The sequence below is a fragment of the bacterium genome, from assembly GCA_035691305.1.
Lineage (GTDB): Bacteria > Sysuimicrobiota > Sysuimicrobiia > Sysuimicrobiales > Segetimicrobiaceae > DASSJF01.
Genome location: DASSJF010000079.1, coordinates 1 through 53,122 on the forward strand (window position 1 = coordinate 1; position 53,122 = coordinate 53,122).

At 70.6% G+C, this 53,122-nt stretch carries 47 protein-coding genes and 1 tRNA gene; 18 read left to right on the forward strand and 30 right to left on the reverse strand.

Annotated elements, in window-relative coordinates:
• Together VFL28_14985 and VFL28_14990 are read right to left on the reverse strand one after the other, a co-directional pair.
• A tRNA-Ala gene (locus VFL28_14985) sits at window positions 1–76 on the reverse strand.
• 128 nt (window positions 77–204) lie between these two features.
• Window positions 205–1,101, reverse strand: coding sequence for a TIGR01777 family oxidoreductase (locus tag VFL28_14990; protein HET7265969.1), 897 nt, complete (start codon window positions 1,099–1,101; stop codon window positions 205–207).
• Between the two features lie 134 nt (window positions 1,102–1,235).
• Here VFL28_14990 and VFL28_14995 point away from each other — a divergent pair, with 134 nt between their 5' ends.
• From VFL28_14995 to VFL28_15005, 3 genes are read left to right on the forward strand one after another with little or no spacing between them, the layout of a single operon-like run.
• Entirely contained in the window at window positions 1,236–1,892 is a 657-nt protein-coding gene (locus VFL28_14995) for an O-methyltransferase (protein HET7265970.1), read from the forward strand.
• Between the two features lie 12 nt (window positions 1,893–1,904).
• Window positions 1,905–3,686, forward strand: a complete 1,782-nt coding sequence (locus VFL28_15000; protein ID HET7265971.1) for an ABC transporter ATP-binding protein — start codon at window positions 1,905–1,907, stop codon at window positions 3,684–3,686.
• Entirely contained in the window at window positions 3,683–5,542 is a 1,860-nt protein-coding gene (locus VFL28_15005) for an ABC transporter ATP-binding protein (GenBank protein HET7265972.1), read from the forward strand. Before VFL28_15000 ends, VFL28_15005 begins: the two co-directional genes overlap by 4 nt.
• Before the next feature lie 42 nt (window positions 5,543–5,584).
• Here VFL28_15005 and VFL28_15010 read toward each other — a convergent pair whose 3' ends face one another.
• Window positions 5,585–6,571, reverse strand: a complete 987-nt coding sequence (locus tag VFL28_15010; protein HET7265973.1) for a hypothetical protein — start codon at window positions 6,569–6,571, stop codon at window positions 5,585–5,587.
• Between the two features lie 205 nt (window positions 6,572–6,776).
• Window positions 6,777–7,667 carry a TIGR03619 family F420-dependent LLM class oxidoreductase gene (locus VFL28_15015; protein ID HET7265974.1) on the reverse strand — a complete coding sequence of 297 codons (891 nt, stop codon included), beginning with the start codon at window positions 7,665–7,667 and terminating at the stop codon, window positions 6,777–6,779.
• A gap of 260 nt (window positions 7,668–7,927) precedes the next feature.
• Between VFL28_15015 and VFL28_15020 the strand changes: the two genes are divergently transcribed.
• The 4 genes from VFL28_15020 (at window position 7,928) to VFL28_15035 (ending at window position 12,496) form a co-directional block, all read left to right on the forward strand.
• Window positions 7,928–9,061, forward strand: a complete 1,134-nt coding sequence (locus VFL28_15020; GenBank protein HET7265975.1) for an ABC transporter substrate-binding protein — start codon at window positions 7,928–7,930, stop codon at window positions 9,059–9,061.
• A 160-nt stretch (window positions 9,062–9,221) separates the two neighbouring features.
• On the forward strand, window positions 9,222–10,112 hold the full coding sequence (locus VFL28_15025) for a branched-chain amino acid ABC transporter permease (protein ID HET7265976.1): 891 nt from the start codon (window positions 9,222–9,224) through the stop codon (window positions 10,110–10,112).
• A 10-nt stretch (window positions 10,113–10,122) separates the two neighbouring features.
• Window positions 10,123–11,007: a branched-chain amino acid ABC transporter permease gene (locus VFL28_15030; protein HET7265977.1), complete on the forward strand. Its 885-nt coding sequence runs from the start codon at window positions 10,123–10,125 to the stop codon at window positions 11,005–11,007.
• Entirely contained in the window at window positions 11,000–12,496 is a 1,497-nt protein-coding gene (locus tag VFL28_15035; GenBank protein HET7265978.1) for an ATP-binding cassette domain-containing protein, read from the forward strand. Before VFL28_15030 ends, VFL28_15035 begins: the two co-directional genes overlap by 8 nt.
• A gap of 7 nt (window positions 12,497–12,503) precedes the next feature.
• Here VFL28_15035 and VFL28_15040 read toward each other — a convergent pair whose 3' ends face one another.
• The 3 genes from VFL28_15040 to cax are packed head-to-tail and all read right to left on the reverse strand — an operon-like array spanning window position 12,504 to window position 16,765.
• Entirely contained in the window at window positions 12,504–14,321 is a 1,818-nt protein-coding gene (locus VFL28_15040) for a gamma-glutamyltransferase family protein (protein HET7265979.1), read from the reverse strand.
• Window positions 14,322–14,325: 4 nt separating this feature from the next.
• Window positions 14,326–15,639: an aminotransferase class III-fold pyridoxal phosphate-dependent enzyme gene (locus VFL28_15045; GenBank protein HET7265980.1), complete on the reverse strand. Its 1,314-nt coding sequence runs from the start codon at window positions 15,637–15,639 to the stop codon at window positions 14,326–14,328.
• Window positions 15,640–15,676: 37 nt separating this feature from the next.
• Window positions 15,677–16,765, reverse strand: a complete 1,089-nt coding sequence (cax, locus tag VFL28_15050) for a calcium/proton exchanger (GenBank protein HET7265981.1) — start codon at window positions 16,763–16,765, stop codon at window positions 15,677–15,679.
• A 152-nt stretch (window positions 16,766–16,917) separates the two neighbouring features.
• On the opposite strand from cax, the gene VFL28_15055 reads away from it, so the two are divergent.
• The 3 genes from VFL28_15055 (at window position 16,918) to VFL28_15065 (ending at window position 18,654) form a co-directional block, all read left to right on the forward strand.
• Entirely contained in the window at window positions 16,918–17,268 is a 351-nt protein-coding gene (locus VFL28_15055) for an OsmC family protein (GenBank protein ID HET7265982.1), read from the forward strand.
• 65 nt (window positions 17,269–17,333) lie between these two features.
• On the forward strand, window positions 17,334–18,518 hold the full coding sequence (metC, locus tag VFL28_15060; GenBank protein HET7265983.1) for a cystathionine beta-lyase: 1,185 nt from the start codon (window positions 17,334–17,336) through the stop codon (window positions 18,516–18,518).
• Window positions 18,519–18,528: 10 nt separating this feature from the next.
• Window positions 18,529–18,654: a hypothetical protein gene (locus tag VFL28_15065; protein HET7265984.1), complete on the forward strand. Its 126-nt coding sequence runs from the start codon at window positions 18,529–18,531 to the stop codon at window positions 18,652–18,654.
• Here VFL28_15065 and VFL28_15070 read toward each other — a convergent pair.
• Complete coding sequence (locus tag VFL28_15070; GenBank protein HET7265985.1) at window positions 18,651–19,094, reverse strand: nuclear transport factor 2 family protein; 444 nt, start codon at window positions 19,092–19,094, stop codon at window positions 18,651–18,653. The two genes, VFL28_15065 and VFL28_15070, sit on opposite strands and share 4 nt — an antisense overlap.
• An 80-nt stretch (window positions 19,095–19,174) precedes the next feature.
• On the reverse strand, window positions 19,175–20,113 hold the full coding sequence (locus VFL28_15075) for an acetamidase/formamidase family protein (protein ID HET7265986.1): 939 nt from the start codon (window positions 20,111–20,113) through the stop codon (window positions 19,175–19,177).
• A gap of 134 nt (window positions 20,114–20,247) precedes the next feature.
• Here VFL28_15075 and VFL28_15080 point away from each other — a divergent pair, with 134 nt between their 5' ends.
• The 4 genes from VFL28_15080 to VFL28_15095 all read left to right on the forward strand — a co-directional run bounded on the left by VFL28_15080 (window position 20,248) and on the right by VFL28_15095 (window position 25,800).
• Window positions 20,248–23,253: an MASE1 domain-containing protein gene (locus VFL28_15080; GenBank protein HET7265987.1), complete on the forward strand. Its 3,006-nt coding sequence runs from the start codon at window positions 20,248–20,250 to the stop codon at window positions 23,251–23,253.
• Window positions 23,246–24,127 carry a hypothetical protein gene (locus tag VFL28_15085; GenBank protein HET7265988.1) on the forward strand — a complete coding sequence of 294 codons (882 nt, stop codon included), beginning with the start codon at window positions 23,246–23,248 and terminating at the stop codon, window positions 24,125–24,127. Before VFL28_15080 ends, VFL28_15085 begins: the two co-directional genes overlap by 8 nt.
• 199 nt (window positions 24,128–24,326) lie before the next feature.
• Window positions 24,327–25,235, forward strand: a complete 909-nt coding sequence (locus VFL28_15090; protein ID HET7265989.1) for a lytic transglycosylase domain-containing protein — start codon at window positions 24,327–24,329, stop codon at window positions 25,233–25,235.
• 112 nt (window positions 25,236–25,347) lie between these two features.
• Window positions 25,348–25,800 carry a hypothetical protein gene (locus VFL28_15095; protein ID HET7265990.1) on the forward strand — a complete coding sequence of 151 codons (453 nt, stop codon included), beginning with the start codon at window positions 25,348–25,350 and terminating at the stop codon, window positions 25,798–25,800.
• An 82-nt stretch (window positions 25,801–25,882) separates the two neighbouring features.
• On the opposite strand, the gene VFL28_15100 is transcribed toward VFL28_15095, so the two are convergent.
• The 3 genes from VFL28_15100 to VFL28_15110 all read right to left on the reverse strand — a co-directional run bounded on the left by VFL28_15100 (window position 25,883) and on the right by VFL28_15110 (window position 28,264).
• A complete protein-coding gene (locus tag VFL28_15100; protein ID HET7265991.1) occupies window positions 25,883–26,035 on the reverse strand; it encodes a hypothetical protein in 153 nt (50 codons plus the stop codon).
• Between the two features lie 7 nt (window positions 26,036–26,042).
• Entirely contained in the window at window positions 26,043–27,446 is a 1,404-nt protein-coding gene (locus VFL28_15105; GenBank protein HET7265992.1) for a trypsin-like peptidase domain-containing protein, read from the reverse strand.
• A 230-nt stretch (window positions 27,447–27,676) separates the two neighbouring features.
• On the reverse strand, window positions 27,677–28,264 hold the full coding sequence (locus VFL28_15110; protein HET7265993.1) for a DoxX family membrane protein: 588 nt from the start codon (window positions 28,262–28,264) through the stop codon (window positions 27,677–27,679).
• 162 nt (window positions 28,265–28,426) lie between these two features.
• Here VFL28_15110 and VFL28_15115 point away from each other — a divergent pair, with 162 nt between their 5' ends.
• A complete protein-coding gene (locus VFL28_15115) occupies window positions 28,427–28,969 on the forward strand; it encodes a macro domain-containing protein (protein HET7265994.1) in 543 nt (180 codons plus the stop codon).
• Window positions 28,970–28,981: 12 nt separating this feature from the next.
• On the opposite strand, the gene otnI is transcribed toward VFL28_15115, so the two are convergent.
• The 18 genes from otnI to VFL28_15205 all read right to left on the reverse strand — a co-directional run bounded on the left by otnI (window position 28,982) and on the right by VFL28_15205 (window position 49,185).
• The gene (otnI, locus tag VFL28_15120) at window positions 28,982–29,776 is read right to left on the reverse strand and encodes a 2-oxo-tetronate isomerase (protein ID HET7265995.1); all 795 of its coding nucleotides are present in this window, start codon (window positions 29,774–29,776) and stop codon (window positions 28,982–28,984) included.
• 19 nt (window positions 29,777–29,795) lie between these two features.
• Entirely contained in the window at window positions 29,796–30,581 is a 786-nt protein-coding gene (locus VFL28_15125; GenBank protein ID HET7265996.1) for a sugar phosphate isomerase/epimerase family protein, read from the reverse strand.
• A 3-nt stretch (window positions 30,582–30,584) separates the two neighbouring features.
• Window positions 30,585–31,568, reverse strand: coding sequence for a Gfo/Idh/MocA family oxidoreductase (locus VFL28_15130; protein HET7265997.1), 984 nt, complete (start codon window positions 31,566–31,568; stop codon window positions 30,585–30,587).
• A complete protein-coding gene (locus tag VFL28_15135) occupies window positions 31,559–32,704 on the reverse strand; it encodes a zinc-binding dehydrogenase (GenBank protein ID HET7265998.1) in 1,146 nt (381 codons plus the stop codon). Before VFL28_15135 ends, VFL28_15130 begins: the two co-directional genes overlap by 10 nt.
• Before the next feature lie 53 nt (window positions 32,705–32,757).
• A complete protein-coding gene (locus VFL28_15140) occupies window positions 32,758–33,870 on the reverse strand; it encodes a mandelate racemase/muconate lactonizing enzyme family protein (GenBank protein ID HET7265999.1) in 1,113 nt (370 codons plus the stop codon).
• Window positions 33,871–33,900: 30 nt separating this feature from the next.
• Window positions 33,901–34,368 carry a glycine/sarcosine/betaine reductase complex selenoprotein A gene (gene grdA / locus VFL28_15145; GenBank protein HET7266000.1) on the reverse strand — a complete coding sequence of 156 codons (468 nt, stop codon included), beginning with the start codon at window positions 34,366–34,368 and terminating at the stop codon, window positions 33,901–33,903.
• Window positions 34,365–35,825, reverse strand: a complete 1,461-nt coding sequence (gene grdC / locus VFL28_15150; GenBank protein HET7266001.1) for a glycine/sarcosine/betaine reductase complex component C subunit beta — start codon at window positions 35,823–35,825, stop codon at window positions 34,365–34,367. Before grdC ends, grdA begins: the two co-directional genes overlap by 4 nt.
• The gene (locus tag VFL28_15155; GenBank protein ID HET7266002.1) at window positions 35,815–37,164 is read right to left on the reverse strand and encodes a glycine/sarcosine/betaine reductase component B subunit; all 1,350 of its coding nucleotides are present in this window, start codon (window positions 37,162–37,164) and stop codon (window positions 35,815–35,817) included. Before VFL28_15155 ends, grdC begins: the two co-directional genes overlap by 11 nt.
• On the reverse strand, window positions 37,161–38,495 hold the full coding sequence (locus VFL28_15160) for a glycine/betaine/sarcosine/D-proline family reductase selenoprotein B (protein ID HET7266003.1): 1,335 nt from the start codon (window positions 38,493–38,495) through the stop codon (window positions 37,161–37,163). The genes VFL28_15155 and VFL28_15160 overlap by 4 nt, the downstream gene beginning before the upstream one ends.
• Window positions 38,496–38,625: 130 nt before the next feature.
• Complete coding sequence (locus tag VFL28_15165; protein ID HET7266004.1) at window positions 38,626–39,495, reverse strand: ABC transporter permease; 870 nt, start codon at window positions 39,493–39,495, stop codon at window positions 38,626–38,628.
• Window positions 39,492–40,451 carry an ABC transporter permease gene (locus tag VFL28_15170; GenBank protein ID HET7266005.1) on the reverse strand — a complete coding sequence of 320 codons (960 nt, stop codon included), beginning with the start codon at window positions 40,449–40,451 and terminating at the stop codon, window positions 39,492–39,494. Before VFL28_15170 ends, VFL28_15165 begins: the two co-directional genes overlap by 4 nt.
• A 5-nt stretch (window positions 40,452–40,456) precedes the next feature.
• Entirely contained in the window at window positions 40,457–41,248 is a 792-nt protein-coding gene (locus tag VFL28_15175; protein ID HET7266006.1) for a creatininase family protein, read from the reverse strand.
• Window positions 41,249–41,285: 37 nt separating this feature from the next.
• Window positions 41,286–42,824, reverse strand: a complete 1,539-nt coding sequence (locus tag VFL28_15180; protein ID HET7266007.1) for an ABC transporter substrate-binding protein — start codon at window positions 42,822–42,824, stop codon at window positions 41,286–41,288.
• Between the two features lie 67 nt (window positions 42,825–42,891).
• On the reverse strand, window positions 42,892–43,797 hold the full coding sequence (locus VFL28_15185) for a carbohydrate ABC transporter permease (GenBank protein ID HET7266008.1): 906 nt from the start codon (window positions 43,795–43,797) through the stop codon (window positions 42,892–42,894).
• Window positions 43,797–44,696 (reverse strand): sugar ABC transporter permease, encoded by a 900-nt coding sequence (locus tag VFL28_15190; GenBank protein ID HET7266009.1) that lies wholly within the window; start codon window positions 44,694–44,696, stop codon window positions 43,797–43,799. The genes VFL28_15185 and VFL28_15190 overlap by 1 nt, the downstream gene beginning before the upstream one ends.
• 84 nt (window positions 44,697–44,780) lie before the next feature.
• Window positions 44,781–46,175: an extracellular solute-binding protein gene (locus tag VFL28_15195; GenBank protein ID HET7266010.1), complete on the reverse strand. Its 1,395-nt coding sequence runs from the start codon at window positions 46,173–46,175 to the stop codon at window positions 44,781–44,783.
• Window positions 46,176–46,323: 148 nt separating this feature from the next.
• Complete coding sequence (locus VFL28_15200) at window positions 46,324–47,733, reverse strand: FAD-dependent oxidoreductase (GenBank protein HET7266011.1); 1,410 nt, start codon at window positions 47,731–47,733, stop codon at window positions 46,324–46,326.
• 6 nt (window positions 47,734–47,739) lie between these two features.
• Window positions 47,740–49,185: an FAD-dependent oxidoreductase gene (locus tag VFL28_15205; protein ID HET7266012.1), complete on the reverse strand. Its 1,446-nt coding sequence runs from the start codon at window positions 49,183–49,185 to the stop codon at window positions 47,740–47,742.
• A gap of 241 nt (window positions 49,186–49,426) precedes the next feature.
• On the opposite strand from VFL28_15205, the gene VFL28_15210 reads away from it, so the two are divergent.
• Genes VFL28_15210 through VFL28_15220 form a run of 3 tightly spaced genes read left to right on the forward strand, consistent with a single transcriptional unit; the run spans window position 49,427 to window position 52,967 of the window.
• The gene (locus tag VFL28_15210) at window positions 49,427–50,506 is read left to right on the forward strand and encodes a LacI family DNA-binding transcriptional regulator (protein ID HET7266013.1); all 1,080 of its coding nucleotides are present in this window, start codon (window positions 49,427–49,429) and stop codon (window positions 50,504–50,506) included.
• Window positions 50,503–51,780 carry a DegT/DnrJ/EryC1/StrS family aminotransferase gene (locus VFL28_15215; protein HET7266014.1) on the forward strand — a complete coding sequence of 426 codons (1,278 nt, stop codon included), beginning with the start codon at window positions 50,503–50,505 and terminating at the stop codon, window positions 51,778–51,780. Before VFL28_15210 ends, VFL28_15215 begins: the two co-directional genes overlap by 4 nt.
• 17 nt (window positions 51,781–51,797) lie before the next feature.
• Window positions 51,798–52,967, forward strand: a complete 1,170-nt coding sequence (locus VFL28_15220; GenBank protein ID HET7266015.1) for a Gfo/Idh/MocA family oxidoreductase — start codon at window positions 51,798–51,800, stop codon at window positions 52,965–52,967.
• The last annotated feature ends 155 nt before the right edge of the window (window positions 52,968–53,122 follow it).

Here is a 53,122-nt window from a genome sequence, read left to right on the forward strand (position 1 = left end):
TGGTGGAGACGAGCGGATTCGAACCGCCGACCTCCTGAGTGCGATTCAGGCGCTCTCCCAACTGAGCTACGTCCCCACGCGGTGCAGAGGGCCGCGCACGACCGCGCCTTCGCACGATGGCACGCCGCGCCTTCGCGCAACCCGCTGCGATGAGACTGCGCACCGATTATATCCGACGTGCGGCGCCGCCGCAACGCTACCGGCCTACGCCGGGTCAAGCACGTGCCGCAGCGCGGGTTCGAGCTCCGGGAAGCGGAAGGCGTAGCCCGCCCCGCGCAGCCGGACCGGATCGACGCGCTGGCTGACCAAGAGCGCGCCGTCCGCCATCTCGCCGAACATCGCGCGCAGCGCCGCGGCCGGAACCGGAATCATCGCGGGGCGGCCGAGCGCCCGTGCGAGCGCGGAAGTGAACTCGCGATTGGTGACGGCGCGGGGCGACACGACGTTGACCGGCCCGTCGAGGGCGTCGCGCTCCAGCGCGAGCAGCAACGCGCCCACCGCGTCGTCGATCGCGACCCACGGCAGATACTGCCGCCCGTGGCCGAGCGGACCGCCGGCGCCAATCTTAAAGATCGGCACGATCTTGGCCAGGACCCCGCCGCTGCGGGACAGCACGACCCCGAAGCGCGGATGCACCACGCGAATGCCGGCCCGGCGCGCCGGCTCCGCCGCCGCCTCCCATTCCCGGCAGACCTCCGCGAGAAAGCCCGTGCCCGGCTCGGACGACTCGGTGAGCACCTCGTCTCCGCGATCACCGTAGTAGCCGACGGCTGAGCCGCTCACGAAGGTCCGAGGCCCCCCGCGCAGCCCCGCGAGCGCGCCGGCGAGCAGCTCCGTCCCCCGCCGCCTGCTCGCCAGGATCGCCATCTTCTGGTCCGGCGTCCAGCGCGTCGCGAGCGTCGCACCGGCCAGATGAATCGCGGCGTCCACGTCCGCGAGACGCGCCGCGTCGATCAGGCCGGCCGCGGGGTCCCAGGCGACCTCCTCCGGCGCCGCGACGCCGCCTCGCACGAGGGGGACGACTTCATCCCCGCGGGCGCGAAGCGCGGACGCCACCGCGGAACCGATTAATCCGTGGGATCCCGTGAGGGCGACGCGCATGGGCGGACGGCGGCCTCCTTTGCCGGGGAAACGATCGCATCGTACCACACGCCCGCCGAGCCGCCGCCGGAGGGTGCGGGCTCGATCCCGGCGCCGCCGGGTCCGGAGCACCGCCGCTATCGTATCATGGTGTCATGAGCAAAGACCTGTATCAGGATCTGGCGCAACCCGCGCTCACGGCGTATCTCGAGGGCGTGATCCCGGCGCGGCCGGCCGTGCTTCGCGAGATGGAGGCGCACGCCGAGCAGCGCCGGTTTCCGATCGTCGGGCCCGTGGTGGGGCAGCTATTTTACCTGCTCACGCGGGCGACGGGCGCCCGGCGCGTGTTCGAGATGGGGTCCGGTTTCGGCTACTCCACGGCGTGGTTCGCGATGGCCGTGCGCGACAACGGCGGCGGCGTGGTCCACCACGTCGTGTGGGACGAGGCGCTGTCGCAGCAGGCGCGCGGCTACCTCGGCCGGCTCGGGCTCGCGGACGCCGTCCGATTTTCCGTGAGCGAAGCCGTCGCGGAACTCGAGCGGACGCCCGGCGAGTTCGACGTGATCTTCAACGACATCGAAAAGGATGCGTACCCAAAGTCCTTCCCGGTGATGAAGGCGCGCCTCCGCACGGGCGGCCTGCTGCTTGTCGACAACATGATCTGGCGCGGCCGGGCGATGGATCCCGCCGCCGATGACCCGGCCACGCGCGGGGTCCGCGAGATCACGCGTCTTCTGTTCGCCGATCCGGATCTGACCGGCGTCATCGTCCCGCTGCGGGACGGCGTGTTCGTCGGCCACAAGACCCGCTAGCCCGCCCGCCGGATGCGCAGCCGCCGTTTCTGGGCGTACGTCCGGCGCTACCGGCGCGCCTACGCCGTCGGCTACCTCGGCGGCCTCGTCTCCATCGCGATGGCGCAGTCGGCGCCGTGGGTGATGAAGCTCGCCATCGACGGCATCGGCCGCGGCGTCGGGACGGGCCGGCTCGCAATGTACGCCGCCGCGCTCGTCGGCCTCGCCGCGGCGGAGGCGGCCGCGACCTACGTCATGCGGTGGTCGATCATGGCGGCCGCGTACCGCGTCGAGACGGAACTGCGGCGGGAGTACTTCGCGCACCTGCAGCGCATGCCGCTCGCGTTCTTCGAGCGCACACCGACCGGCGACCTGATGGCCCGGGCCGTCAACGACATCCGCGCCGTGCAGCGGTTCGCCGGGGTCGGCCTGATGCGCTCGGTGCACACCACCGTCATGCTGGCGGCGTCGATCGCATTCATGCTGAGCATCAGCGTCCGGCTGACGCTCTGGATGATCGCGATCATGCCGTTCGTGACGCTCGTGTTTCTGCTGCTCGGCCGCGAGATCCACCGGCGGTTCGACGCGGTGCAGGCGCAGTTCAGCGTGCTCTCGACACGGGTGCAGGAGATGATGAGCGGTATCCGCGTCGTGAAGGCGTTCGCCCGGGAGCCGGACCAGTTGGCGCGCTTCAACGAGGCCTCCGAGGACGTCGTGCGCACAAACCTGCGTCTGGCGCGGGCGCAGGGTGCACTGTGGCCGTCGATCGGCCTGATCCTCGGCGTCGCCTCGGTCGTGCTGCTGTGGCAGGGCGGCGACGCGGTGATCCGCGGCACGCTCACCCTCGGCCAGATGGTGCAGTTCTCCTACTATCTCGCGCGCCTCAGCTTCCCGATGATCGCCCTCGGCTGGGTCACGAACCTGTGGCAGCAGGGCCGCGCCTCGATGAACCGGCTCGACGCGATCCTTGCCGAATCACCGGCGATCGCCGATCCGCCCAGGCCGCTCGTCGTCGACGGGATCCGGGGCGAGATCGCGTTCCGGCGGGTCGGCGTCGTGCGCGACGGCACGGTGGTGCTGCGCGACGTGAGCCTCGCGATCCCCGCCGGCCGGACCGTCGCCATCGTCGGCCCGACCGGCGCCGGCAAGACGACGCTCGTCTCGCTGATCCCGCGCCTGCTCGATCCGACCGAGGGCCAGGTACTGCTGGACGGCCACGACGTCCGCCAGCTGCCGCTCGCCGCGCTGCGCGGCGCCGTCGCGTTGGTGCCGCAGGAACCGTTTCTGTTTTCGGACACCCTGCGCGCGAACATCGGCTTCGGCGCCGCCGGCCCCGCGGACGACGCGCGGGTGTGTGAGGCGGCCGAAATCTCGCAGATCTCCGTCGACGCGGCGGAGTTTCCCCGAGGGTACGATACGGTGGTCGGCGAGCGCGGCGTGACGCTGTCCGGCGGCCAGCGGCAGCGCGCCACGCTCGCCCGGGCCGTGATCCGCGACCCCCGCGTGCTGATTCTCGACGACGCGCTGAGCAGCGTGGACACCCAGACGGAGCGGGCGATCCTGAAGGGACTGCGCGGGGTGATGGCGGCGCGGACCAGTCTCATTATCGCGCACCGGATCTCGACGATCCGCTCGGCCGACTGGATCGTCGTGCTGGACGGCGGACGGCCGGTCGATCAGGGGACGCACGACGAGCTGATCGCCCGCGGCGGCCTGTACGCGGAGCTGTACGAGCGGGAGATACTGCGGGAGGCACTCGAGGCGGAAGAGCCGGCGGCAGACACCCCCGCCGGGACCGGCCCCGAATCCTCGTGAGCGCCGTCTTCGACGAAGATCCGATCCTGGGCCGCGCCTACGACGCGCGGCTGGTGCGGCGGCTGCTCGCGTACGTTGGCCCGTACCGCATCACGGTCGCCGCGTCGATCGGCCTGCTGCTCATCGCCTCCCTCGCGGACCTCGCGGGGCCGACGTTGTACCGGGTCGGCATCGACCGCTACATCGCGCCAGCCGGCGCCCGCAGCGCGGGCACGGACTTCCGCGGCCTCGCCGGGCTCGCCGCGGTCTATCTCGCGGTGCTGGCGCTCGGCTTCGCGGCGCGCTGGGCCCAGAGCTACCTCATGCAGGCGGTGGGACAGCGGGTGATGGCCGACCTGCGCGCGCAGATGATCGCGCACCTCCAGCGCCTCTCGATGAGCTTCTTCGCCCGCACGCCGGTGGGGCGACTCGTCACACGCGTGACGAACGACGTGGACGCCCTGAACGAGCTGATCACGTCGGGGGCGGTGGCGGTCTTCGGCGACGTCTTCACGATGATCGGGATCATGGCCATCATGCTGTGGATGAACTGGCGGCTCGCGCTCGCCGCGTTCGTGGTGCTACCCGCCGTGTACGTCATCACCGAACGCTTCCGGCTGCGGTCGCGCGATGCGTACCGCGCGGTGCGTACGCGCCTCGCCCGGATCAACGCGTACCTGAACGAGCAGATCACCGGGATGACGGTGACGCAGCTGTTTACGCAGGAACCGCGCCGCCTCGCGGCGTTCGACGAGCTCAACGCCGCCCATCTCGAGGCGAGCCTCGCGTCCACCCGCAACTTCTCGCAGTTCTACCCGGCTATCCAGGTGATCGGCGCCGCCGGCGTCGCGCTGCTGTTGTGGTACGGCGGTGGCCAGATCGTGCGGGGCGTCGCCACCCTCGGCGTTCTCGTCGCCGCGATCCAGTACGCGGAGCGGTTTTTCGACCCGCTGCGGGATCTCGCGGACAAGTTCAACATCTTCCAGGCCGCGATGGCCTCTTCGGAGCGCATCTTCCGCGTGCTCGACGAGCCGGTCACCGTCCAGGACGCCGCCGACCCATCCCCGCTGTCCCGGGTGCGCGGCGAGATCGCCTTTCGGGACGTGTGGTTCTCGTACGACGACGGCGGCGCATCCCGCGGCCTCGTCCCCCCCCGGGGCGGCGGCGCGGCGGGCGGCCGGGAGCGGAGCTGGGCCCTACGCGCCATCTCGTTGACGATCCGCGCGGGCGAGCGCGTTGCGATCGTCGGCCACACCGGCGCCGGCAAGACCTCCATCATCAACCTGTTGACCCGCTTCTACGATCCGCAGCGCGGCGCGGTGCTGGTCGACGGAACGGACCTCCGGCGCGTCCCGCAGCGGGATCTGCGGCGGCACGTCGGTCTCGTGCTGCAGGACGTCTTCCTGTTCTCCGGAACGATCGCGGACAACATCCGGCTCGGCAACGCCGCGATCTCGGACGCGGACGTACAGCGCGCGGCCGAGCAGACCGGCGCCGCCCGATTCATCGAGGCTCTGCCGCGAGGATACGCGACCGAGCTGCACGAGCGCGGCGCGGGCCTGTCGGCGGGGCAGAAGCAGCTGATCGCCTTCGCGAGGGCGCTCGCCGCGCAGCCGGAAATCCTGCTGATTCTGGACGAGGCGACGAGCAGCGTGGACGCCGAGACGGAGGCGCTGATCCAGCGCGCGATGGCGGCGGCGCTGCGGGGCCGCACCGCGATCGTGATCGCCCACCGGCTGTCGACCGTCCGGTTCGTCGACCGGATCATCGTCCTGCACAAAGGCCGGATCGCGGAGGAAGGGACCCACGACGCGCTGCTGGCCCGCGGCGGCATCTATGCCAAACTGTATCGGCTGCAGTTCGCGGACCAGGACTAATAGTACGGTTGGACCCGAAGCGGCGCTCCCGACGCGTGCGCGCTAGACGGCCGCCGCCGCGGGGCCCATACGGCTTAGCCCGCGAATGCCTAGCCGAACCGCCAGGTAGTCGGCCAGCACAGCGTGCGGGTCGAACCCGATCACCTCGACGGCGTTCGACACGAAATTCGACAACGAGTTGATGTCGTAATAGTAGATTTGTCCGTCGCGGTCGTTCACGAGGTACTCGACGCCGGCCAGATCAAGGCGCGCCCGCCGCGCGATCAAGAGCACGTCGCGGCAAACTTGGGCCGGCGGCGTCTCCGCCTCGACCCGGAGCGCGACCTTCGGCAGGTCGGACGGGCAGAGAGCGGCCGGCTCGGTCTGGCAAATGTCGGCGGGGCACAGGTTGAATCCGCCCGGTTTCGGAAACACTTTGATGCCGTAGAGCACGCGCCCGTCGAGCACCTCGACGCGGACGATGTGGCCGCCGCGCGCCGGCAGAAACTCCTGCACGAGCGCCGTCTGATCGATCCCCAAATCCAGCGTACCGTCCGCGGCCGCCGCGGCGAGATCTTCCGCGCGGTCGAACCGCTGGATCCCCGCCCCGCTTCCGCCGATGTTCGGCTTCACCGCGACCGGAAACACGAGGCCGCCGGCCGCGGCGGCGGCCTGGCTCGCGTGATTGATCACTCGCGTGCGCGGCGCGCGCAGTCCGAGCCGCCGCACGAGCAGCAGTTGCGAGACCTTGGACGTCTCGAGCGCGAAGGCGCCGGCGCCGTTGACCGTCTCCACACCGGCGTCCTCCAGGGTCCGTAGGAGTTCCCGCGTATAGACGATGGCCTGTCCGTGGCCGCGGAGGTGGGCGGAAGGGCTCATGCGGTTCAACACCAGCGTCCACGGCGGGGCAGCGCCGTCCAGAGCAAATCGATGCGTGCTCACGTCGATCCGGTCGAAAGGCACTTCGCGAACGTCCAATGCCGCGAACAGCGGCGCGAACCACTCCGGGTGCTCGTAGACAATCCCCAGACGGGGACTCCCAGTCGCCACGGGACCACCTCATGCGCCCTCGGGGGGCGGGTAGGTTCGGCAGCGGCACGCCCGTGCCGCGCTGCCGCGCTAACTTCGATTCAGTTGGACCTGCGAAGAACTGCGTGGAACGCCGGGAAGCGGAGGCGTGCTACCCCCGCGGAGGACAGATGCAGTGCAGAGGAGTCCGGGTGAAGGCCGTCATCTGGTTCACCATGCCATCCTATCAGCCGGTGGGCGCCGGCGCAAGTTGAAGCTCACGCGCAACCTCGTCAAGATACGCGCGAGCCCGGTCCACCGTCAAGGTGCGATAGACCGGATCCACGATGAGTGTACGGGCGCCCGCCTCGGCGTACGCCGCGGCGAGTTCCCGCGTGATCTGCGTGCCGCGGCCGGTTCGCACCTGAAGCCACAGATCCTTAATCAATCGTCCATGCCGCGCGGCATAGGTCTCAAGACGCCCGACCCGCTCGCGGTACGCGTCCGGCGGGAGACCAAGCGGCTGCCAGCCGTCGCAGACTGCCGCAACGCGGCGCAGCGCGACGTCGCCCTCGCCGCCCACGACAATGGGCAGACGGGCGCCCTGCGGCGGCTTCGGGTCCATCCCGAACGGCGCCAGACGGTAGGCCTCGCCCCGGTGCTCGACCGGATCGGGCCCCCAGCACGCGCGCAGCACGCGAATCGCCTCGTTAAGACGGCGGCCGCGATCTGAAAACTCCTGCCCGAGCAGAGCGAACTCTTCCGCCAGCCATCCGGCACCGACGCCGAGCACCACCCGTCCGCCCGACAGATAGTCCAAGGTCCCGATGGCTTTGGCGACCGGCAGCGGATGGCGCATCGGCAGTACCAGGACGGAAACACCGAGCCGGACACGGCGCGTCAGCGCGGCGATCCAGGCCAGCACCGTCAGCGCGTCGAGGTACGGCACCGTGGGCTCCCACGGCGGGCGATGGTCGCCGGAATACGGATAGGGGCTCTCGCTGCGCACCGGGATCGCGATGTGGTCGGTCACCCAGACCGAGGTGAATCCTCGTGCCTCGGCGTGCGCCGCCAGCGTGGAGACGGCCTCAGGCGACGCGAGAGGGCCCGCGGCGGGAAGGGTGACGCCGACGTCCATGACTCTCCCCCCTTTCTTTGGACGCCGCCCGGCTTCGGACCGCCCTGATCGGGCGCCGGCCCGTCCGGCCGCGTCAGTAGGCCATTACGTCGAGACGCGCCCCCCTCACCTCCCCCGCTGTGCGTCCACCTCGGCGCGCGGGATCTCCCCGCCGGAGCGAGGCCAACGCCGCCGCGAATCGCCGTGCAGCCTGCCAGGGAAAACCGCGCCGAATCGCGTAATCTCAGGCGTTTCGCAGAGCATACGGGGGTGCACGACGCATGAAAAGACTATGGATTGTCGCCCTGCTGCTGCCGCTGGCCGTCTCCGCGGCGTGGGCGGCACCGGTCCGGCCGGTCAAAGTGGGCTTGGCGGTGGGGGTCAGCGGCGACATCGCCGTGTACGGCGATCCGATCCGGAACGGTTTCCAGCTGGCCTTCAAGCAGATCAACGCGATGGGCCAGGTGAAGATCGATCCGATTCTCGAGGATACGGGCGCCGGCCGTGACGGAGCGATCAACGTCTTTCAGAAGCTGATCCAGCGGGATCAGGTGGCGGCGATTCTCGGGCCGGTGCTGAGCGCCCAGGCGTTCGCCGCGGATCCGCTCGCCGTGCAGGCGGGCGTGCCGGTCGTGGGCGTCAGCAATACGGCGAAGGGCATCCCGCAGATCGGCGCCACGGTCTTTCGCGTCTCGGTGCCCGAGGCCGTCCAAATCCCCAAGTCGATCGCCGTCGCCAAGAAGGCGTTGAACCTGTCGAAAGTCGTGGTGCTGTACGACAACGCCGACGACTTCACGATCTCCGGCTACAAGACGTTCGTAGAAGAGCTGCAGAAAAACGGCGTCGCGATCGCGGACACGATCACGTTCTCGCGGGGCGACAGCGACTTCTCCGCCCAGCTCACCAAGGCCAAGGCCGCGAACCCGCAGGCGATCGTCGTGAGCGCGCTCGCGCGCGAGGGCACGCTGCTCCTGATCCAGGCGCGCAACCTCGGCATCAGCGTCCCGTTCATCGGCGGCAACGGCTTCAACGACACGAACATCATCACGCGGGCCGGTTCGGCGGCGGAGGGCTTGATCGTCGGCACGGCCTGGGTCCCCAGCGCGCCGTCCGCGGTCAATCTGAAATTCTACGGCGCGTACCGCGATGAGTACAAGCGGGAGCCGAACCAATTCGCCGCGCAGGCGTACACGGGCGCGCAGGTGATCGCGGAAGCGATCCGGCGGGCGGGCCTCACCGGCGCGGAAGATCCCCGCACGCAACGGACCAAGATCGAGCAGGCGCTCTACACGATCAAGAACATCGAGACGCCGCTCGGCCGCATCAGCATCGCGCCCGACCGCGACGTGATCCAGCCGCGCACGTACGTCGCGGTGGTGCGGGGCGGACGGTTCGTCGAACTCGACGTCAAGTAACGTGACGCCCCCGGGCCCTCGCGTTCGCGACCACAACCGCCTGACGACACTCGCTCACGACGTCCGCGAGACAGCGGTGTCGGGCTCGCTGGGGCCGCAACGGGGGTAGGCGCCCGGCCCGGGCGGAGCGCTCCGGCGCTCCGCCCGGGCCGCATCGTACATGGCCGTCTTCCTGCAACAGCTCGTCAACGGCATCTCGCTCGGCTCGGTGTATGCGCTCTTCGCCCTCGGCTTCACTCTCGTCTTCGGCGTGCTCGATATCATCAATCTCGCCCACCCCGCGGTGCTGGCCGTCGGGGCCCTGATCGCGTACACCCTGCTCGTCGACGCGAAAGCCGGCCTCGCGCTCGCGGCCGCGGGCGCCTGTCTGGGGGGCGGTCTCCTCGGCTTGATCCTGGACGCCGTGGCGTTCCGCCCGCTGCGCCGCCGCCGCGCGACCCCGCTGTCGGCGGTGATCACGTCGATCGGCGTCGCGCTCATCATGGTCAATCTCGCGCAGACCGTGTGGGGCACCGAGCCGTTGAACTACCCGCCGGGCACGGTGCCGCTCCGGTTCTTCACCGCCGGGCCGGTGACGGTCAGCCTGCTACAGGGAATCGTCCTGGCGACGGTCGTCGTGCTCATGGTCGGACTCCGGCTGCTGCTGGCCCGCACGCGGCTCGGGCTCGCGATCCGCGCGGTCGCCGAAAACCCGCAGACGGCGAGCCTGCTCGGGATGCCGTTCGACCGCATCGTCGCCTTTACGTTCTTTCTGAGTTCCGCGCTCGGGGCGGCCGCGGGCGTCCTCGTCGGCATGCTGTTCCAGGGCAGCGTGTCGCCGTTCATGGGCGACACCTACGGATTCAAAGGGATCGCCGCGATCATTCTCGGCGGCATGGGCGACATCGCCGGCGCGGTCCTCGGCGGTCTCATCATGGGCGTCGGGGAAGTGATGATCGTGCAGTATCTGAACAGCAGCTATCGCGACGCGGTGGCCTTCGGCCTGCTCTTCCTCGTGCTCGTCTTTCGCCCGACCGGACTGCTCGGACAGCAGCGCGGCCGCGAGGCGTAGACCCGGGCGCATGGCCGCGATCGCCGACCTCTACGCCGCCTACAGCACGATCGTTCTGTTCGCCGGCGTCGCGGCGCTCCTCGCGCTGTCCATTTATGTCACGCTCATGGCGGGCCAGCTCTCGCTCGGCAACGCCGCCCTCGCGGCGATCGGCGGGTACACCGCCGCCATCCTGACGAAAACGTACCACGCCCCGCTGTGGCCGGCGCTGCTGGCCGGCGCGCTGCTGGCGACGTCCGTGGCCTTCCTGATCGGCATCCCGTGCCTGCGGCTTCGGGGCATCTATCTCGCCCTCGCGACGCTGGCGTTCGGCGAGGTGGTGCGGGTCGCGGCGCTCAACTTGAGGATTACCGGAGGCGCGCTCGGCCTCGTCGGCATCGCGCCCCTCGTGTCGTTCCCCGAAGTCTACGGCACGCTCGCCGTCGCGGCATTCTTCTTCTACCGGCTCGAACGTTCGCGCACCGGCCGCGCGTTCGCCGCGATCCGGGAAGACGAGGCGGCGGCGCAGGCGATGGGCATCCGGGTGACCGCGTACAAGGTGCTCGCGTTTTCGATCGCCGGGTTCATCGCGGGGCTCGCCGGCGGGCTCGCGGTCCACTTCACGTATCTGATCAACCCGGCGCAGGCCGCGTTCGGCGAGGCGGTGACCATCCTCACGTACGCGGTGTTCGGCGGGACGGCTACCTTCGCCGGGCCCATCCTGGGCGGCGTCGCGCTGACGGTGCTGCCGGAGGCGCTGCGCTTTCTCAAAGGCTACCGGCTGCTGCTCGACGGTGCCATCCTCGTTCTCGTGACGACGTATCTGCCAAACGGGGTGCTCGATCCCTTGCTGCGGCGGCGCCCACCGCGGGCGGCGGCGCCCCCCGGCGGGATGCGCCGACGTCGCCGTGCTTGAGATATCCGGCCTCACACGAACGTTTGGCGGGCTGCGCGCCGTGGACTCGATCTCGTTCGCCGTCCGGGAGGGCGAGATCGTCGGCCTGATCGGGCCGAACGGAGCCGGCAAGACGACGCTGTTCGACCTCGTCACCGGGTTCCTCGCGCCGACGGCCGGACGCGTGCGGTTTCGAGGCGCGGACATCACACGCAGGAGCCCGGACCGCGTCACCGCGGCGGGCATCGCGCGGACGTTCCAGAACATTCGCCTGTTCCGCGACATGCCGGCCGCCGAGAACGTCGTCGTCGGACAGCACATCCGGACGTCGGCCACGCTGGCCGACGCCGTCTTCGCGACGCCGCGCTATCGGACGGAAGAGCGGGAGGCGCGGACCCGGGCGCGCGAACTGCTGGCGCTCGTCGGCCTCGGAGACCGCGCCTCGACCCCGGCCCGGTCGCTCGCGTACGGCGATCAGCGGCGGCTCGAGATCGCCCGCGCACTCGCCACGCGACCGCGCCTCTTGCTGCTCGACGAGCCGGCGGCGGGCATGAATACGGCCGAGACGCAGACGCTCATGGCGCTGATCCGACGCCTCCGCGACGAGCACGGCCTCACGGTTCTCCTGATCGAGCACGACATGAAGCTCGTGATGGGGATCTGCGACCGCGTCGTCGTGTTGAACTTCGGCCGCGCGATCGCGGAGGGCGCGCCCGACCAAGTGCGGCGCAATCCCGCCGTGATCGAGGCCTACCTCGGCACGCAGACCGAGCGGGTCCGAGCCGCGCGGACCGAGGCGCCGGGGACGCCGGTGCTGTCGGTCGAGCGCGTCAACGCCGGATACGCCTCCGGCGACGTTCTCCACGACGTGTCGCTCCAGGTCGGCGCCGGCCAGATCGTGACGCTCATCGGCGCGAACGGCGCCGGCAAGACGACGCTGCTGCGGACGATCTCAGGGCTCGTGCGGCCCCGCGCGGGCGCGATCCGGCTACGCGGGACGGCGCTCGAGGGCGTGCGGCCGGACCGCATCGTCGGGCTCGGCGTCGCCCACGTCCCGGAAGGCAGGCAGGTCCTCGCCCGCATGACCGTGCTCGACAACCTCCGCGCGGGCGCGTTCGCCCGCCGCGACGGCGGCGTCGAAGCGGACCTCCTGACGCTTTTGGCGCGCTTCCCCGAGTTGGGGGCGCGGCGCGCGCAGGTCGCCGGCACCCTCTCCGGCGGCGAGCAGCAGATGCTCGCGATCGCCCGGGGCCTCATGACGCGGCCGGCGCTGCTCATGCTGGATGAGCCGTCGCTCGGCCTCGCGCCGCGGATCGTCGAGCGGATCTTCGCAATTATCACTGAAGTCAACGACGGCGGAACGCCGATTCTCCTCGTAGAGCAGAACGCGCAGCTCGCGCTCGAAACGGCGGATCAGGGCTACGTCCTCGAGACGGGCCGGGTCGTCCACCACGACCGCGCCGACCGCCTGCTCGGGGACGCGGCCGTCCGGCGCGCGTATCTCGGATAGCGCCGCGCTACCAGCCGAGCGCGTAGTTGCGCTCGCCGCGCGAGCTCGCGCCGGCCTGCATGAGGCGGCGCGCCGGATCGTAGAGGATCGCCGTAGTGTAGTTGAGGCTCCAGTCGGGCGCCACCGTCACGGCATGGCCGCGCTCGCGCAACCCCTCGACGACGGGGGCCGGCATGCGGCCTTCCACCAGCATCTCCCCCGGCCGCGCCTTGCGGGGATAGAACGACCCCGGGAAGTGCACGCTGTGAAACGCCGGGGCGTCGATCGCGTCCTGCACGTCCATCCCGAACACGATCATGTTGAGGAACACCTGCAGCGTCCACTGGTCCTGCTGGTCGCCGCCGGGCGTGCCGAAGACCATGCACGGCCGCCCGTCTCTCATCACGAGCGTCGGCGACAGCGTGGTCCTGGGCCGTTTGCGCGGCACCAGCGCGCCCGGGTGCCGCGGATCGTGCAGCCAGAACATCTGGCACCGCGTCCCCAGGCTGAAGCCGAGGCTCGGAATGACCGGCGAGCTCCGGAACCACCCGCCGCTCGGCGTCGCGGAAAACATGTTGCCGTCCGCATCGACCGCGCGGGTCCCGGTTGTCCCGCCCTCCCAGCCGCGCGCCTCCACCGCGGCGGCTTCCGCCGGCGCGGCGGCGCCCTCGAACGGATACGGGTCGCCCGGCCGCAGCTCGAGCGAGGCGCGACGCGGATCGATCAGGCCGCGGCGCGACGCCGCGTACTCGCCCGACAGCAGCCCGCGCATCGGCACGGCCGCAAACTCCGGGTCCCCGTAGAAGCGTTCCCGGTCCGCGAACGCCAGCTTGGCGGCCTCGGTGACGGTATGCACGTAGTCCGCCGTGTTGTGGCCCATCGCGGCGAGGTCGAAGCCGTCCAGCAGCGTGAGTTGCTGCAAGAAGACCGGCCCCTGCGACCACGGCCCGCACTTGTAGACATCGTAGCCGCGGAAGCGCACCGTCGCCGGCGCCTCGATCCGGGTCTCGAACGACGCGAAGTCGTCTTCGGTCAGCAGGCCCGGGGAGACGGTGCCGGTGGCGTCGCGCAGCCGGGTCTCCCGCTGGTAGGCGACGATCTCCCGGGCGATGGGCCCCCGGTAGAAGCAGTCGCGGGCGGCGCGCAGCGCCTCGTGGCGGCCGCGCCCGCGCGCGCCGCGCTCGGCCGCGATCAGGCGCTCGAAGGTGCGCGCGAGGTCGGGGTTGCGCCAGGTATCGCCGAGTTCCGGCGCCTGCCCGCCGGGCAGGAACAGCGCGGCGGACGTCGGCCACTCCGCGCGGAATCGTGCCTCGTGCTGCACGATCGACCGGCGCATCCCCTCGTACATCGGAAATCCGTTCGCGGCCAGTTCGAGCGCCGGGCCGAGCACCTGCTCCAGCGAAAGCCGCCCGTAACGGTCCAGGACCGTGATCAGCGCGTCCGGGACGGCGCACGGGCCGGCCGGCAGGAAGCCGTCGCCGGGAATCAGGTTGAGCCCGCGCTCGCGGAACCACTCGATCGTCGCCGCCGACGGCGCCCGCGTGTTGCCGCTGACCGCCGCGACGCGGCCGTCGCGCGCGTCGTGGATCAACATCGGGACCTCGCCGCCGAACCCGTAGCTCTGGTATTCCAAGCATGACTGCGCGAACACCATGGCGACGCCCGCGTCGAACGCGTTGCCGCCGAGCGAGAACATCTTGAGCCCCGCCACGCAGGCGAGGTAATGCCCGCAGGCGACCATGAACGACCGGCCGCGGATCACCGGGCGCGTCGACGCCCAGTTGAATGCCCAGTCGCCGTAGGCGGGGTCGGTGCCCTGAGCCCGCTGGGGCCGGCGCTCGCTCACCGCGCTACTTCCGGATGGCCGCGAACGCCTCGTCGCACGCCTGGAGCGTGCGGTCGACGTCGGCGTCCGAGTGCGCGAGCGAGATGTAGAACTTCTCGTTGGGGTTCACGAGGATGCCCCGCTTGATCATCTCGATCGACCAGCGCATGTGCACGTCTCGGTCGGAGGTGAGCAGATCCGTCCAGGTCCGGAGCGGACGGCGGTCGGTAAAGCGCACGCCGAAGACCGCGTCTTCGCCCGGCGTCTGCGCGGAGAAGCCGTGGCGCCGGCCGATCGCTTCGATTTCGCGGCGGAGCCGTCCGCCGATCCGGTGGAAGTGGTCGTACGCGCCGGCCCGGTTCAGCACGTCGAGGGCGACGAGCCCGGCGGTCGAGCTGACGGGGTTACCGTTGAGCGTGCCGCTCGCCCACACGAGCTTCGACCGCGCGGTGCGGCGCGCGTCGAAGTGCGCCATGATGTCGCCGCGCCCGGCGATCGCGGCCATCGGGAACCCGCCGGACATCGCCTTGCCGTAGGTCGCCAGGTCGGGCACCACGCCGTACTTTTCCTGGGCGCCGCCCCATGCGATCCGGAAGCCGGTCACGATCTCGTCGAAGATCAGGACGATGCCGAGCCGGCGGGTGACCTCGCGCAGCGTCTCGAGGAAGCCGCGCTCCGGCAGCAGCACGCGCTGCAGCGGCTCGACGATCACGGCCCCCAACTCCGCGGCGTGGCCCTCGATGATCTCGACGGCGCGCGCCGTCTCGTTGAACGGCGCGACCAGGATCTGGCCGCGCAGCGCGTCGGGAATCCCGAGCGAGTCCGGCTCCGCGTTCGGATAGTCGCTCGGGCGTGACGGCGTCGTGCCCCACAGCGCGTAGTCGTTCATGCCGTGCCAGCCGCCCTCGAATTTGAGGATCTTCGGCCGGCCGGCCGCGGCGCGGGCGACGCGCAGCGCGAAGAACGTCGCCTCGGTCCCCGAGCCGACGAAGTGCACCTGATCGGCGCACGGAATCGCCTCGACCAGCCGCTCCGCCAGCCGGATCACGGGCTCGTTGAGGAAGTAATAGGTGGAGCCTTTGACGACCTGGCGCTGCACCGCATCGACGATCTCCGGGTGGGCGTGGCCGAGCAGCGCGGGGCCGGACCCGAGGTGGTAGTCGATGAAGTCCCGGCCGCCGATGTCGGTGATGTGGCTGCCGCGCCCCTCGGCGATGACGAGGTTGACCTCGGGCGGCAGCACAAACAGGCCGAGGCCGCCGCCGGCGAGGTAGCGGCCGGCCTTTTGGAGCAGGTCCGCCTGCTTGCTCGCACTCGACGTGCCTGTGATCGGTGTCATCGTCCCCTCCGCGTGGGCGTAAACTCCATCCCGGCGTTCACGACGAGGTCACGAAGAACGCCGAGGCGGCCATGATGGCATACGCGGCGAGCAACTGCGCCCCCTCCAGCCAGTTGCTGCGGCCGTCGTGCGAAATGAACGTGACGATCAGGACCGAGAGCCCGACCGCGGCCACCTCGAACGTGGTGAAAATGAAGTCCATCGGATGTCCGGCGGCGAGCGAGATGAGGACGAGCGCCGGAGCGACGAAGAGCGCGATCTGGGTCGACGAGCCGATCGCGATCTCCAGCGTCACGTCGAGCTGGTCGCGCAGCGCGAAGACCACGGCGGCGCTGTGCTCCACGGCGTTCCCGAAGAACGGGATCAGCACGAGCCCCACGAAGAACTTCGAGAGGCCCAGGGCACCGATCGCCGGCTCGAGCGTCCGGACGAGAAGATCCGATTCGATCGCGACGACGATCGAGGCGGCGGCCAGGGCGCCCACGGCCCATGCGAGCGAGCACTGCGGCCGCTCCTCCGCCTTCGGCGTCAGAAACAGATGCTCGTGCGTCCGGTGTGTGAACAGGAGCGCGGCGGCGTAGAGCACGATCAGGACGGCGGCCACAGCCACGCTGACCGTCTCGCCCTGGTGCGCGGTCGGCCGGCCCGCCGTGAGGAAGAACAGCGCGGGCATCAAAAGCCCGATCACCGCCAGGGTCAGCGACGTCGAGTGCACCCCGGCGGCCGCGGCGTTGTAGCGCTGCACGCGGTGTCGGGTGCCGCCGGCCAGCAGCGCGAAGCCGAGCACGAGCAGCAGGTTGCCGAGAATCGACCCGGTGAGCGCCGTCTTGACGACGGCCGTCTCGCCGTGCGCCACGAGCACGATCGAGAGGATGAACTCGGTGACGTTGGCGAACGTCGCGTTCAGCAGTCCGCCGACGCGGGGACCGGCGTGTACCCCGATCTGCTGCGTCGCGCCGCCGATGATCTCGGCGAGCGGGAGCAGGGCGCCGCCCGCCAGCAGAAAGGTCGCCAGCGGCCACCCGCCGGCCGCGGCGGCGGCCGCCGAGAGTGGGACGAGAATCAGTAGCCAGCGTAGGGTCAGCCGCCGGAAGACGACGGGCACATAGACACGCACGGTGGGCACGTTTCGCGGTCCGGCGCCCGGCTCCCCGCTCGCGCGGCACGAACCGGCGGCATTCGCGCTGCCTGTCCGGAGGCGCTCGGCGGCATCCGGGCAGGACCGCGCCGCACGGAGCCGCGAACAGTCCCCAACGAGACCATCACGCGGAGGCCCCTATGCCCGACGAAACGGTGACGACGACGGTCCGCAGCGCGTCGATCGGACAGCCCGGCCGGTCCCTCAACAGCGCGCGAACCCACCACTTCATCCTCGATTCGTCTACGAAGCCCGAGGCGCTGAGCAATACCGAGTCGTTTCTCGCCGCCATCTCGTCCTGCGGCGTGACGTTGATCGAGCACTACGCGGCGGCCAACAAGATCCCGCTGACCGGCCTGACCGCCGCGATCACCGGCGTCCAGGAGCGCGCGGATCCGACGAAGTTCAAGCAGGTGGCGGTCCGGTTCGAGATGCGCGGCGTCGGCCGCGCCGACGCGGACACGCTGGTGGAGGTCTGGAGGGCCCGCTGACCACTCTATCGCACGGTCGCGGTCGCGACCGAAGTGATCGTCGACGTCACGGCGCAGGAGGCCCGATGAAACCCGACACCAGGCTGGTCCACGCCGGCCGCAACCCCGAACGGCACGGGGGCACGGTGAATCCGCCCATCCACCGCGCGTCCACGATCCTCTACCCCACCGTGGAGGCCTTCGAACGCCGGACCGAGCGAAAGTACGGCGACGTCTCGTCGTACGGCATCTACGGCACGCCGATCACTTTTGCACTGCGGGACGCGCTGGCCGAGCTCTCCGGCGGTGCGCGGTCGCTCGTCACGTCGTCGGGCCTGTCGGCGATCACGATGGCCCTCGCCGCTTTTCTGCGTCAGGGTGACCACGTGCTCGTGACGGACAGCGCCTACGGGCCGACGCGCAACTTCTGCGACGGAACGCTGGCCCGGTTCGGGGTCGAGACGACGTATTACGATCCCGCGATCGGCGCGGAGATCGCCGGGCTCATCCGGCCGAACACGAAGGTCGTCTACACGGAGTCGCCGGGCTCGCTCACGTTCGAGATCCAGGACGTTCCGGCGATCGCCGCCGCGGCGCACGCGTGCGGCGCCGCCGTGTTCTTCGACAACACGTGGGGCACGCCGCTCCATTTCCGGGCCTTCGACCACGGCGTGGACGTGGAAATCCAGGCGGGGACGAAGTACCTCGCCGGGCACTCGGACCTCCTCATCGGCGTGATCACCGCCCGCACCGAGGCGGTCTTTCGGACGCTCAAGGACGGCACCGACGGGTTCGGCGACTGCGTCGCGCCCGATCTGTGCTACGAGACACTGCGCAGCATGCGCACGCTCCACGTACGCATGCAGCGGCATCGGGAGTCGGCCCTGACCGTCGCGCGCTGGCTGGCCGGACGCCCGGAGGTCGCGCGCGTGCTGCATCCGGCGCTTCCCGATCATCCCGGCCACGCGCTCTGGCGGCGCGACTTCACCGGCTCGTCCAGCCTGTTTTCGATTCTGCTGCGCACCGAGTCGAAAGAGGCCGTCGCGGCGATGCTGGAGGGGCTCGAGCTGTTCAAGATCGGCGCGAGCTTCGGCGGGTTCGAAAGCCTGATACTTCCGGCAAACGTCACGGCCGCGCGCACGGCCCGACCGTGGACGGAGCGCGGCGCCCTCGTCCGCCTGCACGTCGGACTGGAAGCGGTCGACGATCTGATCGCCGATCTCGAAGCAGGGTTGCGGCGCCTCGCCGCGGTGCCTGCGAAAACCGGATGACGGGAGCGCCATGGGCGCATTTATCGGGTTCTTCGTGTTCTGGCTCGCCGGAAGCCTATTCGGTCCGTCGCACTACAGTCCGCCGGGCGATCCGGTGCCGGTGTTTCATGAATCGAGCGAAAGCGAGATGCGCTAGCGGCGCCGCTCGGCCGCCGGTGCGCGCGCCTCGAGCCGGTTGGCGTGGCGGTGCACGAGCCGCCACGCGCCGTCTTCGAACCGGAAGATATGCGTCACCCGGTTCGACCACTCGGCCGGCGCTTCGACGCCGGCGAGCCGGACGCGGAAGGTTTCGACATCCGTCGTGTAGGCCATCTCCGCGGTGACGACGGTCGTCAGGTTCTCGTACGCGACCGTACCGCCCGCGAACTGCGCCGCCGCCCAGGCCCACCGCGTGCGCACCGCGTCCCAACCGCGCTCGTACCCGCCCCACCCGTAAAACGCCGTCACGTCGCCGGCGTGCGAATACAGCGCCTGAATCGGCCGGGGGTCACCGCCGGCGGCGCGGCCGATCGCCGCGTGCAGCCGGTCAATCGCCGTGCGGAGCGCCTCGGGTACGTGCCCGTCCTCCCGGTCCATCGATGCCTCCCCGGCCGTGCGCCGGATCGCCCGGTCGCGTTTCTACTATCATGTCCGCCATATCCGCGCGGAGTGCGGCCTCACACGGTGCGCCCGAACACCCCGAGCGGCAGCAACGCGCTCACGACATACTGCCCCGCGTCCACGATCTCCGAGATCTTCAGGTCGACGCAGAGGCTGCAGAGCACGTAGGCGTCTTCGGCCGGCAGCCGGTGCGCGGCCGACAGGTGCGCGATCATCGCGCGGACCGCGTCCTGAGACGCGCGATACAGATCCGGCCCGACGCCGGTCGTACCGTACCACCCGCCGCCGTTGAGACGGGGCACGAGCGGCCCCGGGACGGCGAACTGCGGGGCCGGCAGGCGGCGCCCCTTCTGCACCGTGAGCCGCAGCGTGCCGCGCATCGGCGCCTCGATGCCGGTGATGCACACCTCGCCGTCGCCCTGGGCCGCGTGGGCGTCGCCGCAACTGAACAGCGCGCCGTCCGTCTGCACCGGCAGGTACAAGGTCGTGCCGGCCGTCAACTGCCGGACGTCCATGTTGCCCCCGAAGGCGCCCGGAGGCATGATCGCCTGCTCCCGCGCCCCGGCCGGGCACACGCCCATCGTCCCGAAAAACGGCTCGATCGGGATCGCGATGTCGTCGCGCAGGCGCGCCACGTCGCCGCCGGTGAGGTCGAAGACCCGGAGGTACGGCTCCGCGAAATCGTCCGGCAACAGGCCGCGGCCGGGAAAGAACGCGGTCCAGCCCCAACCGTCCGGACGGAGGTCCAGGATTTCGACCGCGAGGGTATCACCGGGAGCGGCGCCGCGGACGTACACCGGGCCTGCCAGCGGATACGACCGCCGGCGGTCCCGCTGTGCGAGCGACGCGGCGGTCGACGTTCGCGTGATCTGGTTGTCGCTGACGTCGCGGGTGTGCACGACGATCGCGTCGCCGCTGTCGATCGTGCACGCCGGCGGGTGGCGGGCGTCCCAGCTGTGGTGCACCCGGTCGGGAGGAACCGTATGCGTGGTCATGCCGTGCGGCTTCCAGGACGCGTGCGCGGCTCCTGCCCTGTCCCGGCCGTCCGCGGGGCTGCCGCCCGGTCTGCGCCGGGTCTCCGCCGGTCGGAGGAAGTGCCGGGGCGCGCGCGAATGGATGGCGCAATTTGATGCGCACGGCGTCGCACGCATGGCCCTCGCGGTTCGCCGAGGCGGCGATCCTCGCCGTCGTGTATTACGTCGCCGCCAAAGCCGGGCTGCGCCTCGCCTTCCTGAACCCCAGCGCGACACCCATCTGGCCGCCCACGGGCATCGCGATCGCGGCGCTGCTGCTCACCGGCACGCGGGCGTGGCCGGGCATCCTCGCCGGCGCATTCGCCGCGAACCTCACGACCGAAGGGACCGTCTGGACGTCGCTCGGCATCGCCGCGGGCAACACCCTCGAAGCCGCGGTCGCGGCGGCGCTGGTCGGACGCTACGCGGGCGGCCGGCGCGCGTTCAACCGCATCGAGGACATCGTGCGCTTCGCCGCGTTCGCCGCCGTGCTGAGCACCGCAATCAGCGCAACCGCCGGCGTGACCACGCTCGCGTCGGCCGGGTTTGTGCCGTGGCGGATGTACGGACCGGTCTGGCTCACGTGGTGGCTCGGCGACGCGACGAGCGCCGTCGTCGTAACGCCGGCGCTGCTGCTGTGGATCGAAGAGGCCCGTCGCGGCTGGACGGTCCGCGGCGTGGTGGAGCGCCTCGTCTTCGTCGCGGTGCTGCTGGTCGCGAGCGTGACGGTGTTCGGCACGCGGTATCCGTTCAGCTTCGCCATCGTGCCCCTGCTCATCTGGGCGGCGTTCCGGTTCGGCGCACGGGACGCGGCGACCGTCGTCGTGTTCGTGAGCGCCGCCGCGATCGCCGGCACGCTGCGCCGCGTCGGACCGTTCGCGCTGGCCGGCGACCCGAACATCGCGCTGCTTTACCTGTCGCTCTTCATGGCAATGATGTCGATCGTCGTGCTCACGGTCGCGCGCATCGTGGACGACCGAGCCGCGGCCGCCGAAGAGCTCCACCGGCGGGTGCGCGCGGAAGCGGACGCCAGGCGGACCGCCGAGCGCGCCGTCGCGCACGCAAACCGCCTCGCCGCCGTCGCCGCGGCGCTGTCTCAAGCGGTGGGCCCCGAGGACGTCGCCGCGGTCATCGTCGACCAGGCGGTGGACACGCTCCGCGCGCGCGCCGCCGCGATCTCCCTGTTTGCGGACGACGGCATCCAGATGGAACTCGTGCACGCCAAAGGGTATCCGGCCGAGATTATCCAGCGCTGGCGCCGCTTCCAACCCGCGCAGTTCGGCGGCGTCGCGGAATGCCTGCGGACCGGCCGGGTCATTTGGATGGCAACGGAGGACGACCTGGCGAAACGCTACCCCGAGCGCGAGGAACTGCCGCCCGGAATCCGGGGCGGCGCGCGGGCCGCGCTGCCGCTTATCGCGCACGGCGCCGCCGTCGGCTGCCTCTATCTCAATTTCGGCGCGCCGCGGCCGTTCGAACCGGACGAGATCACGTTCCTCACCACGCTCGGCCACCAGTGCGCCCAGGCCGTCGAGCGCGCGCGGCTGTACGCGCGCGAGCACCATGCCGCGGAAACCTTCCAGCGCGCCCTGCTGCCGGTCGCCATCCCGGAGGTACCGGGCATCGCGATCCACACCGTCTACCGGCCCGGCGCCCGGGAAGCGAACGTCGGCGGCGACTGGTACGACGTCTTCCGCCTGCCCTCCGGCAACGTCGTGATTTCGGTCGGCGACGTCGCCGGCCGCGGCCTCAGCGCCGCGGTGGTGATGGGCGAACTCCGGCAGACCATCAGAACCGCGGCCCTGGAACACGGCGACCCGGCCGCGGTCCTCCGGCAGGCAAGCGAGGCGCTCGTCCTGGCGCACGGCCGTGACGCGATGGCGACGGCGATCGTCGCCCTGCTCGATCCCGTGTCGTCGGTCCTCACGTACGCGACGGCCGGACATCCGGCGCCGGTGCTGGCGGCGCCCGGCGCCGATCCCGTCGTCCTGCCGGCCGCCGGCGTGCCGCTCGGCTACCTGTCCGCCGCCCAGGCGCCGTCGTGGAGCGTCTCCCTGCCGGCCGGGGCCCTGCTCATCCTGTACACCGACGGCCTGATCGAGCACCGGCGCGACATTGCGGCGGGACAGGAAGCGCTCGTCGAGGCGGCGCGGCGCGAGATCGAGGCGCCCGGAGACGATCCCGCGCTCGGCATCCTTGGCCGCGTACTCGGCGACGGGCGCTCATCGGACGACGTGGCGATCATCGCGCTCGCGGTGGATCGCGAACCGCTCAACCGGTTCGAACTGGCGCTGCCGGCGGAGCCGGAGAGCGCGGCGGTGATCCGGCAGACGGTGCGGAGGCTGGCGCAGGTCGCGGCGCTCGATCACGCCCCCGCCGCGGCCCTCGCGGTGGCCGTCGGAGAAGCGGTCAACAATGCGATCGAACACGCCTACCGCGTCGCGGGCGGGTCCGTGCACGTGAAAGGCGTACGCGACGACGCCGCGGTTCACGTTACCGTCACGGACACCGGCACGTGGCGTCCGGCGCCGCCGTCGGACGGCGGCGGCCACGGCCTGCGGCTGATCGAGCAGCTTGTCGACGCCGTGCAGATCCGCCACACGCCCTCGGGCACCACCGTCGCCATTACGATGCGCCTCTCGCGGCCGGCCGCCCCGCCCACCGCCGTCGTCCACGCGGAGGGCGGGCCCGGCTCCGAGGCGGGGCGCCCGCCCCGGAACGTCGGCGTCGTCATCGCGCAGGCCGCGGAACGGCCCTCCGGCCCGGCGGGCGCGCGGCTCGACACGCGGGACGGCGGCGCGATCGTCGAGCTCTACGGTGACCTGGATGCGACCGTGGCCGAAGTCGTCCGCGCGGCCCTGGCCCGGGCCGCGCGCGCCGAGGCCTCCGTGGTGCTCGTGTCGCTGGAGCGCGCCGACTACATCGACAGCCTCACGATCCGCGAGTTGTTCGCGTTCGGGCGGGACCTGGCGACGCGTCGGCGGTCGCTCGCGCTCATCATCCCGCCCGGTTCGCCGCTCGAGCGCGTGCTCACGATCGCCGGCCTGACGCGGCCGTACCGGGTGTTCGCCTCGGCGGCGGACGCGCGCCGTGCGCTCAAGGAGGTGACCGCCGGTGGCTGAGATGGCGGGCCGGCCCGTCCGCGTTGTGCCGCATTTCATGCGGTTGCACGAATGGATCGCGCTCGACGAGGGCTACTTCGCCGCGGAGGGCCTCGCGCCGGAGTTACGGCCGGACGTAATGCACCAAGTCTCGAGCCACGCGCGCAGCGAGTACTTCAAGCGGCCGCAGGACGCGCCGTTCTTCGGCGCCGTGCCGGTCGCGAACTCGGCGTGCGAGTGGGGATCCGTCTGCAACGCCGGCGCCGGGATGGGCCGGTTCGTCCCGGACCTTTACGGCGTCGCGCGCTTTGTGATTTTCGCGCGGCCGGCATCCGGCCTCCGCCGGCTCGGCGACCTTCGCGGCGTGCCGGTCGGCGTCGGGCTGATGGCCGGAAGCCACTTTACCACGCTGCGGACGCTGGAAGCCGTGCTGCCCAAGGACCAGATCCGCATCGAAAACGTCGGCGGCCCCGGCCGGCGGCTGCTTGCGCTGCGCGAGGGTGAGATAGCGGCGGCGACGCTGCTCGATCCGGAGATCCCACTCGCCGAAGCGGAGGGCTTCGTCCCGCTCGCCTCCGGCGAATTCCGCACGCTCTTCTGGGTCTCGCCCGGGATCCCGGCCGGCGTGCTGGCCGCGTACTTCAACGCGCTGCGCCGAGCGGACCGCGCGCTGCGGGCATCGCCGGATCGGTACATGCCGCTGTGGGCGCGCAACGTGCCGCCACATCTTTCGGGCGACCACGACTACGCGCGGTTCGGGCTCGGGGAACTGCTCGTTTTCGAGCCGTACCCGCGCGAGATCTACGATGAGACCGTGGCCTTCGTGCGTCGCTGGGGGCTCGGCGGCAACATGCGTGAGGACGCGTTCGAGGTGCTCGCCCTGACGACGGCTTGACCGCTACACGCATCGTCGGGTCGAAGAGCACGACAACCGCGTTCTCCGACAGCTTTCGCAGGTCCTTGAGAGGATTACGCGCAAACGCGACGGAAGTTCGGTGGAGTTTGCTCGATTGAGTGGGCGCGCCCCGCAGCGGCGACGTCACAATCGCAGCGCAGCGGGGGCACAATTCACTGCGATGTTCAGCGGTCATTCGGTGGGGGAGACAATCGGCGCGTCCTTCGGTACCAGCGCCCTTGACGTGCGCGAATTTCCGCGCCGCCCCCGACGTATCGCCCGCGCCGCCGCCGCTCTGCTGCTCCTCCTCACGTTCGCCGTCCCGTCGGGCGCGGCCTTCGCCGAGCAGCCCAGCGAACAACCGTCGTCGGAGCCGCCCTACATCGGCGACCTGATCGACGACGGCATCGGCCGCTATCAGGCCGGCGCGCCTACGCACGCGCTCGAGATCTTCCTCCAGGCGGCGCAGACGGATCCGGACGCTTCGCTGCCGTGGATCTGGGCGGGCATCGCGGCGACCGCGGCCGGCAAGATGCAGGACGCAGACCGGTACTTCAAGCACGGCCTCGCGGACCAGCACAGCGCGTTCCAGGATCGGATCATCCGCGGCTGGCTGGCGCGGCTCACGGTCTTTGCCGCCGCTCCGCAGCCGGCAAAGCCGGGCACGCCGCAGGCGATCGCCGCCCTCGCGAGGGCCACCAACCCTCGGCTGACGCCGGTCCAGGCCGAATGGCTCGGCGAGCGCCTCGTCACCGCCGCAAAGCAGCATCACGTCGACCCGTGGCTCGTCGCGGCCGTGATCTACGTGGAAAGCAAGTTCAACCAGGCCTCCGTAAGCAGCCGCGGCGCGATGGGACTCGGGCAGCTGATGCCGCACACCGCGCGCGCGGCGGGCGTGAACCCGCACGACGCGTGGGGCAATCTGCTCGGAACGTCGATGACGCTCAGTGCCTGCATCCGTGAGTTCGGCGACTGGCGTCTCGCGCTCGCGGCGTACAACGCGGGCCCGACCGCCGTCTACCGCTACCGCGGCGTCCCCCCGTTCGCGGAGACACGGTGGTACGTCACCGCCGTCCTCGCGGTCTACAAGCACATCCGGCCCGAATAACACCGATCCGCGCGACCCGGCGCTACCCCGCCGCCGATCCGTCCGTTCCCGCCGTTTGACGGTTCTCCGGACTGGAAAACGACACGACGAGGGGATGTACGGAGGTGTCGGGATGGCGGTGTTGCATGACGATCGAATTCCCATCGCGGCGGTTCCGGCGCACAGTGCGCTGCGGACGCTCCGGTTTGCGTTCACGATCGCCCCAATCGTCATGGGGCTGGATAAGTTCTTCAATCTGCTGGTGACCTGGCCGCACTACCTGGCGCCGGTGGTCTCGCAGACATTGCCGGTGCCGCCGGCCGCGTTCCTGCAGGCCGTCGGCGTGGTGGAGATCGTCGCGGGGCTCATCGTCGCGTTCTACCCGATCGTCGGCGGCTGGGTGGTCGCGGCGTGGCTGTGGGCCATCATCATCAACCTGCTGCTGGTGCCGGGCTACTATGACATCGCCGTGCGCGACTTCGGCCTATCGCTCGGCGCGGTCTCGCTCGCGCGCCTCGCCGCCGCCTTCGCCGTCCCGACGCAGCGCGGCGCGTTCCGGGACGAGGAACCCCGCCGGGCGGCGTAGCGTCCCGCGTCGGCCCGTCAAATCGCCGGGGCCGGCGATTACCGCCGGCCCCGGCACCTTACGCTCTATTCGCAGCCCTCGCTCAGAAAAACCTCCACGTCCCGTGCACGAAGTAGTAGGCCAAGACCCGGGTCCCGTAAAGGATGAACCGCATCAGAAGGTAGCTGATCGCCAGCAACTTCGCAAAGTAGACCGTCCAGAAGCGCAGGTCCCGCTTCGATGCGGCGGCGGGCACAGCCGGGTCACTGCTCGCAGGCGCGGACGACGGTCCCTATCGTCGAATCCCGATCGGCGCCGCCGCGGGCCGCGCCGGTCACCCACGTCGTCAGGTCCGCGAGCACGTCGCCCTTGCCGTCGAGACACTTGAAGAGCGCGATCGCCCGCTGGGTATCGATGCCGGCGTCCTGGGCCGCCGTCGCAAAGAGCGAGATCGAGTCGTAGAGGCCGGCCGCAAACCCGAGCCGGTAGTCGTCGCTGTTGCGCTTGAAATCCGACACGTGGGCGAAGAACGACCCCGGCGCGAAGGCCCGCTGGCACGCCCGCACGACGACGGCGACCACGGCCGTCGAGTCCGACGCGTCTTGGGCCGCCCCCGCGAGCCACGTACTCAGCTGCCCAAGCCGATCGCCCTTTTCGTCGATGCACTGGAAGAGGCCGACCGCGGCCGGACTGCTGAGCCCGGCGCCCTGCGCCGCGGCGGCGAACATCGACACCGCATCGTACATGCCGGCGGCGTAGCCCAGCCGGAACGGATCGGCGCTCGAGCGGAAATCGGCCACGTGTTCGAAGAACGACCGCGGCGTCCAGGCGGCGCCGGCGGCCGGCGGGGCGGCGGGACGTGGAGCCGCCGGAGCGGGCTGCCCGGGCGCGGGCTGGGCAGGCGCGGGTGCGGGCGGAGCCGCCGGGCGCGGCGGCGGCGTGCCGCCGGCCGCGGTGCGCACCCACTCTTCCCACGTCAGCTTCGCCGTATCGTTGAAGTAGGGCTTCACGTAGTTGATCGGGATGGCGCCGTTCAGGTTCTGCGCGTCGCGCACCCCGAACGCGTTGATGCCGATCACCTCGCCCTTCGTGTTGATGAGCGGGCCGCCGCTGGACCCGGGCGAGATCGGCGCCTGATGCTGGATGAAGCGATACCCGTTCTGCGGATCCAGCCGGATGCTCTCGACGATCCCCTCGGTCAACGTGAGCTCGAGCCCCTTGGGATTGCCGATGGCGATGACGCGATCGCCGACTTCGACCTTGTCGGAGTCTCCGACGGGGAGCGCCGGCAGGCCGGTGGCCTTGATGGTAATCACCGCGAAGTCTCGCCGCGGCTCGGCATAGATCACCCTGACGTCGGTGAACACATCGCCCCGCGGCACCTTGACGCGGATGTGAACGGCGCCCTGGTCCGGATCGATCACGTGGTGATTCGTCACGATGACGCCGTTCGGCGAGACGAGAAAACCGCTGGCGAGCGACGTGGTTTTGCCGGAGGCGTCGACCTGGGTAATGAAGACCACCGCCGGCGAGGCCTTGCGGTAGATCTCTTGAATCGAGGGGGCGGTGGGCGCCGCGGATGCGATCGGGACCGCGGACAGCGCCGCAACGAGACTCCAAGACAAAAACGCCGCGAAGGAACGGCGCCGGTGCGGTAGACCGGTCATTGTTTCCCTCTCCCCCCGGATACGAAATCCTTGCCGCGTCGGCGACTGCCGGTGGATCCTAATTACGGCCTCCAGAACTTCAATCCTCTGGCCCCGGACGGCTCGACGCTCATCAACAAATTGTACACCAAGACGATCAATACAATGACCACGCTCAAAGGGAAGACCGGCCGCCAGGCGGCCGGTCTTCTTGTGCGGAAGGCGCTGCGCGGCGCCCGGGCCGCATCCGGTCAGGCGGGCAGTGGGTGCGTTCTCCTGACCGGGGCAAACAGCCGTCCGGGCCGTCCCGGAGTCCCGAGCAGCGGCAGTACGTAGAAATCCAAACCGATGTACCCCGCGGTCTTCCACGCCAGCACCAGCCAGGTGGCGAGGATGAACAACATCGGGTTGGTGCTGACCGTTCCCGCCAGCAGGTAGTTGGCATTCATGAGACCGCCGAAGAACGCGGCGATCCCGGTGAACAACCCGAGCACGAGTCCGATGCCGACGGCGATTTCGCCCAGCGTAATCGCCCAGCTCCACGCAGCCGCGTGGGGGATAACGAAGTTACTCAAGAACGACGCGTACCAATGCGCGACGTTGGGATGCTCGCCCCCCGTCTTCGTCAGCGCGCCCTTCGCAAAGCCGCCAATCGCGACCCCGGCCTTCGAACCCGTCCAGGCGGGATTGCCCAGCTTCTCCGTCCCGGCGACCAGCCACTCATAGCCGGCATACAGCCGGACCAGCAGCCAGAACCACGCTATGCGGGTATCACCGAACAGGAATTGCGCCACCGGCGGATCCTCGACGATCGTGCCGCGCACCAGGACCTTCGCCATAATTCCACCTCCTCGCTAACTGACTTCAGTCTACGGACAGACGCCGCGGCGCGAATCGGGCGGGAGTCTGATTCGGCATCGGGCCGGAGGAGGAGCCGGTTCTAGTCCGCGGAGGCCGGCGTCACGATACGGTGCCGGCCTTAACGGTATAGTGATCGGAGGGTGAGCCGGCGAGAGCACCTTGGCGTCACAATCGAATGCGTGCGCGGCAACATCGCTGCGCAGGACGGCATCGACGCGGTGGTCAATGCGGCCAACGGCGCGCTGCGAACCGGCGGCGGTGTCGCCGGCGCGATCCATCGGGCCGCCGGACCCGGGCTCGAGGCCGAATGCCGGCCGCTGGCCCCGATCCGCCCGGGGCAGGCCGTGATTACGGGCGGACACAACCTGCCGAACCGACACGTCATTCACTGCCTGGGGCCGGTCTACGGCCGGGACGAGCCCGCGGATCGGCTGCTGGCCGCCTGCTACCGCAACGCGCTCGCCCTCGCGGAGCGGCACGGCCTCGCGTCGGTTGCGTTCCCGGCGATCTCAACAGGCGTGTTCGGCTATCCGATGGAAGCCGCGGCGCGCGTCGCGCTGCGGACGGTGCTCGACGAGATCCCGAGACTGTCGTCGGTCAAATACATCCGGTTCGTGCTCTACGGGCCGTCCGACGCCACGGTCCACACGCGGGTGCTCGAGGAGCTGCTTCCCGTCGGCTGAGGCGAACCTGTGTTAGGCGCCCTTCGACACGACCCCCCAACGGCGCGCCCATGCGAGACCTTCGGCGGTCCCGGCCGCCGGCCGGTATTCCAGCCCGACCCAGCCGTCGTAGCGGATTTCGTCCAACAGCTCGAGCAGGTACGGGTAGTTGACTTCGCCGCGGTCGGGTTCGTGCCGGTCGGGCACGCCGGCGATCTGCACGTGCGCGTAGGCGCCGGCGAGTTTGCGGATGTGCGTGGCGAGATCGCCCTCCATGATCTGGCAGTGGTAGAGATCGAGCTGGAGCTTGACGTTCGGCCGCCCGACCGCCTCGATCACCGCCATCGCCTCTCCGGTCGTATTCAAGAAATAGCCGGGCATGTCGCGCGTGTTGATGGGCTCGATCAGCACGGTGATGCCGTGCTCCGCGGCGAGGTCGGCGGCCCGCCGAATATTGCCTGTGTAGACGGCGAGCCCTTCGGCGCGATCCCGTCCGGCCGGCCAGTTGCCGGCCATCGGATGGATGCGGCAGCAGTCCAGCGCCAGAGCGTACTCAATCGCCCGTTTCAGACCGGCTTCGAATTCACGCTCGCGTCCGGGCAGGGCGGCCGTTCCGCGCTCACCCTTGGCCCAATCGCCCGGCGGCAGGTTGAACAGCGCCTGCGTCAGGCCGGCTCGTTTGAGCCGCGCCGCGACCTCTGCGGCCGGGAAGTCGTACGGGAAGAGGTACTCGACGCCGGTAAATCCCGCCGCCGCGGCCGTCTCGAACCGATCGAGGAAGCCGGCCTCCTGAAACATCATGGTGAGATTGGCCGCCAGCTTCGGCATTTGGGCTCCCCCCGTCCGGTCAGGCCGGCGTATCCGTGAGTCCGAGGCTCCGGAGATGCGCGAGGGCGCGCGGCACCGCCGTGCGTCCCGGCTCCTCACCCTCGTATTCGACAGAAACCGCGCCGCGGTAGCCGGCGGTGCGCAACAACTCGAGGGCTCCCGCGTTATCGATCCGGGCGTCGCGTCCATCCTCCCCCACTTGAGTGAATTTCGCGTGGACGTGGCGGGCCAGGCGCGCCGTGCGGACGATCGACGGCCGGCCGTCGATGAAGTTCCCCGTGTCGAGCAGGAGGCTGAGCGCCGGGCTGCCCACCGCGTCGAAGATCGCCGCCACGTCGGCGGCGGTCTGCACGAAGCCGCCGTGGTTGTGGTTTTCCATAACCAGCGGCACCCCGGCCGCCTGGGCGCGGGCGCACACCGTCTTGAGCGACGCGATCATCGCGGGCCACCGCTCGGCGCGATCCCCTTCGGGCCAGCCCGCGAACGTCCGCAGGAACCGGCTCCCGAGATCCCGCGACACCTTCATCCATTCGACCGTCCGGTCTTCCTCCGCGCGCCGCCGCGCCCCGTCGGTCAGGCCGAAGTTGTTCATGAGGGCAATGTTGACGATCTGGAGTCCCAGGCGCGAGGCGGCCGCCGTGAGCTCGTTGATCCGTGCCGCGGTCGGCCCGCCGATGTGCTTGTCCTCGAGTTCCACCGATCGCAGCCCCAATTCCTCGGCGCACACCCGGAACCAGTCGGTCAGGCTCAAGCGCCCGCCGTTGATCTCCGGCGCGTACGATTCCGAACTGCACGAGAGATACATGGGCTACTCCTGAGGAACCGGGGTGGACACGCCGCCGGTTCGGATGCTGGTGTACGCGGCCTCGAGTACGGCGATGCTCTGAAGGGCCTCCGACACGCCGACCGGCGGCGCCGCCTGGGCCAGGCAGGCGTCGATGAACTCGCGGTCCTCGTCGACGTAACCCCACAGCGTCACGCGGTCCGGCGACGGCAGCTGCTCCCACGGCGCGTCGGCCGTCTCGCGCGTCGTGTACCGGACGCGGTCGAGGTCCTCCGAGACGAGCAGCGCGTGATCGCCGTACAGCTCCACGCGCTCCTGGGGCGCCGCCCACGACGCGTGTCCGCACGTGCTGAAGACGACCGGCCGGTCGCCGTGGCAGCGTAGCAGCATCGCGATGTCGTCGTAGTCGGGGTAGCAGCTGCGCCGGCCGAGCGCCGAGACCTGCTCGACGGGGCCCACCAGCCACCCGACCATGTCGACGAGATGCACGGCGGTATCGTACATGAAGCCGCCGCAGATCTCGACGTTCGTGTACCAGCTCGGGGTCAGCATGTCGCCGTCGTTGATCTTCACGTTCGCGGAGTACGGGACAAACCCCGCGTCTACATGGGATTTCAGGAAACGGTACGACGGCGACCAGCGCCGGTTGAACCCCATCTGGTAGACCCGGCCGGAGCGCCGGACCCGCTCCGCGACCGTCCGTCCGTCGGCGAGCGTGGTCGCCATCGGCTTCTCGCAGAAGACGTGAAGCCCACGGTCGAGCGCGTCGAGCACGACCCGGGCGTGGAAGGCGTTCGGCAGCGTCACGAAGACCGCTTCCGCGCCGGCGTCGGCAAGGTCCCCGACGTCGCGGCACGGCTTCGCCCCGGCCTCGGCCGCCGCGGAGCGGGCGGCCTCCTCTGCCGCGTCGGCGACGCCCACCACCCGCACGCGGTCGTCGCGCGCGAGCGCCTCCAGGTGCCGGCGGCCCATCGCGCCGGCGCCGATCAACCCCACCTTCACGCCCACGGTTCGATCACCACTTTCATTGAATCCGGCGCCATCGACTTGCGGACGGCCGCCTCAACCTGCTCGAGTGGGAACCGGTGCGAGACGAACCGGTCCAGCGGATAGTGCTTTCGGTAGCGCGCCATCTGCCGCAGGCTGGGTCCGTAGCTGCCCACTTCCTCGCCGCCGACGCCGAGCATGCGGACGCTCTTGGTGCAGAGGTGCCGGTGCGGATTGATGGGCACGTCGCCGAGGTCGGAGAAGTTGCCGGCCTCGACCAGGAGCCCGCCTACGCGGAGCATCTCGAGCGCCTCCGGGATCACCTGCGGGACCCCTGCGCACTCCACCACCACGTCGGCGCCGCGGCCGTGGGTAAAACCGCGCACGGCTTCGAGGCGCTCGGCCGCGGTCAGCCGGCCGGCGTCCAGCACGTGGTCGGCGCCGAGCGCGCGCGCCATCTCCAGCCGGTACGGCGAAAGGTCCACCGCCGCGATGATCCCGGCGCCGAGCATCCGCGCCTTCATTAGAAAGCACATCCCGAGGGGCCCGGCGCCCAGCACGACCACCGTGTCGTCGAACAGAAACGGCACGTCGGGCACGGCCGACATCTGCTTGGCGCGGTCCAGCCCGACCGTCACCGCCATGACCTCGGTGAGCACGGCGATCTCGTCCGGCACCCCGTCGGGCACCCGCACGAGGAAACTGCCGGACACGACGTACAGGTACTCCGCCCACCCGCCGAATAGATGCGGGGCGTCCGCGGCGCTCATGTTGTTGCCGTAGTCCACCATCCGCTCGCAGAAGTAGTACGGGAATCCGCGACGACAGTAGTAGCACGTGCCGCACACGACGTTGGTGCCGACCACGACGCGGTCGCCGACCGCGAGGGGCGTCCCCTCGACGTCGCGGTAGGTTCCGTCGCCGCCGATCGCGGCGACCGTCCCGACGTTCTCGTGGCCTTGGATGATCGGGAACGGAATTTGGCGCGGCGCCGCCGTGCCGGCGTACTGCGTCGTGTAGCCCTGATACGTGTGCTTGTCGGTGCCGCAGATGCCGGACAGCCGCATTTTGACGAGCGCGCACCCCCGCTCCGGCTCCGGCAGCGGATACTCGCGAATCTCGTAGCGCCCGGGCGCGACCAGGGTCGCGGCCCGCACGCGGCCGTTCGCCGTCGCCGCGGGCGGGCGGGTCGGTCGCCCGGCGGCGGGCGTCATTCGAAGATCCAATCCTGCAGTTCCACGCCGAGGCCGGGCCCCTGCGGAACCTGCACCATGCCGTTGTCGACGACCAGCGGCGTCTTCAGCGTTTGCTGGTAGACGGCCGCGGGGAACGCCGGGGGATCGTCCGGGAACTCGAAATAGGTGACGTTGGGAATCGCCGCGGCCAGGTGTAAGTTGGCCACCGTGCCGAGCGGGTCACCCCAGGTGTGCGGCGTCAGCTCCACGTTCATCGCCGCCGCCGCCGCCGCCAGCGCGCGCATGCGCAGCAACCCCTCACACAGCGTGACGTCCGGTTGCAACACGTCGTAACAGCCGTCGCGCAGGAGCCGGTCGAGCTCCGCATATCCTTGGTTGACCTCCCCCCCCGCGATCGGGACCGGGGACGCCTCGCGCAGGCGGCGCAGCTGCTCGTAGGCGTGCCGCGGCAGCGGCTCCTCGAGCCACGTCACGTCGTACTCCGCGAGCGCCCGCGCCGTGTCGAGCGCGCGGTGGTAGCTCCAGTGCGGACCCGGCAGCGGGGCGCCGTCCACGTCGGTCTGGTTGGCGTCGGCCATGATGGCCATGCCGCCGCCGACGGCCTTCCGCACCGCGGCGATCTGCGCGACGTCGCCGGCCAGCGTCTCGTTGTGGATCCGCAGCTTGATCGCGCGGTAGCCCTCGTCGCGCAGTCGCTTCGCGTCCTCGGCGCGCTGGGCCGGCGTGCGGTTCTGGCCGGTGGACGCGTAGGCCGGCAGCGCGTCGCGGCAGTTGCCGAGCAGCTTGTAGACCGGCAGACCGGCGACCTTACCCAGGATGTCCCACAGCGCGATCTCCACGAACCAGACCGCGGTGCCGAAGTACGGCCAGAGGTAGCGCAGCGTGCCGGCGTGTTTCTCGATCCGCAGCGGATCCTCGCCGACCAAGTACTGCGCAATCCGCGCGACGCACTGCTCCTCGGCGCCGTAGAACTCGTGGCCGGCGATGCCGTAGACCCCGGCGTCCGTGTCGATCCGCACGTACGCGAGGTGGATCGCCTCGACGATCTGGCCCGGCGCCCACGCCGGATGAAACGGCGCCGGCAGCGGAACGTCCACCTGGCGCGTCCGAACCTTCGTGATGCGCATGCCCGCCCCCGGGTACGGCGTCTCGGAGTGCTACGCACGCGGCCGGCCGCGCACGGTCGCGAGCGCCTCCTCGATACCGGGCTTATCCAGCACGAACGCCATGGGGCCGATCTGCTCGTCGTACACGCCGGCCGGAATGGCGTCCTTGACGCTCTCTTCGAGCACATGGTACACGGGGAGTCCCAACGGGACTCCGGCGAGCGGTCCGGCGTAGCTGGGGTCGCCGTCGGTCAGCGTGAGCGCGACCATGAGCGTGCTGGCGGCGTTCGGCGTGCCGAGCACCACCACCATCCGGTCGCGATCGCCGGCCTCGACGAGCTGCTGGATCCTCCCCTGCTCCTCCAGATCCATCGCGCCCGCCGACGTTCAGACGAAGCACTGCGTCGCGGCGTAGACGACCCGGCCGCCGGCGCTCTCGGCGCAGGCGGCGATCGCTTGGGCCGGAATGCCGTCGCGTTCCCCGAGGGCGAGGACGAGCTTGCCGTGCAAATCGATCATGCGACCCCTCCTCCGGCCGGCGGCGTCTCGTTGCGCTCCAGCAGCAGGCTGACGCCGTCCGCCATGTTGGTCATGCGGCCGAGAAACAAGCTGCCCTTCGCCACAAGCTGCACCCGCCGCAGCCGGCCGTCCGAGAGGCCGGCGATCGCGTGCGGCAGGTACGCTACCGCGGACGCGATGTGCCCCTGCGTCGGCGAGAAACCCGGCATCCCGTGCGCCGCGATGAAGGCGTCCATCCCCGCGCGGTCGATCTCGCCGCCCTGCGCGGCCAGCGCGGCGATCATCTGGTAGTTGCGGTACGGCACGTCGCCGGATCCGGCGGGCTCCGTGATGTCCGGGTTGTGCAGTTCGACGGCGTACCGGTCCACGTCGGACAGCCGCAGGCCGGCGGCCCGCAAGGGCGCCGCGGAAAGCACCTGCGCCATCTGGTGAGGCGCGGCGCCGTCGCCGACCCGATGCACCGCCGCGGCGTCGAGGCGCAGCACCGGGCTGCGCCCGTCGTCCGGCACGACGTCGACCGCGGCGCCGACGATGACGTCCTCGAGCACCGGATAGCCGGCGGCCACGTGGCCGCGGTACTTCATGCCCAGCTTCGCCAGCGAGCCGCCCGCCACCACGACCACGCGCCGGTGCACCCCCGCGGCGACCAGCGCGCCGGCCACCAGGAGCGCGTGCAGCGGACTCGCGCAGAACGACTTGACGTCCGACGCCCCGGCGGTGCGCACGCCGGCGAGTTCGCCGATCGTCTTGGCGAGGTTGCCGCCGCCCCGCTGGTATCGGTCGCCGACCGCCTCCTCGCCGCACCCGAGGAGATAGTCGACGGTCCCGTCCGCGGGCACCGCATCGAGCAGCGCCCGCAGGGCCAGCGCGCCGGTCACCTTCGCGGCGAGATTCTCCAGCAGCACCGCCGCCGCCAGCGACTCGTCCTGTTCGTGTCCGGGCACGAGGACGCCGACCGTTTCGTCGGGGGCGCGGCGCAGCGGCTCGGCGCCGCGCGCCGCCGCCCGCGCCAGGTCGGCCGCGGCCATCGTCTGGATCTGGTCCGGCGCGCCGAAACTCCGCAGCGTCTTCGCGAACTCGGGTGTGACGTACAGCAGGCTCGCCGTATCCGCACGCGCCAGCCAGGCGTAGAACTCCGTCTCGTCGAGCATCCGCCCGGCGGGCCCCTCCGCGCGCGCCCCGTCCACCGGCCGGTCATGCCACGGCCGGGGAATCCCGCGCAGCGCCTCCGGCGGAAGCGCGCCGAGCATCACCTGGTGCGGCGGGTATCGCACGGCGTCCTCGAACGACCGCAGGTGCCGCACGAGCGCCTCGCGCTCCGCGGCGCCTCGGGACGCCAGCTCGCGCCGCGGTTTGGATCCGGCCGCGATCAGCCCCGGCGTGTGGGCGATGGCGAACCGCGCCGCGCGCACGACGGGCCGGAGGCCGAGGACCGGTCCGGCGCCTTCAGTAGTCAAGGTACGTCTGGCTTCCGAGGCCGTAGTTGTCGAAGTGGCCGAAGATCGGCGAATACGCCCCGGACACGGCCTCGAGATCCAGCGGCCCGGCCGCCGGCGTGCGGACGTCCGGGCGCTCCTGGTCGAAGACCACCTCGCGGCCGCCGATGACGCGCGGCATCGCCGGCAGCGGATCGGCCGGCGCGAGGGTGCCCGTGCTCACGATCGCGTCCGCCTCCGGGACGCTGAACAGCAGCGGCGGCTCCGACGTGCCGGTCTCTGCGAGCGCCGGCGTCATCCTGACCACCTTGATGTCCGACTCGATCGTGAGGAACGTCGTCTTGATGCCGGCGCGCTCGAGGCTCTGAATCGTCATCATCACCTCGAGCAGGTCGTTGCCGCCGTGGTTCCAGGTGACGAGCGCGCCCTCGGCGCCGAGCATCGACGCCAGCTTGGCGGTCTGGTACGCGCTCAGGCGTTTCTCGTCGAGCCCGCCCCAGCGCGTGCGCGAGATGATGGAACCCAGCCACGCGACGTCGGTCCCGTCGCGGTCGTACAGGGCGCCGAGCACCGGGTTGTTCACGTGCAGCCACGTACACTTGCCGGGATACGTCACGACCGCGTCGCCGGCGACCGCGCCGTCGAGGATTTCGTTGGGGTGCAGCAGCACGGGCAGGGCGTGCTGCGTATACCCGTAGATGCCGGTGCCGATGCCCGGGACCATCGACGCGTTGAGGGTGTGCACGTGCACGACGCGCGGCCGCCCCGCGGCCGGCGCCGCCAGCCGGTACCCGCGCCGCTCCGGCGGCGTCTGCCCGCGCACGAGCTCCGCGAGATCGGCCGCCACGCGGTGGGCGGCCCCGCGCAGCGCGTCGTTCCAGGACGTCAGGTCGAGGTCCGGCAGCGTCTCGATCGTCAGCGCCACGTACCGCAGCGTGCTGTAGACGGTCACGGCGCCGGGGCCCGACATGTCGATGAGGCTGTCCGTGGCCGCGCTGACCGTGCGGCGGATGTGCGGGAGCGCCTCCGAGGCGATGAGGACGCCGAAACCGGCGTACCGGTGCGTCACGCCGTCGCCGACGGTGTCCGGAGCGTGGCCGCAGATGCCGGGATAGGTATGGCCGGGGCCCTCGACCTTGACGCGCGGCTCGATCACGTCGCGCACCTGTACGATCCGGGCCGCCTCGCCCGGTTGGACGAGATCCACGGCGACGCGGCGGATACGGCGGTCTTCCCGCACGAGCGCGGCGACGCGGTCCGTGTCGACCACGAGCCGGCCGTCCTTCCACCCCGCCGGCGCGCCGGAGGCGACCTCGCGAACGGGGAAGGTGCCCACGATCAGGTTCATCGGAACCGTCATCGCGCCGCCACGGCCGTGGCGGCGTCCTCGAAGAGCGTGGGGCGCTCCACCCCGGTCCCGAGCGCCCGCAGCGCGCGCTCCACCAGGCGACGACGCACCTCGCCGTCCTCGTCGGCCGGCAGCGCGGGGTCCCCGCAGACGTGCTCGATCTTGACGCCCTGCACGACGCGGTTCGCGCCGGCCTGCATCGCCAGGGGCGGCAGCGCGCTGATGACAACCACCGGGATCCGCCGCCGTTCGATCTCTTTGCTGATCGTTGCGCCGCAACGATTGCACGACCCTCAGGTGGCGACGAGCAACACCCCGTCGATGCGCTCCTGCCAGAGCAGCTCCGCGATCTCCTTGCCGTTGCGCACGCAGTCCGCGAACCGCTGGTCGTTACCGGTCGTGGTGCAGTAGAAGTCGGCGAGCCGCGCGAACACGCCGCGGGTTTCGAGGTCGCGCAGCGCGTCGAGCGGCAACACGACGTTGGGGTTCTCCGACGCCGGCACGTTGTAGAAGCCGCCGTGGACGCACTCGAACTCCGCCGGCGACAGGCGCTTCCGCCCGTCCAGCTCGTAACGCCGCCAGCGGGTCTCGCTGCACCGCTTCAAGTGGTCCGGATTCCCCTTCGGCACGATCGCGCCGGTCGTCACGACGGCGATCGTCGCGTGCGGCAGGTCCGCGACCGGCGGCGCGGGCGCCACCGCCTCGTACCCTTCCACCGGCAACTCGGTGCGAAACGGCGTTCCGGCGAGTTTGGCGACGAGCATGTCGACGGCCCGCCGCGCGCCGGGGAGCGCCCGCGTGCCGGGACGGCGGACGCCGCGGGGCAGATAGCCCTCGTCCTCCGCCGGGCCGGCCGGGATCTTCGCGCCGAGCTTGAGCGCGAGCGGCACGATCGCGGCGATCGCCGCGCCCATGCCGGCGGCGGTGCCCGCGGTCGGCACGACGTAGGCCTCCCGGTACATGAGGAGCCCGGGATTCTCCGGGTACATGCCGCTGACGGCCGAAATCCCGAGGTCCGCCGCGATGCGGCACACCTCGACGCACGCCCGCCCGTACCGGCCCGCGGCGAACGCCGGCCCGGCGATCACCACGTCGGGACGCTGCGCGTCGAGCCAGGCGCGGACCGCCTCGGCCGCCGGCCCGATCTGCTCGTTGAAGTAACTGTCGCCGCATACCATCGTGGAGACCACCGCGCCGCGCGGGCCGAGGGCCGCCTGAATCGCGCGCCCGGGGCCGACCGCGCCGTCCTTGACGGCCGGCGGCGTGTCCGCGCGCTCCTCGCCGCCGATCCCGGCGAAGAACTGGTTGATGTAGTGCGCCACCCGCAGCCCGTGAGCGTCCATCGCGCCTACCCGCTCCGCACGTTGTGCCCTTCGCGAATCACCCGGCCGCCGCCGCGACGCCGCGCGGCATCGCCGCAATTATGGGGCACGGCGGCGGCGTTAGTCAAACCGATTTGGCAAAGTCGCCGGGCTACGGCGCACGATTGGCGCTCCAGCGGCCCCGCACGCGGTCGGCCAACCGGTTCAGGGCCAGGACGGTGAGCGCGATGAGCGCCCCAGGGAAGATGCCGTACCACGGCGCGGCGTACATGTACTCGCGGCTCTCGCTGATCATGAGGCCCCACGACGGCTGGGGCGGCTGGGTTCCGAGCCCGAGAAAACTCAGGCTCGCCTCGAGCAGGATGGCGCGCGACACGCCGATCGGAATCTGGATCAGCACCGGCGAGAGCACGTTCGGCAGGATCGTCCGAAAGACGATACGCGCATCCCGCGCGCCGGCCGCGACGGAGGCCTCCACGTACTCCATCTCCCGATGGATCAGCACGCCGGCCCGCGCGATCCGGGCGAACTGCGGCAGCCCCACGAGCGCGATCGCGATCCCGGCGTTCAGCGATCCCGGCCCGACCGCCGCGACGAGTGCCATCGCCAGCAGGACGGGTGGAACGGCGAGCAGGGTGTCGACCGTCCGCATCGCGACCGCGTCCACGGCGCCGCCTTTGAATCCGGTCCACAACCCGAGCGGCACGCCGCACACCGCGGAGACCGTGGTCGACCCGACGCCGATGAGGAGGGCCGTCCGGGCGCCGTAGAGGAGCCGGCTGAGAATGTCCCGGCCGAACTGGTCGGTACCGAGCAGGTGGCGCCACGACGGGAGCGCGAGGACGGATTCCTTGCTCATGTCCGTCGGGCTGTACCGCGCGAGGAGCGGCGCGGCGATCGCCGCCGCCGCGATCGCCGCCAGGAAGACCGCGCCGGGATCGAACAGCCCCCGCCGGCGGAGCCGCGGCCGCGCGCGGAGGCCGACGCGGGGATCCACGAGGCTCCGCGCCGACACGCTCATTGGTACCGCACGCGCGGGTCGAGCAGCCCGTAGAGCGCGTCGGTGCAGAGGTTGATCCCCACGAACGCGGCGATCCCCACGAGGATGACCGACTGCGTCACGAGGTAGTCCCGCGTCAGGATCGAGCGCCAGAGCATGCTGCCGAGACCCGGAATCGCGAAGACGGCCTCGGTGATCACGGCGCCGCCGATGAAGAATCCGGCCTGAATGCCGAGCACCGTCACGATCGGGATGAGCGCGTTGCCGAGGGCGTGCCGCCAGACGACGGCGCGGGCCGGCAGGCCCTTTGCGCGGGCGGTGCGGATGTAGTCGTTCGACAGCACGTCGCCGAGCGACGCCTCGACGAAGCGCGCCATCACCGAGCCGACCCCGAGGCCGAGGGTGATCCCCGGCAGCAGGAGGCTGCGCGCCCACGCGGTCGGGTTCACTCCGAAGCCCGCGAAGCCCGACGGCGGCAGCCATTTCAAAACGACGCCGAAGTACCACGACAGCACGACGCCGAGCCAGAACACCGGGACCGCGAGCGCCCATCCATGGTACCAGCGCAGCGCGACCGTGACCGGCGACCGCGGCCGGGTCGCCGCGAACACGCCGGCGGGAAACGCGATGAGCACGACGACCGCGAACGCCCACAGCGACAACTGCAGGGTCAGCGGAAGCGCGCGGCCGACGATCTCCGCCACGGGCGCGCCGTTGATGAGCGAGTGGCCGAGGTCTCCATGCGCAATGCGGACGATCCAGTTCCCGTACTGCAGCGGGAGCGGCCGGTCCAAGCCGAGATACACCCGCAGCGCCCGCACCTGGTCGGGGGTGCCGCGGTCTCCAAGGATCACCTGCGCCGGATCGCCGGGCAGCGCGGCCACCATGGCGAAGACCAGGACCGACGCGAGGAACAGGGTGAACGCGGCCTCGATGCCGCGCCGCACCAAGTAGCGTCCCAGCCCGCCGGCCGCCATGGCCCCTATTGCCGCTCTAGCGCGGCGAGCGCTTCTGTGACCCTCCGTGCGATCTGATCGGACTCGTAAGCCACGTCCTCACGCCCCTTCGCCGCGCTGGCGCGGCGGGGATCGTGCTCCGGGGCCACCGTGAAGTCAGGGGTGGGCTCGCCGACCACCGTTTGGCGGTCGAGGATCCCGAACTCGCGGTAGCCAAGCGGCTGCGGCGGCGCCGGCAGCGCGGAGAGGTCGATGGCCTCGGGATGGTACGCCAGCAGGTATGACGTTTCGCCGATCGCCGCGTGCTCGCGGTATCGGCCGTCGTAGAGGTATCCCGCCAGCAGGACGGTCGCGCGGCCCGGTTCCGTCGTCTCGGTCGCCACCCGCATCAGCGTCATCCGGTGGTTGAGCGCCCCGTGACCGTTCACGAGCGCGATCACTTTGAACGCCTGGCGCTTCAGGCCCCGCACTACCTCGCGTACGATCAACGCGAACGCGCTCTCCTCGATGTAGAGGCTCGGCAGCGCGAACCCGGGGTAGTCCATCCCGTAGATGCGCTCGGTCCCGGTGAAGCCGCGGTGGCGGAGTCGCTCCGCGTCCGTGTAGGTCTCGGTGCCGAGCGGCAGGGGCGGCAGGACGACGCCGCCGGCCTTGCGCGCCGCGTCCAGCGCCATCGTGTGCGCGTGCAGCATGTCCATCCCGACGGCCATATGCGGGCCGTGCCATTCCATCGGACCGATCGGCAGATAGGCGATCGCCGCCCGCGCGCGGGCGGCGACGATGTCTTGGGGCCGCATCAGTTCGTACCGGATCTCCATGGTCTTTCCCCGCCTTCCCGGTCCCGGCGCCGCGCCGTCAGCGGTTGAGCCACGTCCCCTTCAGCTGAATCAGCATCTGCGGATCGACGTCGAACCCCTGCACCGCCTTGCCGAGGCCGTATGTCGGCAGGCGCAGCGCGACCGGCACGGCCCACGCCTGCTCGAGGATATAGCGGATCACGCCGCGCAGGCGCGTCCAGCGCTCGCGCATGTCGGACGTCGTGTTGAGGCCGAGCAGCCCGTCGACGTATTCGCGCGGCGGTCCGACCTGGATCCACGCCGGATTCGTCCCGTCCGTCCGGAACGCCGAGCTGATGGTGAAGTCCGTCGGGTCGATCGTCGCCAGCGTGAGGAACGAGAGGCTGAGGTCGAAGTTGCCGGCGAAGTACGGCGGGAAGTATTGGGCCGGCTCGTGGATCGTGATGTTGGCGTCGAGGCCGGCCTGCCGGAGATCCGCCTGGATGATCTGCGCGATCTGCGGCAGTTCGGGCGTGCTGGTGGAGGTCAGGAAGTTCAGCCGCACGTTGCGGCCCGCACCGGCCGACGCGAGGATCTGCTTCGCCTTCGCGGCGTTGTACCCGTACTCGGCGTCGAGCTTCGGGTCGTAGCCCGGCGAGGCCGGGGTGACCATCTGCACGACCGGCCGGCCGACGCCGCCCAGCACGGTGCGCACGACCGCGGCGCGGTCGACCAGCAACTGGATCGCCTGCCGGACCTTGATGTTGTCAAGCGGCGGCCGGCGCGTGTTGATGACGAGGACGTAGTACTCGTTCGGCACCGGGGCGGGCGTGATCTCGAAGCCGGCCTGCCGGAGGCGCGCGACGTCCTTGTTGACGATCGTGTGCGCGACGTCGACCGTGCCGGCCTGGAAGGCGTTCTCGAGCGCCTGGGGATCCGAAAACACCCGGCAGACGACGCGGTCCAGCAGCGGCAGCCCCTGCTGCCAGTACCCGTCGAAGCGGGTGAAGGTGACGTGGTCGCCCGGCGCCCACTCCTGCACGCGGTACGGTCCGGTGCCGCCGCCCTTGTTCCGCACCGTGGCGAACGCCGCCGGATCGACCATGCCCCAGCGGGCGATCTGCGCGAGGTAATCAGGGTGCGGATGCGCGAACCGGAACCGGACGGTGCGCGCGTCGAGGCGGTCGGCCGCCTCCCAGTCGGCGAGGCGGCTGAACAGCCCCCCGCCCGTCGCCTTGTCCTTCGTGCGGCGGAAGTTGGCGATCAGCGCGTCGGCGCCGAAGGTGCCGCCGGAATGTGTCCGCACGCCGTCGCGCAACCGGAACACGACGCTCAGGCCGTCCTTCGCCACGTCCCAGAACTCGGCCAGGTCCGGCCGGGCCTGCAGCGTGGTCGTGTACTTCACCAGATAATTGTAGACCTGGAAAAACATCGGCACGTTCGCGAACACGATGTCGTTCGGATCCAGCGACACGAGGTCGGTGTTCAGGCCGACCGTCAACGTGCCGCCGCGCTTCTCCGCGGCCGCGAGCACCCGCGGGGCAGGCAGCCGCCCGCCGGGCAGCACCGCGCCGGCCGCGGCGCCCGCCGTGAGCGCCAGCAGCCGGCGACGCGTCAAACTCTCTCGACCGGGCTCCGAGCGATTGCCCCCGTGCGCCATCGTCTCCCTCCGGATCGTCGACGTCTCAGCCCTTGAGCGCGCCGGCGGTGAAGCCGCGGACCAGCGACTGCCGGAACGCCAGCACGAACAGCACGACGGGGATCGTCATGATCACCCCGAGCGTGGCGAGCGCGCCCCATTGCAGCTTCTTGTAGCCGGCGGTGAAGCTCATGATCGCCACCGAGCCGGTGCGCGCGTTGAAACTCGTCACGATCAGCGGGAACAGAAACTCGTTCCAGTTGAAGATGAAGCTGAGGATGAAAGCGGCCAGCAGGCCCGGCCCCGCCAGCGGCAGCAGGATTCTCGTCACGATCGCCGGCAGCGAGGCGCCGTCCAACGCCGCGCTCTCGGCGAGCTCCCGCGGCACGTCCGCGAGGAACGTATGCAGCACCCACATCGCCAACGGGATCTCGAACCCGATGAACAGGATGACGAGGGCCGTCTTGGTGTCGATGAGTCCGAGGTGCTTCAGGGCCAGCTGAATCGGGATCAGTGTCGTCACCGGCGGGAACATCCGGGGCAGCAAGATGAGCAGAAACAGCACCGTCTTCGCCTTGAAGTCGAGGAAGCGAAACGTCATCGCCGCGAGGCCGGCCAGCACGACGGTGCCGGCCGCCCCGAGCGTGGACGTCAGCAGGCTCGTCCAGATCGGCGCCGCCAGGCCGCTGGCGACGAAGTCGTGGTACCGCTCGAGCGTCGGGACGAAGAACACCGCGGAGCGGTCGATCAGAAGGCGCTCGGGCTTGAGCGACAGGGCGATGAGGTACAGGAACGGCGGCAGCGTCCAAGCCAACACCGCCGCGATGCCGGCGATCTGCCAGCGGCCGCGACGGACGGCCGCCGCCGACCGGTGGCGGACGTGCGTACGCGCCGCCCGCCGGTGGACGGCCTCGGCGTCGCCTTCGCGCGGAGCCAGGTCGCGGGCGTCCATCACAAATTCGCGGACCCCAGGGCCCGGTAGTAGCTGCGCAGGTACAGCCAGTAGGCGGCGGCGAGGACGGCCAGCAGCACCGTGATCACCGCCGACGCGTAGCCCAGCTCGTAGAACTGGAACGCCTGCTTGTAGACGAACATGCTTACGAACTGGGTCGACGAGCCCGGGCCGCCGCCGGTCATCACGAACACCTTGTCCAGCTCGAGGAAGGCGTCCATGAGGCGGAGGCCGGCGGCGACGAGGACCATCCCGGTAATCTGCGGCAGGATGATCCGGCGGAACAGCTGCCATCCTGAGGCGCCGTCCACGCGGGCGGCCTCGAAGTGTTCCCGCGGGATGGTCTGCAGGGAGGCAAACAGCAGCAGCGTCACGAGCGGCGCCCACTCCCACGTGTCGGCGACGATGAGCGCGAACATCGCGCCGCCGGGGGTCGCCAGCCAGTCGGGCTGCGGCACGTTCAACTGCTGCAGGATGTACGGGATGTAGCCGACGGTCCGGTCGAAGAGCGTCCCCCACGCCGTCCCGACCACGACGGGGGCCATGATCATCGGCAGCAGGAAGACGCCGAGCAGCAGGTTCCGCCCCGGCGGGTCGCTGTCGAAGAAGAGCGCCGCGGCGAGCCCGATCATGACCTCGGCGGCGGTGGCGATGAGGCCGAACTTCGCGGACAGGCCCAGCGACTGGCGGAGCGAGCCGTCGCGCGCGATCTGGACGAAGTTCGCCAGATGGTTCCAGCGCGGCGCGTTATCGTACACGATGTTGTACGTGTGCCCGCCGAGCCACAGCGTGTAGAGCGCGGGGGCGAGGCGCCACGCGACCACGTACAGCACCGCGGGCAGCGTCATGATCCAGAAGTAGAATCGCCCGCTGCCGAGGACCGCCCACTTCATGCCCATGGCGCGCTCCGGAGGACGCCTTCGGACGGGAGGCCGCCGCCCGCCTCACGGCGGGCGGCGGCCCTCCCGCGCCGCCTTAGGCGGTTACTTGATGTAGCCCTGCCGCTTGAAGAAGTCCAACGTCTTGGCCTGGGCACCGTTGAGCGCGTCTTCCACCGACGATTGGCCCGACATCGCGGCGGACAGCGCCTGTTCGTAAATGTCCTGAGCCTGGACCCATTCCTTGAGCGGCGGGATGAAGGTCGTGTACGGCTTCCCGTTGATGAAGGTGGTCATCGCGTTGAACACGTTCGGATAGTTCGTCCGCACTTCCGGGTCCTTGATCACAGAGGACCGCATGGGAATGAGCGCGGGGTACTCCTTCATCACCTGCTTCGTCCCCCGGGCGTTCAGCACGGCCGTGGCCAGCTTGAACGCTTCGGCCTTGTGCTGGGTGAGCGCGTAGATCGCGAGACCGTTCGCGTCACCGACGTTGGCGTGGGGCCGGCCCGCAACCTGCGTCGGCAGCAGCGTGTAGTTGATCTTGCCCACGACCTTGGACAGCTTCGCCACGGGCAGCACGGACAGCATGTTGTCGAGCGCGTCCATCGCGATCGCACCCCGGCCGGACGCCATGATGCGCTCCGCGCCGCCGCCGGTCAGGGACTCGCTGCCGGGCTCCATGTACTTGTGGAGCGCGACGTAGTACTTCGCCGCGGCGATGCTCTGCGGCGAATTGACCGTGGGCTGCATCGTCTTGGGGTCGTAGATCAGGTCCGCGCCGAACGCGACCAGAATGTGCTCGTACCGGTGGAACAGGAAGCCGCCGCTCTTATTCGCCATGACGACGCCGTAGAAGTCCTGGGCGAGCGGCTTGCCCATCAGCTTGTCGCCGGCCTTGCGGGTGAAGAACTGCGCCACGTCCATCAGCTGCTTGTACGTCTGCGGGACGGCCAGCGCGTAGCCGTACTTGGCCTGGAACGCCTTCTTCTCGGTCGGATCGGCGAAGATGTCGGTCCGGTACCCCATCATGTACGGGGCGGCGAGCATCGGCATCGCCCACAGCTTCTTGTCGAACTGGAGCCCGACCGTCGTCAGGCTGATGAAGTCGTCCGGCTGCACCGCCTTCTGGGCCTCGGGCGTGGCCATCAAGTCATCGATCGGGATGACCGCCTTGGCCGCGGCGAGGCCCGGGATCCAGGTGTTGTAGACGTAGACGTAGTCCCACGTCTTCACGCCGGACTTGGAATCGATCAGCGCCTTCTGGAACACGTTGTCCCAGGGCAGGTACTCCGGCTTGATCTGGATGCCCATGGGCTTGCCGATCTCGTTCGCGACCTTGACGAAGGCCACCCACTCGTCAAAGTCCGGGCCCAGGAACGTGAGCGTCGTCATGTTCTGGGCGCGCGACGCCTGGGGCAGCGAGCCGGTCACTAGCACCGCCGCGAGCAGCATTGCGAGCACGGTCGCGGCGATGCGGTATCGTGGCTGACGCAACATACGCGTGATCCCCTCCTCCGTCGTGATCTCGACAGGCCGGCGTTCGGCTCCGGCCCGGCCGTCGTACTCTTACGCGATCAGCAAGGTCCGCGCGGCGGTGTCCCCCCCTTCCCACCTCGACGTATCGCTCGTACCGCGGCCCGGTCCGTCACGTCGCCGGAACCGCGGAGTCCAGTACGGCGTGCTGCGCGCGCAGCGTCCGCTGAACGGCGGGCATCGGGAGCCGCCGGGGCGGTGTCCCCGCGGCGGCGCTCATCGCGGCGACGGTGCCTGCGGCGTGCCCCGTCGCCATGCAGACGGCCTGGCCTCGAACGGACGCGGCGGCTTCATGGGTCGCGGAGATCGCGCGGCCCGCTACGACGAGGCCGTCGACCGCCGCCGGGGTCAGGCACCGCAGCGGAATCCCGTGGGAGTGCTCGACCCGCCGAAGCGTCACGCCGCCGCCGCCCACCCGGCTGCCGAGCACGTTGGCGCCCGGGCGCATGTCGTGCAGATCGAGCGGATAAGCGCCCCGGGCGACCGTGTCGGGAAAGTCGGCGCCCGACAGGACGTCGTCCATCGTGAGCACATAGTCCCCGGCGACGTGCCGCGACTCGCGCACGCCGACCTGGTAGGCGGAGTCGAGCAGCCTGGCCCTCGCGAACCCCGGCACCCGCCGTCGAAGAAGCCGTAAGACCTCGAACATCTGGCGCTGCGTCTCCACTTCCGCGCGGCTCAGCGCGTCGGGATCGGTCGCGTCGACGCCGTGGACGCGAGTCGCGTTGACGGTGACCACCCCGGACACCGGGCCCGTCTCGAGGCCGAGGCGGTCCCGCGGCACGGTCAACTCGCCGGCCTGCCGGGCCGCGGCGACGAGCGACGGAAATGCGTCCATGACGACCGACCGCTCCTTCAGGTCGTCCGCCGTGTACGCGGCGCCGCCGTCCCACCGCTCGGGCAGATCCATCTCCTCCGGATGGACCCGCAGATACGCCAGCATCTCGTCCACGTCGACGTCGCACACGCGGAAGATTCGCGTCACGGGCTGCAGCAGGCCGTCGCCCGTGCGGCCGAGGATGAACCGGGCGCCGGCGCGCGCGGCGACATCGCCGTCGCCCGTCGCGTCCACAATCGCCCGCGCGAGGACGGTTTCGAGGCCGCCCTTGTTGGCCGCGAGGATGCCGCGGACCCGCGGCCCTTCGGTCACCGCATCGACGCAGAAAGTGTGGAGCAGAAACTCCACGCCGGCGCCGAGGAGCATCTCCAGCAGCGTCTGCTGCAGCGCGACCGGATCCGCCACCGTGACCGACGCGACCTGCTTGTCCGGCCGGTCGTCAAAGGCGGCGCCGGCGCCGGTCAGCCGCTCGAAGAGCTCCGCGCCGATCCCGCCGAGCGCGCGCCGGCCGCTACCGTCGCTCACGCCCAGAAAGGACATCCCCGTCGACGCCATGCCGCCGACCGTGCCGTACTGCTCCACGAGGACCGTGCGCGCGCCGGTTCGCGCGGCGGCGACCGCGGCGACGGCACCCGCGGTTCCACCGCCGCAGACGAGGACGTCGACTTCCGGACGGACGCGCATCGCGCCTCAGACCTCGAGCGACGCCGGCGACGGCCCGAGGCGGCGCAGGAGTTCAAGGTCGACGCCGAGGCGGGTCAGCTCGCGCTGCACCGCCCGAATATCGACGGAGCGCGGCGCGACGCCCGCCCGCGCCGAAAGCGCGCCGGCCACGCCGGCGGCGACGCCCGTGGCCATGGCCGTGCCCTGGTTGCGCGTGTAGACGTCGGCGTGGTGGTCGACGGAGAGGCAGCGTCCGGCGACGAGCAGCCCGTCGATCTCCCGCGGCACCAGCGCCCGGTAGGGGATCTCGTACACGAACATCTTCGCGACCATCTCCCGCGCCTCGGCGTCCTGCGGGCCGCCCTCTTTGCCGTCCGGCGGGTGGCCGCCCTGCTGGCGCGGGTTCTGCTGGTTCGCGTCCACGCCGACAACGTCGTCGTAGTGGCGTCCGGCCAGGATGTCCTCCTCGGTCATCAGGTACTCACCGCGGATCCGGCGCGTCTCCCGCACGCCGATCGTGTTCGCGGAATCCAGGATGAAGGAGCGTTCGAAGCCGGGCACGCGCGCCCGCGCCCAGGCGGCCAGGCGGATCATCTGGTGGCGCGTCTCGATCTCCGCGCGCGACAGGTCCTCGGCGTTGGTGCCGTCCACGCCGTAGACCCGGGTGGCGTTCACGGTGAGCACTCCCCGGTCGGGCAGGACCGACTCGACGCGGAAGTAGTAGCAGTCCGGCCACAGTTCGCCCCGCGCCTTTGCCTCCTCGACCATCTTGAAGAATCCGAAGATCCGGATCATCTGGTGCTCGAGGTCGAGCATGCACTGCAGGGGATCGGGCGAGAAGTCGTCCGGATGTAACCGCACGTACTCGACGAGTCGCGGGACGTCCACGCCGCCCATGCGGAAGATCAGCGTCATCGGCCGCATCTTGCCGTCCCGCTCGCGGCCCTTGATGTAGGGAGCGCCCGCCCGCGCCGCGATGTCGCCGTCCCCGCTGGCGTCCACGGTGACCCGGCTCAGAATCGCTTGACGCCCGGATTTGTTCTCGGCGACGATACCCCGCAGATCGCGGCCGTCCAAGACCACGTCGCTCACAAAGGTGTGGAGCAGCACGCGGGCGCCGGCCTCGGCCAGCATCTCGAGGGCCGTTACTTTGTACAGTTCCGGATCGTAGACGACGAACTCGCCGGGAATCGCGCCGCCGCGCCCGATGAGCCGGTCGAAAAGCTCCCGGATGAGACCGCGAGAGGCCGCGTAAGGGACGTAGAACAGGTTCATCATCGCCGCCGTGCCGGTGCCGCCGAGCGAGCCAAAACGTTCGACGAGCAGCGTTCTGGCGCCGGTCCGCCCGGCGGCGAGCGCCGCCATCACGCCCGCGATGCCGCCGCCGACGACGAGGACGTCGGCATCGTGCGCGACCGGGAGATCTCGGGCTTCTTCGGCCACCCGTCCCGATGCCACAGTCCGTGCTGGCAAGCGCCCGCACCTCCGAGACGATGGCCGCCGAGGCGACCGCCCGGCCGCCGAGGCAGAGGCCGAGCAATCTGCCGTGACGGCGGGGCGAATGTCTGATCTGATCGGATACGCTGTGGGCCTGACGTTTCGGGCCGCCGCCCGGGAATTCCTGTCAAATCGGTTTGACAAATGGGTCCGCTGTCCCCACAATGGGTGCGTGCGGCGTCTTCGCGTTGCGGTGCGGGGCTAAGCCGTGGCCCGGGTGGCGGCACGCAAGAATAAGGTCGCGCCGGGGCGACGAGCACGGCTCAACCGCCGGGCGCACGCCGCCAGCAGCCTGCGCGATGTCGCCCGGCTGGCGGGGGTATCCCTTCCCACCGCCTCCCAGGCGCTCAACGGCCGGGCCCGCGTCAGCACCATCACCCGTAAGCGCGTCCGCGACGCGGCCCGGCGGCTCCGGTACACGCCGAACGCCGCGGCCCGGCGGCTCAAGTTGGGCCGCTCCAACTCCGTCGCGATCGTGCCGGGGCTCAACATGACCGGCATCTTCTCCGATCTCTTCTACCGGGCGGTCCTCGCCGGGGTGGGCAGCGTGTTCGAGGAGGTCGGCGTGCGCATGCTGATCGCACCGCCGCTGCGACCATCGTCCTCCGCGCCCCCGTTCGTCGAAATGGCGCAGGCGCGCGAGGTCGACGGCATCCTCGTCGCGGGCGTTGTCGAGGCGCGCTGGGTGCGCGCCGCGCTCGGAGCGGGCGTCCCCGTCGTGATCCTCGACAACTTCGTCGCGGGCGTCGCCGCGCCCGCGGTGGTAAACGACAACACCGGGGGGGCCTACGCCGCCACCCGGCACCTCGCCGGTCTCGGCCACACGCGCATCGGATTCGTCGGCGCCGCGGTCGACTATCCGTTCGGCCGCGAGACCCAGGAAGGCTACGTCGCCGCGCTGCGGGACGCCGGCCTCGGGCGCGATCCGGCGCTCGAGGCGCTGATCCCGGTCGACGCGGACGCGGCCTTTCGGCGGTCGTCGGAGCTGTTGGGGCTCGCCGATCGTCCGTCCGCGATCTTCGCCGTCACCGACAAGCAGGCGCTCGGCGTGATGCGGGCGGCCGGCGCCGCCGGTCTCAAGATTCCGGACGACCTCTCCGTCGTGGGGATGGACGACATCGAACTCGCGGCGACAACCGATCCGCCGCTCACGACGGTCCGCATTCGCAAGGACGTCATGGGCGCGACCGCGGCGCGGATCCTCCTCGGCCTCATCGATGGGGACCGGGCGCCGCGGCCCGTCACCTTGGTGGCGAACGAGCTCATCATCCGCGGCACCACGGGAGGCAGGCTATGAGCAGAACGGCGGGCGAGCGGTTGGCGGTCGACGGCGGGACTCCGGTGCGGACCGAACCTCTCCTCCCCGGCTATCCCGGCGGCCTCTTGATCGGTGCCGAGGAAAAGGCCGCGGTCATGGAAGTCCTGGACAGCCAGAGCCTCTTCCGGCACTATGGGCCGAAGCCGCTCGGCAAGGTGGTGGCGTTCGAGCACGCGTTTGCGCGCGCGGTCGGCGCGCGTCACGCGGTCGGCGTCACCTCGGGCACGGCCGCGCTCATCACGGCCCTCGCCGCCCTCGGTGCCGGACCCGGCGACGAGGTGATCGTCCCGACCTATACCTGGATCGCCACGATCAACGCGGTCGTCATCCTGGGCGCGGTGCCGGTGTTCGTCGACATCGACGAGAGCCTCAATATGGACCCGCGCGCCGTCGAGGCCGCGGTCACCCCCGCGACCAAGGTGATTCTACCCGTGCACATGCGCGGCGCCGGCGCCGACATGGCGCCGATCGTCGAGACGGCGCGCCGTCACAAACTGCGCATCGTCGAGGACACCGCGCAGGCGGTGGGCGGCCGGTACAGGGGCGCGCGGCTCGGCACGTTCGGCGATCTCGGGGCGTTCAGCCTCCAGTACCACAAGGTGATCACGACCGGCGAAGGCGGCGTGGTCGTCACGAACGACGCCACGCTCTACGACCGCGCGGTGCGCTTCCACGACCAGGGCTCCGCGCGCATCCAGGAGCTCGACGAGACGCTGCCGTCCGGGAACCCGTTGATGATCGGCCTAAACTTCCGGATGAGCGAAATCACCGGCGCGATCGGGCTCGTGCAGCTCGGCCGGATGGACGGCATCGTCGAGCGCATGCGGGCGCACAAGCGGACGATCCTCGACGGTCTCACCGGCGTGCCGGGCCTGACCCCGCGCCCGCTGCCGGACGCGGAGGGTGACACCGGCGCGACGCTGATGTTCTACCGGCCGGCGGGCGAGCAGACCCGGGCCTTCAGCACCGCCCTCAATGCCGAGGGCATCCGCAACACCATCGCCTGGGACAGCGGCCAGCACGTGTACTACCACTTCGATCAGATCATCGAACGGCGGATGTTCTCGGAGCGGCACTGCTCGTGGGAGTGTCCCCACTACCGCGGCAGGGCGCGCCTCGAGAAGGGCATGTTCCCGCGGAGCGACGATCTTCTCAAGCGGGCGATCCACATCGACCTGCATCCGCTGATGACGGAGCGGGACGAGGCCGATATCGTGCGCGCGATCCGCAAAGTATCACACGCGCTTAGTTAGCCCGGTGGCGGCGTAGCGTGGCGCGGCCGCTCGGCGTCGCGGTCCTCGGTTACACGGGCGTCGCAAAGGCGCACCTGGCGGCCGTGCGACGCCATCCCGAGTTGTTTCCCGACGCGCCGGCGCCGCTGCGCCTGGTCGCGGTCTGCGGCCGGACCCGCGATGCCGTCGACGAGGCGGCCCGCCGGTACGGCGCGGAGCGGGCGACGACGGAGTGGCAGTCGCTCGTCGAGGACCCGGGCGTCGACCTCTTCATCAACGCGGCCCCGAACGATCTTCACGCGGCCCCGAGCGTGGCGGCGCTTCGCGCGGGAAAGGGCGTGCTGTGCGAGAAACCGCTCGGCCGGACCGCCCGCGAGGCGATGGAGATGGCCAAGGCGGCCCGAGAGAGCCGCCGGGTCGCGATGACCGGCTTCAACTACCGCTTCATGCCGGCCGTACTGCTGGCGCGCCGGATGATCGCATCGGGCGATCTCGGCCGGCTCTACCACTTCCGCTGCCGCTACAGCGACGACTCGCTGGTGGACCCGAAGGCCGCGTGGAACTGGCGTCACGATCGAGAGACGGCCGGGAGCGGCGTGATCGGCGACCTCGCCGCCCATCCCCTCGACCTCGCCCTCCTGCTCGCCGGTCCGATCACCGCGGTCACCGCGGCGACGCGCACGTACATTCCCGAGCGGCCGCGCGGCTCAGGCCCGGCGCCCGTCACCGTGGAGGACGCGGTCGTCGCTACCCTGGAGTTTCAAAACGGCGCGGTCGGCACCCTCGAGGCCAGCGGTATGTGTCCCGGCCGGAAGAACCTGTTTACCTTCGAACTGAACGGGGAGCGCGGCACCGTCGCCTGGGACCTCGAGCGCCTCAACGAACTGCGGGTCTACCACGGCGACGGGGACGCGCGCGGCCTCGCCGACGTGCTCGTCACGGAGCGCACGCATCCCTACGGCGGCCGGTGGTGGCCGCCGGGCCACACGCTCGGCTGGGAGAGCGGTTTCGTTCATCAGCTCGAAGAACTGGGCCGGCGGATCGCGGGCGCGGACGGTCCGATGGCCGGCGCGACCTTCGCGGACGGCCTCGCGTGCGCGCTCGTCTGCGACGCGCTGCTGACGGCGGCGGAGACCGGACGGCGGATCACCGTGCCGCCCGTACCCGCCCCGTTCCAGAGCGGCGCGGGATCGGACACGGCGCGCTAGACGCCATGCGTCCGGAGGGAGCGGCGTGCCGGTAAAGATCGGGCTGGTCGGCGCCGGCGCCATGGGCCGCCGGCACCTCGAAGCGCTGTCGCGTGATTCGCGGGTCGTGGTGGCGGGCGTGGCGGACAGCGTGGACGCGGCCGCGGGGCGCCCGG

Excerpts from the sequence above, each read along its gene's own strand:
- VFL28_15165 (HET7266004.1), bottom strand. The coding sequence starts at position 39,495 with ATGAGCGTGTCGGCGCGGAGCCTCGTGGATCCCCGCGTCGGCCTCCGC.
- VFL28_15015 (HET7265974.1), bottom strand. The coding sequence starts at position 7,667 with ATGGACGTCGGCGTCACCCTTCCCGCCGCGGGCCCTCTCGCGTCGCCT.
- VFL28_15125 (HET7265996.1), bottom strand. The coding sequence starts at position 30,581 with ATGTATCTCTCGTGCAGTTCGGAATCGTACGCGCCGGAGATCAACGGC.
- VFL28_15140 (HET7265999.1), bottom strand. The coding sequence starts at position 33,870 with ATGCGCATCACGAAGGTTCGGACGCGCCAGGTGGACGTTCCGCTGCCG.
- VFL28_15020 (HET7265975.1), top strand. The coding sequence starts at position 7,928 with ATGAAAAGACTATGGATTGTCGCCCTGCTGCTGCCGCTGGCCGTCTCC.
- VFL28_15065 (HET7265984.1), top strand. The coding sequence starts at position 18,529 with ATGGGCGCATTTATCGGGTTCTTCGTGTTCTGGCTCGCCGGAAGCCTA.
- VFL28_15075 (HET7265986.1), bottom strand. The coding sequence starts at position 20,113 with ATGACCACGCATACGGTTCCTCCCGACCGGGTGCACCACAGCTGGGAC.
- VFL28_15215 (HET7266014.1), top strand. The coding sequence starts at position 50,503 with ATGAGCAGAACGGCGGGCGAGCGGTTGGCGGTCGACGGCGGGACTCCG.
- metC (HET7265983.1), top strand. The coding sequence starts at position 17,334 with ATGAAACCCGACACCAGGCTGGTCCACGCCGGCCGCAACCCCGAACGG.
- otnI (HET7265995.1), bottom strand. The coding sequence starts at position 29,776 with ATGCCGAAGCTGGCGGCCAATCTCACCATGATGTTTCAGGAGGCCGGC.
- VFL28_15200 (HET7266011.1), bottom strand. The coding sequence starts at position 47,733 with ATGCGCGTCCGTCCGGAAGTCGACGTCCTCGTCTGCGGCGGTGGAACC.
- VFL28_15190 (HET7266009.1), bottom strand. The coding sequence starts at position 44,696 with ATGGGCATGAAGTGGGCGGTCCTCGGCAGCGGGCGATTCTACTTCTGG.
- VFL28_14990 (HET7265969.1), bottom strand. The coding sequence starts at position 1,101 with ATGCGCGTCGCCCTCACGGGATCCCACGGATTAATCGGTTCCGCGGTG.
- VFL28_15110 (HET7265993.1), bottom strand. The coding sequence starts at position 28,264 with ATGGCGAAGGTCCTGGTGCGCGGCACGATCGTCGAGGATCCGCCGGTG.
- VFL28_15175 (HET7266006.1), bottom strand. The coding sequence starts at position 41,248 with ATGGAGATCCGGTACGAACTGATGCGGCCCCAAGACATCGTCGCCGCC.
- VFL28_15025 (HET7265976.1), top strand. The coding sequence starts at position 9,222 with ATGGCCGTCTTCCTGCAACAGCTCGTCAACGGCATCTCGCTCGGCTCG.
- VFL28_15195 (HET7266010.1), bottom strand. The coding sequence starts at position 46,175 with ATGTTGCGTCAGCCACGATACCGCATCGCCGCGACCGTGCTCGCAATG.
- VFL28_15070 (HET7265985.1), bottom strand. The coding sequence starts at position 19,094 with ATGGACCGGGAGGACGGGCACGTACCCGAGGCGCTCCGCACGGCGATT.
- VFL28_15055 (HET7265982.1), top strand. The coding sequence starts at position 16,918 with ATGCCCGACGAAACGGTGACGACGACGGTCCGCAGCGCGTCGATCGGA.
- VFL28_15000 (HET7265971.1), top strand. The coding sequence starts at position 1,905 with ATGCGCAGCCGCCGTTTCTGGGCGTACGTCCGGCGCTACCGGCGCGCC.
- VFL28_15045 (HET7265980.1), bottom strand. The coding sequence starts at position 15,639 with ATGACACCGATCACAGGCACGTCGAGTGCGAGCAAGCAGGCGGACCTG.
- VFL28_15185 (HET7266008.1), bottom strand. The coding sequence starts at position 43,797 with ATGGACGCCCGCGACCTGGCTCCGCGCGAAGGCGACGCCGAGGCCGTC.
- VFL28_15170 (HET7266005.1), bottom strand. The coding sequence starts at position 40,451 with ATGGCGGCCGGCGGGCTGGGACGCTACTTGGTGCGGCGCGGCATCGAG.
- VFL28_14995 (HET7265970.1), top strand. The coding sequence starts at position 1,236 with ATGAGCAAAGACCTGTATCAGGATCTGGCGCAACCCGCGCTCACGGCG.
- VFL28_15095 (HET7265990.1), top strand. The coding sequence starts at position 25,348 with ATGGCGGTGTTGCATGACGATCGAATTCCCATCGCGGCGGTTCCGGCG.
- VFL28_15030 (HET7265977.1), top strand. The coding sequence starts at position 10,123 with ATGGCCGCGATCGCCGACCTCTACGCCGCCTACAGCACGATCGTTCTG.
- VFL28_15105 (HET7265992.1), bottom strand. The coding sequence starts at position 27,446 with ATGACCGGTCTACCGCACCGGCGCCGTTCCTTCGCGGCGTTTTTGTCT.
- VFL28_15080 (HET7265987.1), top strand. The coding sequence starts at position 20,248 with ATGCGCACGGCGTCGCACGCATGGCCCTCGCGGTTCGCCGAGGCGGCG.
- VFL28_15155 (HET7266002.1), bottom strand. The coding sequence starts at position 37,164 with ATGACGGTTCCGATGAACCTGATCGTGGGCACCTTCCCCGTTCGCGAG.